This window comes from Nostoc sp., from assembly GCF_036917535.1.
Taxonomy (GTDB): Bacteria; Cyanobacteriota; Cyanobacteriia; order Cyanobacteriales; family Nostocaceae; genus Nostoc.
Map to the genome: position 1 here is coordinate 1 of NZ_JBALDA010000071.1, position 57,671 is coordinate 57,671.

Genomic DNA, 57,671 nt, shown 5'->3' on the forward strand with positions numbered 1-57,671 from the left:
ACGAGTTATTAATAACCTCCAAAAAAAGGCTCTAGCTTTAGGTTTTGAGCTTGTTCCTCAGCCCGAAGTAAATACGGTTTCTTAGGAGAGGGATATAGCCGTAGCCACATAGGTTAGGACAATGTTGATTGCTAAAAGCCTTGATTTCACGCTTGTTTATACTCAGCACGGGCTAAACGCCCCGCTGACGCTAACAGCACTTTGCTATATATCGAAATATGCGCCTAACATACCCTACAATAATTTTATTTTTACTTTATAAATGACCTTTTAGGAGAAAGCTTAATTGCTGGATTTTTATGATGTGGCTTTCTGCTTACGGCTAACTACCTTGCCTATTCCTAGCACAGCACTAACCACCAATACAGCTAGATCCATTCTAGGTTCAGGAACAACAGTGCTGTCTTCAGTGAAAGCCAAAAAGCCAGCCCCATTCAACCCACCTCTACCGGCAGAGACAAAGGTGTCAATAAAAGCTCCTGTCTTGCCGTCGTAACGCAATACATTGTTACTATTTAAACCACTAACGTAGAGGTTGCCGTCACTACCAAAGATTGGCTTTACAGGGCCGTTAAGTCCGCCACTGCCAGATGAGACAAAAGTGTCGATAAAAGCTCCTGTCTTACCGTTATAGCGCAAGATATTATTAGCCCGAAAGTTAGCAATATAGAGATTACCGTCTGGTCCAAAGCTCAAGCCACTAGGTTCCGATCCTTTTTCCTCTGTAGCAAAAGTATCGATAAAAGCTCCTGTTTGCCCGTTGTACCTTAAAACACTATCAGTCAGACTACTACCGACGTAAAGGTTCCCATCTGAACCAAAGCTCAAACCAAAAGGTGCACTGAGTCCACCGCTACCTGAAGGGACGAAGGCATTGATAAATGCTCCTGTTTGCCCATTGTAGCGTAGAACACTATTACTAGTGCGACTGTTAATACTGGTAACATAGAGGTTACTGTCAGGTCCAAAAACCAAGTCTTCAGGTGAATCTAGTCCGCCACTGTTTGAAGGAACGAAGCTACTAATGAAATTCCCTGTTTTTCCGTCGTAACGTTTGATGCTACCGCTCAAAATACTACTAACATAGAGATTTTTATCGGGCCCAATAGTTAAACCAGTTGTTCCCTGTAGTCCGCCACTACCTGAAGGAACAAAGTCATCAATGAATTCTCCCGTTTTTTCGTCGTAGCGCAGAATGGAGTTATTATTAAAACTCCCTACTAAAAGTGCTGCATCAGCTCTTGGCGCTATCCACCCTAGTAATGCAAAGCTTATTAGTGGGAGGCTGATATAACAAAAGTTGAAAAATCTCATAATTTTATTAGCTCCTACAACCATAATTACTTAGTACAGTTAATCATAAATTTGTAGCCTCTGGTTTATCCTGCTTCCCCTGTCAGCCTCAACAGATAAATTTCCTTAATCCAAGCGTATTGGTATTTACTGTGGTAACGATACAAACTTGTGGATTACAGAAAACCACTGTTGCTAAAAAATATCTGCTAATCTATCACCGAACTTATAGCGAAAGAAAGATTTTGAGACTAAGTATCTCTGTAATCATGAAATGCGGACAAGTGTTAACCTGCTGAATAACTGATATGCCGCAATATTTCGGAAAACTACCCACTACTAATCAACCTTGGACAACCATCGGCAATGTAAAAGCTGTAACCTGGGACAATAATATTATTAATTTTGACTGTGGGGACTCACGTTTTACCATCAGCGTACTTGCTCCCAATTTAATCCGCGTGCGTTTGGCACTGACTGGGGAATTTGTGCCCCGCCGCTCTTGGGCAGTGACGCTGGATGATGCAGAATGGACGACAACACCTTTTACAGTCCGGGAAACTGAAGCAACGATAGAAATTGAAACAGCACAGATTCGTGTGTGCGTCCAGCGAGAAAAGTGTCGCATCGCCTGTTTCGACAAAGCTAATCGTCCTTTTGCCCAAGATGCAGATATGGGAATGGGTTGGCGGATGGGTGCAGTTGCAGGGTGGAAACAAATTGCAGCCGATGAACATTTCTATGGTTTTGGTGAACGCACAGGCTTTCTGGATAAACTCAGCGAAGTAAAAACCAACTGGACAAAGGATGCTTTAGATTATGATGCCCTGACTGATGAAATGTACCAGGCAATTCCATTTTTTATGGCTTTGCGCCCAGAGGTAAGCTATGGTATCTTTTTCAACACCACTTTTTGGAGTCAGTTCGATATTGGTGCTGAACAACCAGGTATTTGGAAGATGGAAACTCGTGGCGGTGAATTGGATTATTACATTATTTACGGTCCCGAACCTGCCCAAATCCTTGACACATACACTCAGCTAACTGGAAGAATGCCATTACCGCCGAAATGGGCGCTAGGTTATCATCAATGTCGTTGGAGTTACGAATCAGAAACCGTTGTGCGGGAACTAGCAAAGGAATTTCGCCAGCGTCGTATTCCCTGTGATGTTATCCACTTGGATATTGACTATATGCGGGGTTATCGAGTATTTACCTGGAGTCCCCAGCGTTTCCCCAATGCGGCAAAACTCATCAGTGATTTAGCACAGGATGGTTTCAAAACAGTCACAATCATTGACCCTGGTGTAAAGTATGAACCAGAAGGGAATTATGATGTTTTTGACCAAGGATTAGAAAACGACTATTTTGTACGTAAAGCCGATGGTACATTGTTCCACGGCTACGTTTGGCCTGAGAAAGCTGTTTTTCCTGATTTTTTACGTCCTGATGTGAGTAACTGGTGGGCTGATTTACACAAAAGCCTAACTGATATTGGTGTGGCAGGAATTTGGAATGATATGAATGAACCTGCCATAAACAATCGCCCTTTCGGCGATGAAGGTGAAAAGATTTGGTTTCCGCTAGATGCACCGCAGGGAGGACAAGGGGGACAAGGTGAGACCAGCCCCCGTCTTGGCGGTCTCCGTCACGATAGCGCAGCGTTAGCGAGTCTTCGAGCGTCTGGGGGACTGGCGAACCCGAAGGGGGACAAGGGGGATATCCCTGCATCTTCTTCAACTCATATAGAAGTACATAATTTGTATGGGTTGATGATGGCTAAAGCTTGTTATGAAGGATTACGACGGCATCGAGGTTCAGAACGATCTTTTGTGTTGACGCGATCGGGTTATGCTGGTGTGCAACGCTGGTCTTCTGTGTGGATGGGAGATAACCAATCGTTGTGGGAGCATTTAGAAATGTCTCTGCCGATGCTTTGTAACATGGGACTTTCGGGCGTGGGGTTTGTGGGTTGTGATATTGGCGGGTTTGCTGGTAACGCCACCGCTGAATTATTCGCTCGGTGGATGCAAGTAGGAATGCTTTACCCATTGATGCGCGGTCACTCGGCGATGTCTACTGCTCGTCATGAACCTTGGGTATTTGGCGATCGCGTTGAAAATATCTGTCGAGAATATATTAATCTACGTTATCAACTTCTTCCCTACATTTATAGTCTTTTCTGGCAAGCGGCAACAACGGGCGCACCGATTTTAAGACCATTATTGTACCATTTCCCCAACGATCCGAAAACCTATAGCCTCTACGATCAAGTATTGCTAGGTGCGTCGCTGATGGCTGCACCAATTTACCGCCCTGGAGTTGAGCATCGAGCTGTCTACTTACCCGTCGGCACTTGGTATGATTGGTGGAGTGGTGAGCGTTATGAAGGCCCGATTCACATTCTTGCTCATGCACCATTAGAAACAATGCCACTGTATGTTCGTAGCGGTGCGATCGTCCCTATGCAACCTGTCAGCCAATACGTCGATCAAGCCCCACTCGACGAGATCCGATTACGGATTTGGCCTGGTAACAACGAATATCAGTTATTTGAAGATGATGGACAGACAAACGAGTATCAAGACAAAATTTTTTCCCTGACAAACATCAGCGTATTCACTGAATCTAATCAAACAGTAGTAGAAATTGGAGCAAGAGTTGGCGAATGGACACCTCCACTCCGTCAAGTGATTGTAGAACTAGTTAGTATTGGAGAACAACGTTTCCAAGACGATGGCAAGCCTCGTACTCTGCAATTTTGAAATACTCGCAAAGGTGGTTTTTTGAACCACCATTATTTCCTATTTTAATTTGTGCAAGAAAAAAATATGCATAAGGGTAGATGAAAAATAAGTCAAGGCGTAAAATATAATACAAAGGATATAAATGGTTAAATCGTAAGAAATACGTAAGTTTACTACGCTAGATAGATGCGGTTAGAAAACACTCAATGTTAAATATTAACCGCTTGCGGCTGCAAGATAGATTTAAAGTCTCTACAAAATATATTTGTGGCAAGAGTCGCAAGTGCGATCGCTATTTTTGTTGGCAGCTTGGTATTAGTTGGCTGGTGTTTTGGTATTGAAGTTTTTAAGCATGGCTTCCTTGGTAGTCCTGCCATGAAAGTCAACACAGCGCTTTGTTTTGTGTTGTGTGGTGTTTCACTTTGGCTATTTTTAGCAGAGCAGGGGAGCAGGGGAGCAGGGGAAAACAATTCAAAATTCAAAATTCAAGTTGCGCTGTCAGCGCACCAAGGGTGCGACTCAAAATTATTTACCCATTTCCCCACTCTTCTTATCTCTCAGGTCTGTGCAATAGCTGTCACCACAATTGCAGCACTCACTCTTTGTCAATATCTGTTCGGTTGGAATCTCGGCATTGATGAGCTGGTTTTCCGTGATTTGCGAACTAGTATAGCGACATTGCATCCGGGGCGAATGGGGGTGAACACAGCATTGAACTTTATACTGGTCAGTGTCGCTTTACAGATTCTGATTCATCCAAAAACCCACCGCAGTTATTGGTATGCCCAAATTATCGCTCTGATTGCTACTTTAATTTCCTTTCAAGCGCTGATGGGTCATGCCTACAAAGTGAAAGTTCTCTACAGACTTGCCCCTCATACAACATCAATGGCGTTACACACAACGGTGTTGTTCCTCTTGCTAAGTATGGGTATTCTGTGGGTGCGGGCAGAACAGGGATTAATGAGGGTAGTTACAAGTGATAGTTACGGCGGCTTACTTGCACGTCGTTTACTAGTTGCTGCGATCGCAGTACCTTTTATACTGGGATGGGTAATTGTCGAAGGTCAACGGGCAGGACAATACGATCTGGCATTTGCAGTATCGGTGTTTGCGATCGTTGTGATTGTAATTTTTACTATTTTGATTTGGCAAAGTGCCAGGGTTATTGAACGCCTCAACGATCAACGCGACCTTGCCCAAGAAGCACTGAGAACCTACGAAGCTAAACTGGGAAGCTTTGTAGATTCTAACGTCATCGGGATTATGTTTGGCGATGTGTATGGCGGTATCCAGCAGGCAAACGACGAATTATTGAGGATGATTGGTTACACACAGGAGGATTTGTTAGCTGGTAAATTAAGTTGGAGCAATATCACACCACCAGAGTATCTATACTTGGATGAGCGAGGTGTTGCCGAAGCAAAGGGAAACACCAACGCTACTTGTACGCCCTACGAGAAAGAATATATTCACAAGGATGGTAGGCGCATCCCGGTTTTAGTTGGTTACGTGTTGCTAGGAGAAAACCGCGAAGAGTCAGTAGCGTTTATCCTCGATTTGAGCGAACGCAAACAAGCAGAAGCAGAACAACAAAAATTAGCATTGCTGGTAGAAAATAGCTCTGATTTTATCAGCATTGCCACCCTTGAGGGTCAATTACTCTACATAAATGATGCAGGTCAAAAGTTGGTAGGGTTTGCCAACCTGAATGAAGTAAGGCAAAAAGTAGTATTAGATTACTTCATGCCCAAAGACAAAGCCTATTTCCAAAAATATATATTGCCGACTGTGCTATCAGAAGGGCGCTGGCAGGGAGAATTCTGCTTCCAGCATCTCCAAACAGGTCAACCGATACCAGTTGATTACAACGTCTTCACTGTTACAGATGATAAAACAGGTCAGCCAATTGCCTTAGCAACTGTGACTCGTGACATCAGCGAGCAAAAGCAGACCCAGGAACAAATCTTACAGCTAAACAGGGATCTACAGCGCCGCATTACTGAATTACAAACTTTGTTGGAAGTAATTCCCATTGGAATTGGCATTGCCGAAGATCCAGAATGCCAAAATATTAAGGTCAACCCTTCTTTTGGCAAGCAGTTGGGAATATCCTCAGATGCAAATGCCTCCCTCAGTGCTGACTTGGACGAAAGACCAACAAACTTTAAAATTTACCGCGAGGGAAGGGAACTGTCAACAGAAGAACTTCCAATGCAGTACTCTGCTGCTTATGGTGTCGAAGTTCTGGATTGTGAACTTGATGTCGTCCATGACAATGGCAAAATCATCAACTTGTTGGAGTACGTTGCACCTCTGTTTGACGAAGAGGGTAAAACTAGAGGAAGCGTTGGTGCATTTTTAGATATTACGGAGCGCAAACAGGCAGAAGAAGTACTCCTAAATCAGCAAAAATGGCTAGAGAATGTGTTAAATCTGATGCCAAGACCGTTGCTATTTATCGAACCAGGAACGGGGCGGGTAACTTTTGCCAATCGCTCTGCTAACGAATTAGCTGGGGGCGAATTTCCCAAAGGTGTACCCGCCGAAGATTATCACACAGTTTACTACTATACAGATGCCGCTGGCGATCGCATCCCCAATGAACTGATGCCAGGAGTGCGGGTTGCTCGTGGCGAACGCCTGAATGGATTGGAGGTGGACTGGCACACTCCCGCTGGCGTGCGCTCTCTACTAGTATTTGCTGATACCTTGCCAGCAATGCACGGTCATCCGGCTACCTGTATACTGGTGTTCCAAGAAATCAGCAACCTCAAACGGGTAGAAAAAGCACTCTCGTTAGGTTACAAAAGACTAAACCTACTATTTGACACAGCCAACGATTTATTATCGAGTCAGCAACCAGTAGTACTAATCGATAGCGTCTACCAAAAACTAAGAGAGCAAATTGGTTTAGATATTTACTTTAACTATTTGGTTGAGGATAACTCTCAGGTAATGCGGCTAGAGTCTTACAGTGGCATTTCCCCAGAACTAGCAAACCAAATCGAGTTTTTAGGATTTGGTAAAGCGGTTTGTGGGACTGTAGCCCAAGAGCGTTGTGCTATTGCTCTAGAGAATGTGCAGCAATCAATTGACCCGAAAACAGAATTGATTCGTTCTTTTGGAATTAGAGCTTATTATGCATACCCATTGCTCGCCCAAGGACGGTTGTTGGGTACTCTTTCTTTTGGCAGCCGCACTCTGTTGAGCTTCACCGACAATCAAAAAGGAATGATGCAAGCAGTATGCGACCAAATAGCGATCGCAATAGAACGGGCTAGTTTAATTGCTTCTTTGCAACAACAAACTGAGCAGTTGCAAGAAGCTAACCGGATGAAGGATGAGTTTCTAGGGATATTGTCCCACGAATTGCGATCGCCCCTCAATGCCATCCTTGGCTGGGCGCAATTACTGCAACGAAGCAAGCTCAGTGATACCCAAATGGCTAAAGCAACGGAGACAATTGAGCGCAACGCTAAAGCGCAAACCCAGTTAGTTGAAGACTTGCTGGATATATCACGAATGAATAGAGGTAAGTTACGCCTCGATGTTCGTACTTGTAATTTAGTTCCCATAATTGAGTCAGCCATCAAGACTGTTAGTTTAGCCGCCCAATCCAAGGAAATCGATTTGAGATTTTCCCTGATTCCCTCAAAAGAAACGCGAAATGCGCCACCGGGGATACTCCCCGTGGTCACTTTCGCGCCAAATTCAGATTGGGGATTAGGAGTTAATCACGAAAATCTCGAATTTTCAGCAGCACAATCTCAAACCAATCAACATTTAGAAGACAGCAAGCTGAGTGAAAATTCTCAATATTTAGTTTCTGGAGATTTCGAGCGCTTGCAACAAATTATCTGGAATCTGGTATCCAATGCCATCAAATTTACACCCGTTGGAGGAAGGGTAGAGGTGCAATTGTCGGTAATTAATGGACAAGAAAAACAACAGACAACAGATAAATATGCTCAAGTTCAGGTGATTGATACAGGTATTGGGATCAGTCCTGATTTTCTTGCTTACGTCTTTGATCGCTTTCGTCAAGCTGATAGTTCTAATACTAGAATCTATGGTGGATTAGGATTAGGTTTAGCGATTGTCCGTCATTTAGTAGAATTACATGGCGGTACTGTCCGTGCAGATAGTCCAGGTAAAGAACAAGGAGCGACGTTTACTGTCAAACTACCGCTTCTCAAGAGTGTCCACCTCCGTCCTTTTGCCCCTCTGCCCCCCTCTGTTCCTTTGCCTGTTTCCCTCCTTGGTGTGCGCGTGCTGGTTGTAGATGACCAAGCCGATACCTGTGAATTCATCACTACAATCCTAGAACAATGCCAAGCCGAAGTTAAAGCTGTAGCATCAGTTGCAGAAGCATTGCAATTAATTACACAGTGGAAACCAGATGCTTTAGTCAGTGATATCAGTATGCTCCAGGAAGATGGTTATTCTTTGATCCGTAAAGTGCGATCGCAACCACCAGAACTAGGGGGAAATATTCCAGCCGCAGCTTTGATAGCTGATACTAGGGCAGAGGATCGGATGCGAGCTATACAAGAGGGTTATCAACTGCATTTACCTAAACCTATTGAAGCAGCTGAGTTAGCTACAGTAGTGGCTAGGCTTGTTGGACGAACTTAAAAATAAAGCATTGGGGGATATGAATTAATTTCTGCCCAATGCCTCATTCGCTTTTTTCTAATATCAAAATTTATAAATAGCAGTCTGAAATCATTTATGAAAATATACAGCAGATTGCAAGTTAATGAAGTACAAAAATACCCCTCCCTAACCCTCCCCTTGGAAAGGGGAGGGAACTAAATTGGGAATTTCCCCCCTTTACAAGGGGAGATTAAGGGGGGTAAAGGATGTACTTCATTTAGATGCAAAATGCTATATCTTTCTTCTGTCACTCTCCGAAAACTTTTGCCATTTTTAAATTCTAGAGCTTTTGTATAGCAGGCGATTGCGCGATTATTTTCTAATAACAAATACAAGACCGATTTTTTTCTAATAGTATAGCTTGTATTGATTGCCTCATGGGGCTTTTAGCGATCGCCCTTCCGGAAAGTGACAGAAGAGGGATATATCAATCTGGTTCATATCATGTCCGTATAATTAGTTATGATTCCCACAGTCATTGCACCCCACCCCCAACCCCCTCCCCGCAAGCGGGGAGGGGAGACAAAGCGCAGCTTTGGCGGGGTGGGGTTCTTGGGGTTTAATAAGTAATCAAACGGACATGATACCAGTTAAAAATTACTCGTATAAATACTTGGTTTTTAAAGACGCAATTTATCGCGTCTCTACATCTGGGCTTTGGGCTGATCTGAACTGTATTGAATTATATATCTCTTTCTTACCTTTGCCTCCTTCTCTACAAGACGCTGCGCGTACCTCTACGGAGAAGCAAGCTACACATAGTGTCTCATAGAGAAGGAGTTTCGTTTCCTTTTCTATATTTTTCATGAATTAGATAGGACTGCTGTAATGTCAGAATAATTGAGTTATGATTCCTATAGTAATTAGCTACTTACTTACTATGTGCTTTGATTGAAGTAGCTCTTATACTCAGCGAGACTCAGGAGGTTGTTGCAGCCGTAATAGGGTATTGTAAACCTGCCTTTTTAAGATAGTATTATTTTGTAGTTCTATAGTAATTTTGTTGAACTGTTCAAATTTCAAACCATTATCTTCGACAATTTTTTGAGCGTGGTTACAGTAGTTCACTGCAATATCTTGAGCCTTCCTTGGAAGACCATTTATGCTATTAGAATCGTTGCAGACAATATTGGGAATTTCTCCATTGCCAATAAGTTTTTTAATTTCTTCAAAGGCATTTTGACGGGCTGGCTCCATTGCTAGCACAGCTTGAGCGTAACTGTCGATTTCAGTATTGTTAACTATTGGTGGTGGAGTTTGAGCGTCAGCTTTGGAACTCAATGAAAAAGCGTTGGAAATCACACTTACACTAGCGATCGCGCCGAAAAATAATGATCGCGAAAGGGTTCGCTTTCGGCTAGTTCGAGAAAATAAATCAGAAATTTTCTTCATATAGTGTGTGATACAGAACTAGATCAGGGATATTATAAGAACTTTGAATTATTTTCGGAGTTGGAAGTTCCAGGAACTGCTCAATACATCAAGCTTTTATATTTGATTGTCAATTTCCTCGGCATACTTGACAAAGTTCGATTACTTTAGTCTGGAGTGTTGACATTTCTGATGCTCCTTGCTTAAGGCTGACTTCTAATTCCAGCAGTAAGGGTAAGCAAGAGATTAACTGTTGCACAGAAAGCAGCTTGATTTCTTGCTGTAAAAAGTAAATCCGTTTGGGATTACCGATATCAGCGGCAATAGCGATCGCTTGTTGATTCCGTTCCCCACTTTCTATCATAATCTTTACCCACAGCCAGGTACGAAATTGTCCAATCAGTGTTGTAACTATCCGTAATTCTGGCTCGGAAGCATTGCTCAAATCTGCCAAGGTTGTCAAAGCTTTAGCTGTATCTCCTGTTCTGATTGCTGCTGCTAATTGTAAGCTATTTTGAGTAGTATTTCTTACTAACTTCGTAACAGTATCTATGTCTAGAGGCTTATTGCTATCTTGGGCATATAGCCGCAATTTCTCTAACTCATTAGAAAGTAGGCGTGTATCATTTCCTACAGATTCTGCTAAGAAATGGGAAGTGTTGGCAGTCAGTTTCACGCCCACTGTCTGGGCTGCTTGATTGACAGATTGCACCAGTAATTCTGTTTTCCAAGGTGGGATAAGGGGAAATTCTCGGAATTCGGTAGCAAACTGTTTTAACAATTTTGTGGATTTGAGGCGTTCATCTGGCTTATTGCGGCTGGTGAGCAATAAAAATGAGTTTTCGGGAATGACTCTTAGCGATCGCCCTAATTCTGCCAACACATTCTCTGGACAGTGCTGACACAGAGTAGTATTTATCAGCCATACCAAGCGCCCACCAGCGCCAAAAGTAGGCGTCATCACCTGATTTAACCCCTGGATAGCAGCATCAGCTCGATCTGGGGAGAATGCAGTGTAATTAAAACTTGTCCATTGGGGATCGAGGACGCGATCGCGCAAAAGAGCGATCGCTTTTTCCATCGCAAAATCATCTTCACCCCAGTAAACATAGATTGGCATAGATAAACCTTGTAGTAGATGGGCATTGGGCATTGAGAAGAGACGAGGTAGACAAGGAAGAGGGGGACAAGGGAGAAACTTGTCCCCCTTGTCCCCTTGTCTCCTTTGCTCCCCACTCCGAAAAATTAAATACTTTTGAAATCATTCTGTTAATCAAGATAATTTTCCCTAAAATCTATCAAGTGAGAGCGTGAGGCTATGAAGATTGGACGACAACTATCAAACTTACTTAAATCGGTTAGCAAGACTGACGCTGCCTGAAGCCTACAGATCCCAAGCCCAGCGTATTCAGGAATCTTCTAAGTTTCAGCCACATTCTGGGTTGAGACAAGCAGCATCCTTTCCTGGCTATACGCTAACTACCCCGCCGGCAGAAGAAGAATCACACAACTCTGCTTTCTATGCCAAATTACAGACTTATCAACAGGAACTTTTGCAGTTGCCTGTAAACCGTAATTTGATTGTACCTGTACCTCCCGCTAGCTTCCATCTAACTTTAGCGGATTTAATTTGGGACAATGCTTACCTTGATGCCTACGAAAAAAATCCTAAATTTGACGAGGAGTTACACTCTTGTTTAGCTGAAATATTTCAAAAATATCAACAATTGATGACAAACAGGAGTCATCCAATTAAATGGCAAATGTTAGGACTAATACTGATGCCAAGAGCTGTAGCCATTTGTTTAGTCCCCCAAGATGAACGCTGTTACGAGGAAATTATTCAATTTCGCCGAATAATTTATCAAAATCCCAAGTTAATTGCCTTGGGTATTGAGCAGCATTATCACTTCACAGCCCATGTTACATTAGCCTATTTTGGGGAGGTTACATCTGACCTAGACCGCATAAGCTTCAGCACTATGCTTTCTCAATTGAATGAACAATGGCTGTTAAATTTGCCAGAATTTTTGATTGATCGTGTTGAATTGCGAAAGTTTGACAACATGACACGTTATTATCGTGAACCAGACTGGCCGATTTTAGATTTTTAAGTAATTAGTTAGTAGTTAGTAGTCAATAGTTTCCACTCACTGACTACTGACTACTCATTATTAATTAGCTTAAAATTTCCGTTGTTGATAACCGAGGTAAATTGCTTCTAAAAATACATCAGGCGTAACAGCTTCTGGCAATTTTTCTAAATGAATAATAGCTTTAACTTGCTCGGCTAGCTTGAGAGATAGTGATGCTCTTGCCTTTAACGACATTGCACTACGTCGCTGTAAATACTCGCGAATCACAGCAAAATCATCTGGCATCAATTGCGAAAAATCAGCAATTTCGATTAAGTGTTCATGAAGTCCTTTTGCCTGTTCTGAAATTGTCAATCTTGCAGATGCAGTGGGTGCTTGGACTTGAATGACAATTGTGCCAGCAGCCAAATCACCTAAGCGCTTTTCACGGCTACCCAACATAATTAAAAAAGCACCAATAAACAAAGTTTCATCAAAGGGTCGCAGTAAAGCACGTAGCGTTGCTTGTTGTAACCCGATCAGTCTACCATCATCTCGAACTACGCGAATTTTAGCAAATCGTTTACCAGGAGTTTCCCCAAACCATAAGGTTTCAAAAAATACAAAATAGCCGATGTAAATTGCAAAGGCGATAATGAAGAAAATTGCTAACAACCAAATGTCTAAACTTGGTAATTTTGTAAAAAAATATTCAACAAAATTTAATAGCTGTGTCGAGAAGACACTCCAAGTAAGGACAAACAGAAGCAAAGTTACACCCAACACTGTATAGTCAATCAGGAGTGCCAAAGCTCGATTACCGATTCCCGCTAGAGTGAATTCCAACTCTACACTTTCTGGAGTTTGGAATGTGATGCGATTAAAAAAGCGCATATTTTAAATAATTCAAAATTAATAGAGTTGGATTAAGGTGTTGGGTTAACGAAAATCTTGCGAGGGAGGTTCTCGTAATTGCAAACCTAGACCTTCACGCCGACTACGCAAGTCCAAGTATAAAACAGCTTTTAGTGCTTGCCAGAATGGCATGACTAAAACTCCACCGATCAAACTTCCAATCAGAGAAATAAGATAGACAATCAAGTAGATAGCAGTACCAGGCTCAAGCCTGATTAAAAATAAGCGAGGTATATAGTTTAATACAAATACCAACGGCATTGTAACGATAAAACCAACTAAAACAATGCCTTGAATGCGAAATACTGAGGCTTTAGTTAACTCCCAACTTCTGGCAACACTTTCGCCACCATTGATATTTTCCTCAACTGCTAAGGGGACTTCAGCTACTATCCAACGGGAGTAGAACCAGGTTAGTCCTAACAGCACAAGAACTCCCGTTACAATTAATCCCATAATGGTGGCTCCTAATATCCCTCCTAATACTCCTCCGATCAATCCACCTACCATAGTGCCCACGATCGCTAATCCAAGATAAATTAAAAGTATTGATATACCTACTTGGAAAGCAACTCTTAAAAATGACCAAAGACGTGGCTCAATATGGCTTCTGGCAGTTTGAACACCTTCAGGCTGGTAAATTAATTCTCCAAAAGCCAAGCGTGAAATGAGTCCAGAGATGGCTGCATATTTTGCCCAACCATACACAGGAACTAGAATCCACAAGTGCGCGATCGCAGCCAGATTAAGATAAGTCTTCAAATGAGAACGATACAACTTTACCGCAGCACTGACAACGTTACCAATACTCAGTGGTTGTATCTGGCCAGAAGATCCAAAGTTTTCAGACATAATGCTAAATTTGCCTTGAAATTACGGAGATGAATTTGAGGCTATCTTAAGCTAAGTTAAACTCAGTGTTCACAAAATTCATGAATATTCAACGTTGGATTGCGCGACGAGAACCAAATTGGCAGCGTTTAGATACCTTATTAAGGCAGATAGAAAAAAAAGGGTTAAAGTCCCTACGAGCAGCAGAAATTAGAGAGTTAGCAAGTTTATATCGTTCCGTAGCGGCAGATTTGGCACGTGCCCGCACTCAGCAAATCGGCAATACCTCGATCCAAAGTTTACAATCTTTAACAACTCGTGCTTATACGCAGATTTACCAAGGTTCGCGGCGACAAGAATGGCAGGCAATCCTAGAATTTTATCGTTGGGGATTACCATCAGTAGTCCAGAAAGCATTTGTATACATTGCTGTGGCAACGGCACTGTTTTTATTAGGCGCACTAGTGGCTTGGTGGTATTCCTGGCAAAACCCCAGCTTTATGCCTTTGATTGTACCTGAAAGCTTGATTACCAAGGTGCGAGATGAGCATAAATTATGGATGGGTTCAATTGTCGGTGTTGAACCTCTGGCATCTAGCGGGATCGCAATCAATAATTTGTCGGTGTCTTTTGGGGCTGTCGCTGGTGGTATAACTGCTGGAGCATACACAGCCTATTTAATGATATTTAATGGTTTATTAATTGGTGCTGTTGGTACTTTAGTTGCCCAAAATAATCTGGCTTATCCTTTTTGGGCCTTTGTGTTTCCGCATGGTTCTTTGGAATTACCAGCAATCTTTTTTGCTGGGGGGGCGGGATTCTTATTAGCAAGAGCAATTTTATTTCCTGGTAAATATCGCCGTGGGGATGCACTGAAATTCTATGGTTATCAAGCAGTGCAGCTAGTATTTGGGATTGTACCAATGTTGATTATTGCTGGTGCGATCGAAGGCTTTTTTTCACCTAATCCCAGCGTACCTGAGCCGATTAAATATCTTGCAGGAATAGGATTATTTATACTTTTAGTAATGTATTGTAGTCGCAAACCAACATGAAACAATTTAAATAGCCTCTAATTGGCAAATTTAAAAAATATTTGAAAATAAGGTAAATACTAACTACATAAAAAACTCATTTACCTTTTGAGGAAATTGAGTCTATTTTGCCAGTACTAAAATTATGCCAGAGGTTACAGTTGATAGTAGGTGATATTTTGGGATGGTTAAAGGGAATTCTGTAATAAATATTATTTTTTCTATTTAATTAATAATTACTAGATTGCATTATTTACTACATTTTAATTATTTAAATTATACTGAAAACTTTTAATAGTATATTTTGACTAACTAATTTAATCAATCAAAATTTATAAAAAAGTTTAAAATTTAAGATTTAAACATATCTTAATGTCTTGCTTATCAATTGTTAAATCAACTTTAACCATAAAAAATGTAGCTTATTTAAGACTGGAATAACAGCAGTAAAATATTCCTTAAATCAGAGGTAATATGATTTTTTCGACCGCCATATTGAATCGTGTCATTGCTACTTCAATGATGACAACTTCTGTTGCACTTAGTCCATTTTTTGGTGCGATCGCACAAGCTGAAACTCTCAATGGTGCAGGAGCAACTTTCCCGGCTCCGCTTTACGAACGCTATGCTCGTGAAGTAAAGAAGAAATATCCAGATTTGAAAATTAACTACCAAGCAATTGGTAGTGGTGGCGGTATTCGTCAAGTGATCGCCGGAACTGTTGACTTTGGTGGTAGTGATGCTGCAATGAAAGATGATGAAATCGCTAAAGTCAAGAATGGTGCAATCTTAGTACCTACAGCAGGCGGTGCTGTTTCTGTTGTTTATAATCTTCCAGGCGTTAACGATCTCAAATTATCCCGCGCTACATTACCAGCAATTTATTCAGGTCAAATTACCAAATGGAATGACGCAAAAATTAAAGCTGATAATCCAGGTGCTAATCTACCAAATCAAACAATTAAATTTGCTGTTCGTGCCGATGGTAGCGGTACAACTTTCATTTTTACAAATCACTTGAGTGCTATCAGCGGTTATTTTAAAGGCAGAGTTGGAACTAACACTGCTCCAAAATGGAATCTGCCAAATGTCCTCAAAGGCAAAGGAAATCCAGGTGTAGCTGCTATAGTAGCTCGGACTCCTGGTTCTATAGGTTATGTAGAATATAGCTACGCTGTCAAAAACAATCTGAAATCAGCATTAGTACAAAATAAGAACGGAGAATTTGTTGCTCCTTCTTTAGAATCTGCAAATGCAGCTTTATCAACCGTCACTTTCCCAGACAACTACCGCGTTTTTGTAGGAGATCCAGGACAAGGTTATCCCATTGTCGGTCTTACTTGGATGATGGTTTACAAACAGTATGCTAATGCTGCTAAAGCTAATGCAATTAAGAAATGGATTAATTGGGTATTAAAAGACGGTCAACAGTATAACGATGACCTTAACTACACTAAAATTCCATCTGATGTAGCAAATCGAGTGCTTCAGACAGTGAATAGCTCTGTCAAGCCTTAATTTACAATTTTTAAGACTTACGCACAAGAGATTCCTTTATCCCCTTAAAAAGGGAAGAATGCTTTGAATATATCCCCCTTTTAAAAGGTTTAGGGGGATTATTTTACTATTTTCCTCCCTAATAAACTGAGTTAATAACTCGCTCTACTAGTAAGAAAAAACTATTTTATTGATTTGTAATGGCAAATTTATCAGATGATTCAAATCTAGGCGATGAAAATTTCAATCTAACTACTACCAGCGGCACAAATTTCTGGTTTGACCAAGGTTTTACACGGCTAGTATACTTTTTTGCTGTGATTACCGTTGCAGTACTATTGTTAATGAGTTGGGTAATTTTACACGAAGCTCTACCAGCCATTAAGCAGTTTGGAATGGGGTTTTTGTGGGGACAAGATTGGGATACAGGTAATCAGATTTTTGGTGCATTACCCTATATTTATGGAACTTTGGTAAGTAGTGCGATCGCTATTTTATTTGCTGTCCCAGTAGGAATAGCGGTAGCTTTAGTCACGAGTGAAAATTTTTTACCTATATCACTGCGAACCATCCTAGCATTTGTTGTTGAATTAATTGCCGCAATTCCCAGTGTAATTATTGGTTTATGGGCGATTTTTATCTTTATTCCAGTTCTAGAACCTTTACAAAAGTGGTTAGCCAGCACTTTTAAATGGATACCACTATTTAATACAGAAGATCCTTCTGGGACTAATATGTTGACTGCTGGAGTTATTCTCGCCATCATGATTTTGCCCACAATGGCAGCAATTAGTCGTGATGTCTTAATGGCTATCCCTAAAGAATTACGTAGTGCATCTATGGCTTTAGGTGGAACCCGTTGGGAAACAATTTTTCGAGTCTTGCTACCATCTGGCTTTTCTGGAATAGTGAGTGCAGCAATGCTTGCTTTAGGACGTGCTTTGGGTGAAACAATGGCTGTAACTATGGTAATTGGTAACTCTGCTCAAATCAGCATTTCTTTACTTGATCCAGGTTATACAATTCCCTCTGTATTAGCTAATGAATTTGCCGAAGCTGAACCAGGTTTGCACATAGGAGCTTTAAGCTATTTGGCATTAATTTTATTTGGACTGACTCTAATTGTAAATATTGGCGCTGTCATTTTAGTGAAGTGGGTTGGTAGAAAAAATAAATAACACTCTTTTACATTGAAATTACTATAAAGACTTAGTATAAGAAGACATTTATCAATCAAAAAATTTCAAAATTATGAGTGGTTACATCCAATCAGAAACAGATGAATCTTTGGCGGCAGAATTATGCAATCCTCTGCCAACAGAAAGAGTAGTATTTACCTATGCAATGAATGCGATCGCCTTTGGTCTTACAGGTCTAGTACTCATTCCTTTATTATCAATTTTGTGGGAAATTTTCATCCGGGGAATCTCTGGACTCAAATCAGAAATGTTTGTCAAAGCAGTTATTGAAAATGGCTTTGGCAATGCCATCTTGGGAACCATAATCATGGTGGTAATTGGTGCTATTTTAAGCATTCCCACAGGGGTCATGACTGGAATTTTCTTAGCAGAATTTAGTCAAACTAATCCAGTTGCTAGTATTGTTCGTTTTGTCACTAATATTCTTACAGGCGTGCCTTCAATCATTGTAGGCGTGTTTGCTTATGGTGTGATAGTTTTGATAACTAAAGGATTTAGTGCGATCGCAGGTGGTTTTGCTTTATCCGTGATTATGCTACCTGTAATTATACTGACAACAGAAGAATCTTTAAAACTGATCCCCACATCTCAACGTCTCGCCTCTGCTGCTTTAGGTGGAACTCGCTTCCAAACGACTTTTCGCATTGTTGTGACTACTGCAATCCCTGGAATTACTACAGGCATTTTGTTAGCTGTAGCTCGTGCTGCTGGTGAAACAGCACCCTTAATTTTTACTGCTTTATTTAGTCTAGACTGGTCAGAAGGATTGTTAAGTCCAACAGCTTCTTTACCAGTATTGATTTTTAACCTCTACAACGACCCCGACCCACAAAAAAGCCAATTAGTATGGACTACTTCTATAGTTTTACTCGGTTTAATTTTATGTGTCAGTATTCTCTGTCGCTTAGTTATTAGACAGAGAAGAATTAAGTAAAAATAAATTTTTGTTTTATTTCGTACCTTGGGAAAGCATGAGTAACCTAATTCCAGCTATCAAAGTTAAAAACATCAGTTTTTACTATGGGACAATAAAAGCTATTGAAAAGGTATCAATAAATATTTATCAGAACCAAGTAACTGCAATTATTGGCCCTAGTGGTTGTGGTAAATCTACCTTCATTAAAATCTTAAATCGCATTAGCGAATTAGAAGGGCCTGTAAAAGTTGAAGGAGATGTAGAATTTTTTGGTCAGAATATTTATGCTCCTCGTGTCAACATCAATCGGTTACGCCGCCAAATTGGTATGGTGTTCCAAAAACCAAATCCTTTTGGGATCAGCATTTACGAAAATGTTGCCTACGGGATGAGAATAGCAGGCAGATATTCAAAATTAGAATTAGATGAAATTGTCGAATCTGCACTTCACAGCGCTGCTCTTTGGGATGAAGTCAAAGATAAGCTCGATAAATCAGCTTTAGGGCTTTCTGGTGGTCAGCAACAAAGATTATGTATTGCCCGTGCTTTAGCAGTCAAACCAAAAGTTCTGCTGATGGATGAGCCTTGCTCGGCTCTTGACCCCATCGCTACCATGAAAGTTGAGGAACTACTCCACAGTTTACAGTCTGAGTTGACAATTGCGATCGTTACCCATAATATGCAGCAAGCCGCTCGTGTTTCTGATTTTACGGCTTTCTTTAGCACCGATGAAAGTCGGATTGGTCAAATGGTTGAATTTGGCGCTACAGAGCAAATCTTTAACAACCCATTAGACCCCCGCACCCGCGACTACATTTCCGGGCGTTTCGGTTAAGATACTTTCAAGCGTGAATTACTGATTTTCGTCGATCTAGCTTGTACTATAAGATACTTATAAAATGTAGCTTACAAAAGTTATTATTAGTAATTTATCATTATAAAAAACTAACTCCTCACTATCTACATTGTTCATTTTATCGGCACGCTGGTAACAAAATAATCAATTTTTAATCACTATAACCCTTGATTTGTAACGCTTTTTAGGGAATGAAACAGCCCTGTTTTATAAGGGGGGATTAAGGGGGGTAATAATTCGATTAAAATCACAACATACCACTTTTCAAACAACCTCTTAGTCAAGGTGCATAAAATGAATATAAAAAGCTACAAAAAATACATTTTGAAACACAGTCTTGATACAAATATCTAGTAACAGTTTATTTGCTATATGGTTACTGTATAGCTACGTAATTTCCATGAATATATCCTTTTGGGAGTAACATAGTGAAACAGTATTGCTGATTTGTACTGTTTTAGTTTGTCAAGTTTTGTTTCAGACGTTTTGGGAATATGAGTAAACTAATTCCAGCCATCAGAGTCAAAAACTTCAGCTTCTATTACGAAACTAAAAAGATAGTTGAAGGCGTGTCAATGGATATTTATCAAAACCAAGTCACGGCAATTATTGGTTCTAGTGGTTGTGGGAAGTCTACTTTTCTTAAATCGTTAAATCGCATGAGTGAATTAGAAGCAGAAGTAAGGGTTGAAGGAAGAGTAGAATTTTTTGGGCAAAGTATTTATGAGCGTCGTGTCAACATCAATCGCTTACGTCGCCAAGTGAGTATGGTTTTTCCCAAACCAAATCTTTTTCCCATGAGCGTTTATGATAATGTTGCTTATGGGGTGAAGTTAGTTGGATGGCATCCGAAAGTAGAATTAGATGGAATTGTTGAATCTGCCATCAAAGCTGCCGAACTTTGGGATGAAGTGAAAAATAAGCTGCACAAATCTGCTTTAGAGCTTTCTGGTGGTCAACAGCAAAGATTATGTATTGCGCGTGCTTTAGCGGTTAAGCCGAATGTTCTTTTGATGGATGAGCCTTGTTCAGGTCTCGATCCTATGGGTAGTATGAAAATCGAGAATTTGATCCATAACTTGCGTTCTGAGTTGACAATTGTGATTGTTACTCACAATATGCAGCAAGTTACTCGCCTATCTGATTTTACCGCTTTCTTTTATCGTAATGAAAATCGTATTACTCAAATGGTTGAATTTGGTACTACAAATAAAATCTTTACTAACCCTATGGATTCTCGCACGCGCGACTATGTTTTTGCTCGTGTCTGTTGAAGTGTTTCTTAAATTCTCGCTATTCAGAGGGTTACTACACGGTGCAAGCGGAAGTGAAGGGTTAAGTTGAATTTTCGCTTGCTTTAAGTTTTTCTGCTGTTGGGCAATGCGATCTGATATTGACAGTATTTTTTATACTATATATTTAAAGACAAGTATTTGCTTTAGACCACCTGAATTATAAAATGAAATGTCCCCGGTGCCAATCTACTTCATATCGTAAAAATGGTCGTCGGAATGACAAGCAGAATTACCTCTGCAAAAGTTGTGGTAAACAATTCCTTGAGCCTGTATTCTCTCATTCCTTAAAAACTGACTTGCTTTTTAACAGCAACGGACATACTAAAGTATCTACGGCTGAAACGACGGAATTTTCTTTAGTAAAAAATCTGCTAGAAGAAAAAATCACAGAGAAAAGTCTTGGCTTTTTTAGTTTGACATTAGCTGAACAACTGCTGCAAACGATATTATCGCCTGGTTGGTTAGAATCTGCTGCTTTTAGCCAATTTATCGAAAAAATCCAACAAAAAACTGAAATACAACATAGATTAGAAACAGGAATATCACTTCTACTTTTGGATGCAGAAAACTTAAAACTAGATATTAATTCAGAATTATTTTTAGCTAGTGTCTGCAAGTATCCTCTCCAATTTAAAATTGCATTTGCTAACTGGAAAAATCCAAGTGTTGGAAAGCAAGACATTGAATTATATAACCGTGGCTATCAACTTGTCCATGTGCCAGACGGTAAGGATAGTGCTGATGCAAAAATGATCGCTTTCGGTGCTTGTGTTTTACGCTATTATCCAACAGTTAAAGAAATATTAGTCTGTTCTAGCGATGGAATTTTAATTCACCTTTGCAATGAACTCCAAAACCAAGGATTAATTGTCTATTGGGTACGTAGACAAGGGCAAACTTTGCATATAGAAAATCGGAATATTGGCAAATTAACTCATTATTCTTTAGCAATGGCAACAGAAGTTCCGTCTTTGGAAAAAGTGGTTGAGCAAATTCAAGATTTAATTAAAAATGAACAAGATTCAATCAATACTCAATTACACAGGTTAACAACTATTGCAAGTTTATTTCAAGAAAGATCCAATATCAATAATAAATCTAATCTTAAGATACCAGAAATTGAGGAAATTATCCCGATTATAGATAATTTATCTGTACAATCTATTCAAGAAGAAGATTCTGCGGAAATCTCTAATGAAAAAACATTAGATAAATTATTATTAAAAATTATTCAAGATATACAAACAAAGTCTCCCCAAACTAAATTATCTGTGTCCAAACTAGGTTCAGAGTTACGTAAAATAACCGGAGAATCTCCTAATTCAATTATTAAAAAATTAAAGTTAGGTTCCAATTTTACCAAATATTTAGAATCATCTCCCACATTTACATTAAAAATGAATGGCAAAGAATATGAGGTGATGCCGCTACTCTCCGAATAGATGCTTTCTGATGTTTACGTACAACCTAAGCCTGTAATTCTGTATTATGTAAAAAGATGTAAAGAAATGTAAATAATACGATGCAGGATAAAGTTGTTGTTATTGTCGGTGCCACTGGTGGGATTGGTTCAGCTTTAACACAAAAACTTGCGCCTACCAAAGTCCGGTTGGTACTGGCTGCAAGAGATACGGTGCGTTTAACGACACTGGCTGCTGATTTACCAGGACAAGTTTTGACTGTTACCACCGATATTACTGACCCCCAACAGGTAGATACTTTGATAGAAAAGACCATTGCTGAGTTTGGTCAAATTGATATTTTAGTGAATGCCGCTGGTGCTGGTATACTCAAGCCCTACAACAGCCTAGAACCCGCTGATTTAGACAAGATGTTAGATGTCAACTTAAAAGGTAGCTTTTACACCACTCAAGCGGCTGCTGAAGAGATGCAAAAGCGCAAGTCTGGTCACATCTGTAATGTAGTAGGAATTCTGGGCAAGCATTCGATGGGGATGGCAGCAGCTTATTCTGCTTCTAAGTTTGGTGTTGTCGGTTTTAGCAAGTGCATAGCAGAGGAACTCAAACGTTTTGGTATCAAGTTCACGCTATTCTACTTTGGTGGGGTAGATTCTCCTTTTTGGGATAATGTCAACCTAAAAGTAGACCGGAAAAAAATGCTTAGTCCTGAAACTGCTGCCAATGCAATTTTCTTTGCCCTTTCTGCCGAACCGCAAGCTGTGCCAATGGAAATTAACATTCAACCTGATAGTCATTTATTCTTTTAGAGTGGGAGTACGCTTACATAATTCTTGCTTAGGAAAGAAGTGAAAATCTAGCAAAAAAGGCAAAGTTTACAGATATATAAACTGTTATGCTTGATTTTCAATATCTATGAAAATTGATCACGTTCATTTCTATGTAGAAGACGCCAAAGTGTGGCGGGATTGGTTTGTACACCATCTTGGTTTTCAAGCAGTAACCGATCGCATCAGTTCATTTCACACTTGTACAGAAGTGGTGAAAAGTGGTGATGTCTGCTTTTTTCTGTCTTCACCACTGTTGCCTACAAGTCCAGTAATTGAATTTCTGCGTCAATATCCACCTGGTGTGGCAGATGTCGCTTTTGCTGTCGAAGATGTCGAAGGCGCGATCGCCCTAGCTCAAAAACACGGTGCTACAATCCTACAACCCATCCAGGAACGCCAAGAGGGTACGAAATTCATCAAATGTGGCAAAATTGCCGCCTGGGGTGGACTGACTCATACATTGATAGAAAGGTCATTAGTCATTTGTCCGTCGTCATTTGTAACTAACACAAATGACAAAGAACAAATGATAAATGACAACACTTTCACCGCCATAGATCACGTAGTGCTAAACGTGGCGGTTGGTGAATTGGATCGTGCTGTGGCTTGGTACGAAAAAATTCTAGATTTTCAACCCCAGCAGGCATTTAAAATTAAAACCAATCGCTCTGCTTTACATAGCCAGGTGATGGTTTCGCGCAATGGTAGCGTTCAATTGCCAATTAATGAGCCGGCTACCAGCAATTCTCAAATTCAGGAATTTCTAGATGTCAATCGGGGGCCAGGAATTCAACATATTGCCTTGCGGACGACTAATCTTGTGAGTGCGATCGCTAAATTTCGTGCCAGTGGTTTATCCTTACTCTCGGTTCCCCAAACCTATTACTCGCAGCTAAAACAGCGACCAGGACTTACACTATCACCCTTAGAATTAGAAGCGATCGCTCAACAAGAAATTCTGGTAGACTGGCAAGAATATACTCCCGTAGGGACAAAACAAACTGCGCCCCTACTACTGCAAATTTTCACTCACCCCATTTTTGAACAGCCGACATTTTTCTTTGAATTTATTGAACGCCGTTTCCAAGCTCAAGGTTTTGGCGAAGGTAACTTTCGCGCCTTATTTGAAGCTATTGAAAGCGAACAAATCAAACGCGGTACTTTGCAATGATGCCTGAGTACAAAATATTAATTAAAATTCAGCCAGACTCCAAAGAAGTTGATTTTATAGACAAGCAACTTCAGCAATTCAATATAGGCAAGATTGGAGATTACCAATATACGCCACTGTTTCTATTGCTGCGTGATTCAAAAGAAAATGTAGTGGGCGGCTTGGAAGGTTTTATCGGCTTGGGATGGCTTCATATCGGTACTCTCTGGATTGCACAAGAGTTAAGAGGTGATGGATATGGAAAAACGCTACTTTTGGCAGCAGAGCAAGAAGCTGCTAATCATGGCTGCTTAAACATATATGTTTTTACTTACAGCTTCCAAGCTCCGGAATTTTATCAGCGTTTGGGATATGAAGTTTTTGGAGAGTTAGGGGATTTTCCTCCAGGTCATCGTCGATACTTTCTTAAAAAGAATTTACAAAAAACCCTTAGCTAAACTTGATAGTCTCCAAAAATAGCCATACATCTGAGATAATTTTAATAAAAATTAACATTTTCCGCCGATGCTAAGACTGATTACTGACTTCGACGGCCCAATTATTGATGTTTCCGAACGGTACTACCACGTTTATCAATTCTGCTTAGATAAAACCCGTCGCCCCAATCAAGTAGTGCAAGAACTTCCGAAAGCAGAATTTTGGCAGTTCAAGCGATTGCGTGTTCCTGAAAAACAAATCGCCTTAAATTCCGGGTTAGACGAAGCCCAAGCCCAAGAATTCGCCCAGTTGCGGCGGCAAACTGTGCATACAGAACCTTACTTTCACTATGACACTCTTGCGCCTGGTGCTGTGGATGCACTGTTAAAAATTCAACAAGCTGGAATTGATTTGGCAGTGATGACGATGCGCCGATTTCGGGAACTAGATTATGCCTTCCAAAAACACGATTTAGGGAGATTTTTTCCAGAAAATCGTTGTTTTTGCTTGACTAACGACTATGTTAAAACTCGCGATATTGAAGATAAGCCCTTGTTGATGGCTAGGGCATTAAAAGAACTGCCCCCGTCTGCTGATACCTGGATGGTGGGTGATACGGAAGCCGATATTACCGCAGCTAAAAATTATGGGATTAAAGTGATGGCTGTGGAATCTGGAATTCGCGATCGCACCCAATTAGAACTTTACCACCCCGACTTAATCGTTAAGGATTTCAGCGCTGCTGTAGATTTAGTCCTAGAACCTAAACGCCTTGTCTAGAAAGACTCTGTAGGCTGCAATAGCTTGAATCATATAATCAGTTATGATTTCCAGCACAGTCATAATAATTCATAATTACTCATAGCCTTCAATCCCTTCTCCCAATTTTGGGAGGAAGAGGAGCCAATTTTAAAGTCCTTCTTCCAAGTCTGGGAGAAGGATTTAGGGTGAAAGCTCATTGATTCATGCAAAAAATCTAATGATTATATTTTTATTGTCTTTTAATATACTGCCATATATAGTAAGGGCACACAGACATGCACCCTTACCGCGTGTTACATGCAAATAAACAACACACATCAATCACGTTTTCTTTTTAGAAGCTTCCTTACGTGTATAAATTTACCGTAGAAAACTACTAACTAACCACAACAATATAAACGTCACTACAGTAGAGAACTGATTCGTTTCCAGACTGATAAATGATATTTGTGGTAAGAGCCAGCTAGCAACTAGTCCCCCAACGATTAGGCCAATTATTAAACTGACCAGGGTGAACAAAACTGCTCGGCCAAATTTGCCTTCCTTGCGATTAAGAAAGTAAATACTAGTGCCTACGCCAACCACCAATGCTAACTGCAAAACCTGATCGCCTCCCTCTGGATAGAACAGGCTAATAGAACTCAAACCGAGAAACCAAGCTCCTGGTAAGAGTATATCCGCAGGCGTTGGCTGATCCAGCATCCGTTGCAGCCATGCGGGTGACTGCTCGCGAGGGGTTGGACTTTCTTTTGGAGGCGATTGCACTCGCAACTCTGGAAACCGTATCCGCTCAGGGACTTTGATTTTACCTTCCTGGCGCATCCGTAAGCGATCCATTAAAATCGCATCGTAAGCCGCCTCAATCACTTCTAAATGCTTGGCATCGCCATTATGTTGCTCGAATAGGCGATTACGAGCATCCTGAATTTCATCGAAGCTAGCCTCTTCTGATACCCCAAGTTTTTCGTAGGGATTTTGATCGCTCATGGGAGTTTGTTACTTCAGCCTCAGTCAGCGGCAGTCTTTTATCGAATAAAAAACAGCTTTAGGTTTTATTTTGATCGAAACTAAAGTCTCGACCTATTTATATGCTCTACCAGGATAGTAGCACGGGTTAGTTTGATCGACTTTGTAATTTCAACTATAGTCAACTTTAACATATCGCTATAACTCCGTGTATACCCTCATGTCGTTGTCTAATTCTGGCTTTAATCTAGAATTTGAATGGAGAGTACCTAAAATTCATGGTTTTTATGAAAAAATCAACTTTACTGTTTCAAATTTGGCAACTTACTGTACCTTAAAAGAATTTTTTTTAATTATACTGAATAATCGCTTGTGGTATATATCCACATATCGATTTAAAATTGAAACGTTTTAAGTTACCACCTAACTGGGATCAAGAAGGTCTCTTGCTATCAAGAACGGTTGCAGTTAAAGTCAAAGCGCTTATATACTGTTGGCTAACAGAAGTTTCGCCTTCTCATGCCCACAATCCTGATTAGAGTATTTATTTTTTTTGAACGATCAGGATTCTTATACCGTAGCCATGTAGATCCTTAGTTAGTCCAAAGTGGCAACTGCGTTTTTACGCAACTCTCTTGTTAATCTTACGAATTTTTGTGCAAAGTAATGGTCATGGCTCCTGCCAAGATTCTTGTTGTTGACGACGACCCTGCGGTTCGGAATTTAATCCAACGCTTTTTGATTAAGCAGAACTATCAGGTGGAGGCTGCCGAAGATGGAAAGACAGCCTTAAATCTATTTGAGCAATTTAACCCTGATTTGGTGATTCTAGATGTGAATTTACCAGATGTCACAGGGTTTAACCTCTGCCAAGAGATGCAAAGTCGTAATGGTGTTTTTGTTTTGATGTTGACTAGCCGTGCTGACGAAGCTGACAAAATTCGCGGTTTTGCTAAAGGTGCTGACGACTATCTCACCAAGCCTTTTGGGCTAGGAGAGCTAGAAGTTAGAGTCGGAGCTATTTTGAGGCGTCAGCGAGTGATAACTACGGCCGAGCAGAAACGCTTGGTATTTGAAAAACTTATGATCGATCCAGTGCGACGGGAGGTAGCACTTAATAACCAACCAGTACCATTAACGGCTCTGGAATTTGACTTGTTGCATTTTTTAGCTAGTCATCCAGGCCGAGTTTGGCGGCGGGCAGAACTAATCCAAGAGGTGTGGGATTATGAATATGTCGGCGACCAGCGGGTTGTAGATGTTCATATCGGCCAAATTCGCAAGAAGATTGAAATTGATGCTAGTCAGCCAGCATTAATTCAAACTGTACGTGGCGTAGGCTATAAGTTTGAATCTGCTGCTCACCCTCAGCAGTTGGAAAGCAAGTCCTGAGTTTATAGTCTAGAGTTTTTTAACTCTTGACTTTTAACTCTTGGGGTAGTGGTTAGTGAATGTTCTTAGCTTTAGTAACAGACAAATTTAGACAATCAAAATAGGTAGATGTTCCTCAAATATAGACCAAACAGCTATTTGAGATATTTATCTATCTATTTAAGATACTGGACAGCAGAGAGTCCACTGGAAAATATTTCTTTGTATGTGACCGTTTCAGTAGATATAACGGTGCTTAGATTGGAGTTTGTAGGGCACATAGCTGTGCATTAGCGTCAACTTCAGCTAAAGTCCCCTTAAAAGCCCGTTTCTAGCCTCTGTCTGGAAATGCTGCTCATTGGGCTGGTGCTGTAAGTCAGGGAAGCGACAGTCCCAAAATAGGCATTCCCAGTCGGAGACTGAGAACAAAGGTGAATTCTGCCCTATTACCAACTAGTTTTGGCAATAAGAGAAACTATTATAACTTTTTCATGGATCGGAATCTACCGATCTTTTTTATTGTAATATTGCCGATCGCTATTATCTGAAAATGCCGTTAATGGAGCACGGTATACCGTGCCCCATTAATCGGGGAATAACGCCCTTCATACCAGTACCTATGGGGTGTCTAGTAAATTAGCTGTTGCTGGTGAGTCGGTACAGGGCATTTCTACTGTGGAGTGGTGAAACAAAGTTTCCAGATAAACTCGCGCAGCACGGCGATCGCTATCTCCATTTTGGAGTAAAAACAATGATAGCGCCGCCGTCAATACTCTGTTTTCATCCCAATCGGGATGGGTTTCTAAGTAGTTTTTTAAGGATTCGTGGAGTGTTTCAGGAATTTCTGTAAAGATGCTAACCGTTGCTTTCATGAGATTTTCCTCCTATGAGGATAATCAAGAGGGACAAGTTGCTTGCAGTAAAGCGGTTTAGGGCTTCACAGGCTCTTTCGCTATCCCGACAAACTGCACTTACATCTGGTAGTAATATATTTTACATTTTTGATGTCAACAGTTGAACGGATTACAAAAGCAAGCCGCATCATTGTGCGCTAAGAGGGGGTGGGTTTGTCAATGCTGCGAAATGTTAAAAACGATTGTATAAAAAATAAATGCGAACGAAAGAATGAGACTTTAAATCTATTTTTTGTTACTTTACTTCATAAAAACTCAGTCCTTAAACTTATTTGCCACTTGTAATCAACAATCCCCAGCAAGACAGCAAGAAGCCTATTAGCTCGTATAGCACCTGTGGAAAACTGCTAAAATGCCTGTGGAAACCCTGTGGAATGAGTGAGGAAAATAGTTACCAATGATAAGAATTACAAAAATGTCATCAGATTATGACATTTAAGCTGATGAAATTAGCTTCTCAATCTCAGTTATCATCGTGGTTGCCCTCGATACATCCCCAGGTATGGATTTTCGCAACTGGTAGATTTCTCTCGGAAGTTGGTACCGGCTTTACCCTGTTTTACGCCCCCATCTTTTTTGTCAATGAAGTTGGTTTATCTGCAACCAGTGTCGGGGTAGCCTTGGGTAGCGCATCGATTTCTGGCATTGTAGGGCGGATTGTAGGTGGTTCTTTGGCTGATTCTATGGAATGGGGACGCCGCCGTACTTTGCTGCTAGCGATGGCGATTTTAGCCATTGGTTCTCTAGTTTTAGCTGCAACCAGTAATTTTACTATTTTGGTAATTGGAAGCTTGATTAACGGTTTAGGAATAGGTTTCTATTGGCCAGCGGCTGAAGCTGTGGTTGCTGACGCCAGCCAGATTGACAATCGCCGCGAAACTTTTGCGATCGCCCGACTAGCTGATAATCTTGGGTTAGCGATCGGAATTGTGCTAGCAGGGTTTTTGATCGCAATAATTGAGAGTTATCGATGGCTATTTGTCATTGATGCCATCTCTTTTATGCTATTTTTTGGGGTTGTCTATGTGGGAATTAGTGAAACTGAACAACAGCAGATAGGAGAATCTGAAAAGATAGAACTTTTTGCTTCTTGGATAGCAGTATTAAAAGATAGGCGTTTCCTGGTCTACATAGCAGTTAATATATTCTTCACAATCTATATTTCTCAAATCCACAGCACCCTGCCGCTTTACTTCAAAAACTTTGTTATAAAAAGTACTACCGAAGGATTTGCTCAAACTACAATTAGCGTTCTATTTGCTTGGCATCTGGTGTTTGCCATCATCTGTCAGTTGCCTGTCACCAGCATCTTAAAACGCTGTTCTTACACACTTGCACTTACTGTTTCTGCGATTTTCTGGGCAATTGGTTTTGGACTGATTTGGGTAAGTGGCACAGTTTCATCTCATCATCTGCTTTGGGTAACATTGGCATTGGCAGTCTTTGCTGTGGCAATTGTTTCCTATACCCCATCTGCTGCCTCTTTAGTGACTGAGTTAGCTCCAGAAAATCAACGCGGCGTTTATTTTTCCATCAACGCTTTGTGCTGGGCTGTTGGCTCCTTTATTGGTCATCCTTTGGGTGGATGGGCATTAGATCAACCACAAATTATTACTAATACTTACTGGCTAGGCTTCATCTTCAGTGTAGCGATCGCTGTGGCAATTTTACAGTACCTGAATCGAATTTTGGCTGATTAACCACCAAAATGGTATTATGCTCATGTTTAGCAATTTTTTAGGGAGTTAAATCACAGTGGTACGTTGATACAACAAACAGGCAAATCATTATAAGTCGCTGCAATCGGGCTAAAAGTCCGATAATTTTTGATTTTTTATTTGTTGTGATTGCGTCAGAATTTACTGTGAATATTCCTTCCTTGTATCTCGAAAAAATTCGTGCTGTCTATCCTAATATCTCTATTGAGCATCTTGACTTTAATCAAGATGGAATGGTTAACGATATAGTAATTGTTAATCATGAGCTTGTATGTCGCTTTGCCAAAGATGACTGGGGAAAACAGGTACTTTCCCATGAAGCTAAGGTGTTAGAAGTGGTGCAAAATTATGTTGAACTGCAAGTTCCGCACTTTGAACACCTAGAAGAAGGCTTTGCTAGCTATAGATTTATTAAAGGTGAACCGCTATCTCGTAACACCTTGCTAAAGCAGAGTGATGTATCACAAGTGCATATCATCTCCCAACTAGCCAGATTTCATCAACAATTGCACAGCATTCCAAATGAAGTTTTAGTTAATGCTAGGGTGTCTTCTTCTGGTGCAGAACGTTCCCGTGAAGATTGGCTACAGTTGTATGAGCAAGTTCAGCAAACTCTCTTTCCTCACCTGTGGCGTCATCAGCAAACTTGGATACACGAACTTTTTGCGCCCGTAATTACAGGTGAACTTGACCTCAGCTACAGACCCGTACTGATCGACGGCGATAAGCCAGTGTATCACATTTTGTTTGACCCGATCTCAGAGAGCATCAGTGGTCTTATTGATTTTGGCACGGCTGGTTTGGGAGATGCAGCTTGTGATATTGCAGTGCAACTTGGTAATTACGGAGAAAGCATTGTGCGGCGTATGGAAAGCGACTATCCTATGTTAACGGATGTCATCGACCGGGCGCGTTTCTGGGTGGGAACACTTGAACTTCAGTGGGCTTTGGCTGGAGTAAAGTTTAACCATATCTCATTGTCGTTGGCACATATTGGTTTAGCCAGAGAGGTTCAACCTTTAGGTACAGGCTTAAGTTAACCTGTCATAGCCAATAACAAAGGGGACGCTTGTTTTAAGTCTGGTAACTGGCAAAGCTGGTGAATCAAGTGTTTTTATTGCCGACGTTCTTGCAGCTTGCGATATACAGATTTTAAATCAACTTGATGGTGAGCTAAGGCAACCAAAGTATGATACAGCAAATCAGCCACTTCACCTGCGATCGCCTCTTCTTGATCATCCTTAAAAGCCATTACCACCTCAGCGGTTTCCTCACCGATCTTTTTCAAAATTTTGTTATCGCCACCTGCAAATAGTTTACAAGTATAAGAACTTTCAGTAGGATTATCGCGGCGATCGCATATTATTTGAAACAATTGTGACAATGTATCCCCTGGTGGTGCAGCAATTTTTCCTTCTATTTGGTGAAAACAGCTACGTTCTCCAGTATGGCAAGCAACATCTCCTAATTGTTCTACTCCGATAAGCAGTGCATCACTATCACAGTCATAACGAATACTTCGCACTTTTTGGATATGCCCAGAAGTCGCCCCCTTGTGCCACAACTCTTGCCGGGAACGACTCCAAAACCAAGTTTCTTCAGTTTCTAAAGTCTTTTGTAACGACTCCTGATTCATCCACGCCATCATCAGGACAGTACCATCTAGATAGTCTTGGACAATTGCAGGCACCAGACCCCGTTCATCGTAGCAAATTTTCTCAATCGGGATAGTGTAATGCAGCGATCGCGAATCGTTAGAAGACATACTAGCTAGTTTGCTCTCATGAGAATAATTTATGGATTCACGATACCATTCAGAATAGGCTAGTTGGTATATTTTTTGGAATTAAATATCTAAAATCAAGTCTTCATTGAACTTGCATAACATATTGTTATTTTTTTGGTTCAGCTAATTTTATAGGATAGAAATTCTAAGCAGTGTTTGACCCTATCCTAAGATAGAGCGTTTTATTGCCCACTGTTAGGAGAGAACTTTGGTAAATACCACAATTAAAACAACAAAATCACAAGAAGTCTTCACCGCTGCTCAAAACCTCATGCCCGGAGGAGTCAGTTCTCCAGTTCGTGCCTTTAAATCTGTGGGCGGACAACCCATCGTTTTTGATCGTGTTAAAGGCGCGTATATTTGGGATATAGATGGCAATAAATACATAGACTATGTAGGCACTTGGGGCCCAGCTATTTGCGGTCATGCTCATCCAGAAGTAATTGCAGCGTTGCATGAAGCTTTAGAAAAAGGCACCAGTTTCGGCGCTCCCTCAGTTCTAGAAAATGTTTTGGCAGAAATGGTCATTGATGCCGTTCCTAGCATCGAAATGGTCAGATTTGTCAACTCTGGAACTGAAGCCTGTATGGGAGTTTTGCGGCTGATGCGGGCTTTCACCAACCGAGACAAAATCATTAAATTTGAAGGTTGCTACCACGGACACGCCGATACGTTTTTAGTAAAGGCGGGTTCTGGTGTTGCTACACTTGGCTTGCCAGACTCACCAGGAGTACCTAAAGCAGCAACTAGCACCACTCTAACTGCACCTTTCAATGACCTAGAAGCAGTCAAAGCTTTATTTGAAGAAAACCGTGACGAGATTGCTGGTGTCATTCTTGAGCCAGTCGTCGGCAATGCTGGATTTATTGCGCCTGACGCTGGCTTCCTAGAAGGATTACGGGAACTTACTCAGGAATATGGAGCCTTATTGGTATTTGATGAAGTGATGACAGGCTTCCGCATTGCTTACGGTGGCGCTCAAGAAAAATTTGGCGTCACTCCCGATTTAACAACCCTGGGTAAGGTGATTGGTGGTGGTTTGCCAGTAGGGGCTTATGGTGGCCGTCGAGATATTATGTCAATGGTTGCGCCCGCCGGCCCCGTATATCAAGCTGGGACTCTTTCGGGTAATCCTTTGGCAATGACTGCTGGTATTAAGACTTTAGAATTGCTGCAAAAGCCAGGTACTTACGAGTCTCTTGAGCAGATTACTAAAAAGCTTGCAGATGGTTTGCTGCAAATTGCCAAAGAAACTGGTCACGCAGCTTGCGGCGGTCAAATCAGCGCCATGTTCGGCTTATTCTTTACCTCTGGCCCAGTTCATAACTACGAAGATGCGAAAAAGTCTGATACAGCCAAATTCGGACGCTTCCATCGCGGGATGTTAGAGCGCGGTGTTTACTTAGCACCCTCTCAATTTGAAGCTGGGTTTACGTCTTTTGCTCATACTGAAGAAGACATTGAGCAAACTTTAGCAGTTGCACGGGACGTAATGTCGAGCCTGTAACCTGTTTGTTAAGGGATTTCCAAATAAAAAGTATCCTGTTACCTCTTGTGGGGTGAGCATCTTGCCCCACAGAATGGATGATTTATAAGAACTCCCTTTTTTAAGACAGAAATCAGCGTGCGGAATTTTCGGACTCACTCTAAAGCATTATTTGCAGAACTTTTAGCAGCTAATGGTGTTCAATCATTTTGCGCGGTTGGGGTTGGGGATCAAAGAAATTTTTTAACAAGTTTGCTTTCTACCGTCATTACTCAAGGAAAGTCATATCTTTGTCATAATTTTGCAATGGCTTCGTCAATAGGATATGCAATATTTAGCCTACATTAAGATTCATAGTTAATCAGGTAGGATTAATAAATTATGGGGAGTTAAGTCCTTTGCAACTAAGAAGTGGCAAGTTTTGTGGCTCTTGTCTTTATCTCCGTTACAAAACTGAATTACGAATTATTTTAATTACCTTTTACAGTTCTCAAAATTCCCTTCATCCCCTATAAATTAAAAAAATTAATGTGTAAGAAGGTTCTCACCTTCATGGTGAGGATTTTGCTTATAGATATTAGATTATCCATTGGGTAAGGTATTTTTTCAGAGTCAGGGTTGAAGCTAACTTTAAAAAATATACCAATCATAACTGTAGCTTGTATGGCAAGGCTTACAGAGTAGAAAGAGCTGCCATAATCATTGTGAAAAAAAGATGGTTTGACCTTGAAGGAGTTATGAAGTGGACGGCAAGAAGTCATTTTTTGGTCTGCAAAAAATATTAGTTACGTTGCTTATCTTGAGTGGCAGTATGAGTGCTAGCACGATGATGCTTATTAAGTCAAGTTCCTCTAATGCTCAAAGTACAGAGAATACAAGCAAAGTTGGAATTCAGCAGCAGATTGAAGAACTAAAAGCGACGATGCTTAGAAGTTGGCAGCAACAAGTACAAACAAAAGGTTTTTCATATACTTTGCCACAGCGTTTTCAAGGGGCAATAGTTGATGCGGCAAAACTTACTCCCGAACAGAAAGTAATTGCGCTCACCTTTGATGATGGGCCATGGCCTGAAAGTACCGCGCAAGTACTCGATATTCTCAAAAAAAATCAGATCAAAGGGACATTTTTTTTGATTGGGCAAAACGTGAAAAATTATCCAGGCTTAGTGAAGCGGGAGATTGCTGAGGGTCAGGTAATTGGTAATCACACTTGGCATCATTGGTATCAATTCTTAAATCCACAAGCAGCTGCCTATGAAATTGACCACACAGCAGACTTGATTTATCAACTGACAGGAATTAAAACAAATTTATTTCGACCACCAGGGGGAATCATGCACAATGGGGTGGCTAGTTACGCCAGAAATAGCAAGTATGCCATCATTCGCTGGTCATCTGACTCTGTAGACTACTCACGTCCTGCTGTACCAAAATTAATTAATAATGTGTTTAGGAAGGCCAAGCCAGGTGGAATTGTGCTGATGCATGATGGTGGTGGTAATCGTTCTAAAACTGTGCAAGCTTTACCAGAAATTATTGCCAACTTTCGGAAACAGGGCTATCGCTTTGTGACTATTCCTGAACTTTTAGAAATGCAAGATAAAGATCAAAAGCTGATTGCAAACAAAAAAACCGTCCAAAATTAATATCTGAACGGAATTTTAATGTATTAATACTTTATACAAATCTAGTTATGTTGCCAGTTGTGCTGATACCGTGCAACTACAAATCAGGAGGTAAAATCACCTGATCGATCGCGTGGATTACGCCGTTACTACCTGTAATATCTGCCTGCGTCACTTTAGCATCATTGACAGTTACACCGGTAGCAGGATCAACTTTAACGTTGATTGTACCACCTTCAAGACTTTTAACTTCACCAGACTTCAAATCAGTGGACAATAACTTACCAGTCACCACATGGTAACTTAAAATCTTGAGCAATACTTCTTTGTTATCTGGCTTTAACAATTCTTGCAAAGCATCTGGTGGCAACTTAGCAAAAGCTGCATCTGTGGGTGCAAAAAGAGTTAAGTTATCTTTGCCTTGCAAAGTTGCGGTCAATCCTGCTGCTTTCAATGCCTTGGTCAACGTGGTAAAAGAAGCGTTTGACTCTGCCAAGGCTAACAAATTTTTGCCTTGATTATCACTTGCCCCTGGTCCTGGTGGAGTTGTACTCGGTGTCTGAGTCGGTGGTGTGGTAGGTTGAGTTTGTGGGATAGGACGTGGGATGCGGGGTGTAGGTTTACTAGGGGATGTAGGTTCACTAGGAGGTGTAGGTTCACTAGGAGGTGTAGGTTCACTAGAGGGTGTAGGTTCACTAGAGGGTGTCACACTACCACCACCACGGTTATAGGGAGGCTCGTTGAAAATACTTGGTTTGGGATTTAGCGTTCCCCCACTATTCTGTGCTACCGATTTGCGTTTGGTATTGCCTTTTTCTATTGGAGAAACAGCCTCAGCAGTTGTGTATTGAATGTTTACTTGAAGGCGTTGACCTCGGTTATAGGGAGCTTCGTTGAAAATACTGGGGTTAGGATTTAGTACCTCTTTGGCATTAGATGGTAAAGTAATGAGGACGCTGAAACTAGTAAATCCCACTATGCCTGCCAACGTGGTCAGTAATTTGCTGTAATTCGTCTTCATAAATTTTGTTTTTCTTTTTGTCCACAGATTACATAAAGATTTATAACATTTTGCTATGCACAAAATCTAACTCAAGAGGGAAGTAAGATTTTTCTCTAAAAGAATTCGTGCTATTGAAGTAAAATGTTTAACCTTTACTCCCACTGATAAGTATGAAATATATCTACCATATATTTCATCTAAGTTGAACAAATTTTCTTTATTACACCAAAATGAGTTAAAAAGCCCCACTTGTATAACGTAAACTCTAGGTAAAGTGTGAAAATCTCACATCTACAAATTATGAGTTACAATGATCTTTCAAAGAAAGATTATATTTAAAAGCAAATTTAGATACAAACTTGTACGTAAATTAATAGTTGATTCATAAATCCTAAATTACATAGAAAAGATGGTTATAAGTAAGTTGACATTAATATTTCCATCTACTATATTTTTAAGAAATTTCAATGTATGATGTGTCGTGCAACGCACCGTCAACAATTTAAGGTGCATTAGCATAAGGCATAACCCACCCCACTTCAAATTTATATTTTTTCATACGTAGATTTACTTATCTCAGAATTAACCATTGATTATTCAGCAAAAGCACAGAATTAATTACCGAAATATTTTAACGTAGGCTAACGCTGATAAAAATTGAAGTAACTGTTGAAGACCTACAAATGATCGGTTAGCTCTATTTATATATATGCTGAATTAAATTACTTAGTTATTTAAGATTTTAATCAATTAGAAAACAATATTTTTTAAATCGACAATTTTGCCAAAAACTAGGCATCAGTCAAACTCTAATGTCAATTAAATAGACAGCTAATTAACTAGTACCAATAAAAATTACTTAAACTAAAGATACAATTGTAAAGTTAATAAGTTGACCAGTTACAAGAGATAGAACACATGCTGGAATTATACCAATGGGAACTCTCTCAATACTCAGAGAAAGTGCGCTTAATTCTAGATTTTAAAGGACTCGATTACCGCAAAATTGAGGTTACACCTGGGATTGGACAGGTAGAACTGTTCCGGCTGACCGGTCAAAAACAAGTGCCAGTATTAAAGGATCGTAATAAGTATATTGCAGATTCTACGGAAATAGCTAAGTATTTAGACTTAGAGTATCCCGATCGCCCCATAATACCGCAAGATCCTAAACAACGGGGTTTAACTTTATTAATAGAAGAATGGGCGGATGAGTCCATAGGCATCAAAGGTCGCAAAGCACTATTTGCTGCTATAAGTCAAGATCAAAATTTCCGTAAGTCTTTATTACCCACCTCAACACCAGATATATTTAAAAGTCTGGTTCAAGGAGTACCTAGTGACTTACTGACAGTGTTGGGTTTTGGCGTCGGTTACAGCCCAGATGTGATAAAGTCAGCGATCGCATCTTTAAAACAAGACTTGGAAGCCTTGACGTTATTATTGGCAGATAGTCCCTATTTAACAGGAGATGAGCCGACTTTAGCTGACTTAGCAGTGGCTGGCTTATCGATATTACTCAAGTTTCCTCCAGGGCCCTATCTGGATTTACCAGCTTCTATCAGAGGTAAAGGATTGCCAATCTTTGCCGAGAATATAGATTATGAACCATTCTTTACCTGGCGCGATCGCCTTTACGCCCAATTCCGTAAACCGTTAATTAGTACCACTCTACCAACGGGAAGTGCGCCAACCTCGATTCAAATTGATTAGATAATAGGGCATGGGAAATTGGGCATGGGGGAGCCACTGCGTTGGGGAGACAGCGCCGTGGGCGGGTTTCCCGACTTGAGGCGACTGTCGTCGGCAATGCCAGACTTGAAGCAAGTGGCGTCATAGGGGATGGAGAAGAAAAACAAATGACCAATGACCAATGACAAATAACAAATGACTAATCAGATGAATTCGGCACAGCCATTAGGTTCGGTCATTCAAGGTTCTCTAACTGAAGGTTTAGAAGTACGATTGCATCCTGACATTTCTGTGGAAGATATGCGGGTGGGTAAGTTTCTTGTTGTGCAAGGGATGCGATCGCGTTTTTTTTGTATGCTGACAGATGTAGCATTGGGAGCTGCTAATGCCCGAATTATTGCTAATCCCCCGAGTTGGGAAGACACTTTTTTACGAGATGTTTTAGCCGGCAGTGGTACTTATGGTACTATCAACCTCGCGCCGATGTTGATGTTCACTCCCGAAACTGAAGAATCTTTCTCTCCAACAAATGGTAAATCGGCAAATCCTTTCCTGCCATCGGTGACGGGTTTAGCTTCATTTATGCCACAAACCAGCACAACGATAGAATTGTTGCCGGTTAAAACTATTCCTAGTCACTTTAGTCAAGTTTACGAAGCAAGTGTTGACGATTTTCGCCGGGTATTTGGTTGGGAAGATGACCCTCAAAGGCGCAATTTTTCCATCGGCAAACCTTTGGATATGGATGTGCCCGTTTGTATCGATTTGAATCGCTTTGTGGAACGGAGTAATGGGGTCTTTGGGAAATCTGGTACTGGTAAATCTTTTCTAACCCGGCTACTTTTAGCTGGTGTTATCCGTAAAAATGCGGCAGTCAACTTGATTTTTGATATGCACTCTGAGTATGGCTGGGAAGCCGTTGCAGAAGGAAAGAACGTCAATACAGTTAAGGGATTAAAGCAACTTTTTCCTAGTAAAGTGGAAGTTTATACCCTCGACCCGGAATCAACAAAGCGTCGGGGTGTACGTGATGCTCAAGAACTTTATTTGAGTTACGAGCAAATAGAAGTTGAAGATATTAAGTTATGTAGCCGAGATTTAGGACTCTCTGACGCAGCCTTAGATAACGCCAATATTCTGTATAGCGAATTTGGCAAGTCTTGGATTGTCCAGTTGCTGAATATGACTAACGAAGAAATCGAGATGTTCTGCGAGGAGAAGCGAGGACACAAAGGCTCTATTATGGCATTACAGCGCAAACTCTTGCGGATGGATAGCTTGAAGTATATGCGAGCAGTTTGCCCACAGAATTACATTAGTAAAATTGTGCAATGCCTGGAATCTGGGAAGAATGTTGTGATAGAATTTGGTTCCCAGTCTAATATGCTCTCTTATATGTTGGTGACGAATATGATCACCCGACGTATTCACAAGCATTACGTCAAGAAAGCAGACAAATTTCTGCAAAGCAAAAATCCTAGCGATCGCCCAACGCCATTGATGATTACCATTGAAGAGGCGCACCGTTTCCTTGACCCCGCAGTAGTACAAAGTACTATCTTTGGGACTATAGCCCGCGAACTGCGGAAGTATTTTGTCACACTTTTGGTAGTCGATCAACGTCCATCAGGCATTGATAATGAAGTTATGTCGCAAATTGGGACTCGCATTACCGCTTTGCTGAATGATGAAAAAGACATTGAGGCGATTTTTACAGGTGTATCTGGTGGTGGCGGACTGCGATCGGTATTGGCAAAACTAGACTCGAAACAACAAGCTTTAATATTAGGTCACGCCGTTCCTATGCCCGTAGTAGTCCGTACCCGTCCTTATGACGCAACTTTTTATGCAGAAATTGGCGAGCCAGCCTGGGAAGAAAAACCTGACGCTGAAGTATTCGCCGCTGCGGAATTAGCCAAAGCTGACCTTGGATTTTAGATTGTCATTTGTCAGTTGTCCTACCTGCGGGAAGCCGCTAGCGCGTCTATGTACTTTGCAAATAACCAAAACAACTCTTAAAAAGGCTGCGTCAATGACTACGCTCAGTACAAATGACTAATTCGTGACCGAAGAACACTCATGATACAAGCCCCTCTCTTACAAAGTTCTGATCGGAGGAAACCTCCGCTCAGACTTTGCGCTAAATTTATTTATGGAGATTATTAATTTTGAATTTTGAATTCCCCGAAGGGGTTGACATCCCTCCATCATCACAGCAAATTAAGTTCGGTTATCCCGCTAGTTTTGGCAACAGAAGAGGGGTTTTTGGCGTCACTATAGATGTAGTCAGCAATTTCGAGGAACTTTAAAAAATTTTTATATAACGGCTGCTTTTAAATTATAATGATAGGTTTTATCTTAAGATAGTTTACTATTTGCCTGATTTATCGTATCATAAGTTAAGTAGAACTCATACCGACTTCGGTTTTGCTAATCGGTGTAGTAACTGTCCAAGAGAAAAATTCTCAAAAATAACCAGCGTGCTTATAAAAGATTGAAAATTTAAGGAAGGTAGGGGAACCTATCATTGGGGGCTTACCGTCTTAACAACGGCTGTATCAATTGATTAATTACTTTTGGTAGCTCCCAATATTTCGTGATAGATGTACTACTTTTCCCATTCATTTTAGTAATAAAACATACATTATCTTTACGAAGTAGAGGACATCGCACCAATGCCTACTGTCAACACCCAAACAGAAAACCTTAACACCAAATTCACGGCTGATATGGTGCGAACCTATCTGCGAGAAATTGGTCGCGTACCACTGCTAACCCGCGAACAAGAAATTGTCTTTGGGAAACAAGTGCAACAAATGATGACGCTCATCGACGCCAAGGAAGCTTTGGCCAAGAAGTTGCAACGCGAACCGGATATTTCAGAGTGGGCCGATCACGTTCAACAATCGGAAACCGATGTGCAACAAACAGTGGCGCAGGGTAAGCGAGCAAAACAAAAAATGATTGAAGCGAATTTGCGCTTGGTCGTCGCTATTGCCAAAAAATACCAAAAGCGAAATATGGAGTTTCTGGATTTAATCCAGGAAGGAACATTAGGATTAGAGCGGGGTGTAGAGAAATTTGACCCGACGAGGGGTTATAAGTTCTCGACTTACGCTTACTGGTGGATTCGCCAAGCAATTACTCGGGCGATCGCTCAACAAGGACGTACTATTCGCTTACCAATCCATATTACCGAGAAACTGAACAAAATCAAAAAAGTGCAGCGCGAGTTGGCTCAAACCTTGGGGCGGTCGCCGACTCCAGCCGAAATTGCCAAAGAACTGGAACTAGAACCGACTCAGATTCGTGAGTATCTGAATATGGCTCGTCAACCTGTGTCTTTGGATGTGCGAGTTGGCGAGAACCAGGATACTGAGTTGCAAGAAATGCTTGAAGATGATGGTCCATCACCAGAGTATTACACCAACCAGGAATTCTTACGCCAAGACTTGAACAACCTGCTAGCAGAATTAACCCCGCAACAGCGAGAAGTTGTAGGTTTACGCTTTGGTTTAGAAGATGGTAATGAAATGTCATTGGCAAAAGTGGGTGAGAGATTAAATCTCAGCCGCGAACGCGTCCGTCAGTTAGAGCATCAAGCTTTGGCTCATCTGCGTCGCCGTCGTGCCAATGTCAAAGAATACATTGCTAGCTAAAAATAGAGACGCGGAATTTCGCGTCTCTACACCACCTTGGTGATGCGCTTCCTGAATTCAGGGGGCGATTTTTTTATGCTGAAAACCAGAAAAATGTGTGCTTGCTTCCTCGTAGGCAAATTTTTTATCAGTTTAAAGGTCAAAAGGCTTTGAATTTGAAACCCCCATTCACTAGTAGGGAATGGGGGCTAGGGGGGTTAGGTTCTTGAGGCTCAGATGTGAGCAATTATACTTTTCAAACAACCTCTTAGGAGACTGGGTTAGAGAATGAGAGTGATCAAACTTTTTTCCACAATTGGAATGCTCCCCCGTAAGTGGATTTTTAACTTCCTTGGTTGTAGATACAAGAAGAGTGTAAATTCAGATAAATAAAGCTGAGGAGCGAGCTAAAATTACGTTGCTCTAAAGTCATCAAAGATTTATAACTGTAGAGTTATTTCCCAACTCCAACTATTAGTAGGACTAGACAAAGCTAAAATAATAGCTGGTTAACTCTAAACCAGTTTTATCTTGAACTACTGCTAACAAGTCATCATCATTCTGATATATGAGTGTATCAAGGTCACTAGTTCCCTCATAATTTGCAGTCCCAAGATAAAAAGAACTTGCACTTCCTTTCAGTTGGATATAGTCATTCGCAGGATTGTAGTCTTGTATCGTAGCGTAGCCACCTCCCTGATAATAGTTTCCATCATAGGATGTACCTAAAACAAACCTATCGTAGCCATCACCACCATTTAAGACATCATATTCATTACTGTTGTAGGCAGTTGAGCTAGAACCGTATAAAGTATCGCCATCATCTTCGCCATATAAGGTGTCACTACCAGAGCCTCCGTATAAGACGTCGCTACCAGTGTAACCATATAGGTAGTCATCGCCACTATTTCCATAGAGGTAATCGTCGTTAGTATTGCCATAGATGGTATCATTTCCTCCATAACCATAAGCATAATAGCTGTTTGAACCAGTGTAGTTTTGATAATCATTTCCACTTGTGCCGTAATAGTAATCAGCCATGTCTTTGCCCTCAGTAATTTGGTTACATTCTTGATCGCTCTGATCTTAGATAGATACTAAAAGACTAGTATCAGGTTTGTCGGTCGGAAAAGGTCGGGAAAAGGTCGGGTTCTTTTTCGTAGATTTACGTAAACTTTTGACAAAAAATTAAGCTTATAGTGTGAATATTGTAGTCAGCCTGTATTACTACTGAAAGAAATGACGGTTGAAGAAGCGATCGCAATAGTCGAGCGATTATTGGAACGAGGATGCTTAACGAGAGCGCAAGAGATTGTATTTCGCTACGCTTGGGAAGGGAAAACTTATCTAGAAATGGCGCGAGCAGTCACTTATGACCCAGGTCACATCAAAGACATTGGCTCAGAATTATGGCGATCGCTCTCTCAAGCTTTGGGCGAAAAAGTTACCAAAAATAACCTGCAAGGAGTGCTGAAGCGAACCGCACAGCGACAACAGAACATAAACACCTCCTCAACCTTAAACTTTCAACCCTTTACGAACTATACAAATTGGGGGGAAGCAATCGACGTTTCCCAGTTCTATGGACGTACTACAGAATTAGAAACCCTCAGCCAATGGATTGTGAGAGATCGCGCTCGTGTAGTCACACTATTAGGTATGGGTGGTATGGGCAAAACCGCGCTCTCTGTGAAGTTAGCAGAACAATTACAGGGAGAATTTGAATATGTGATTTGGCGATCGCTCCGACACGCACCTTTTTTTCACGACAAGGTGAAGGAGTACATCAAAATCTTTTCTGATCAACAAGTTACCATATTGCCTGCTTGCCCCTATGAGCAAATTACTTGTTTAATCGATTATCTCCGCAAATATCGATGCTTGCTGATTCTGGATAATTTCGACACATTATTGGAGCAAGGTAAAGGGACAGGCTGTTACCGTGAGGGCTATGAACCCTATGGCGAACTTCTGTGGCGATTAGGAGAAACTGGGCATCAAAGCTCTGTCCTGCTCACCAGCCGGGAAAAACCTCCTGAAGTCGCTGCCTTGGAAGGTGATGGTTTGCCAGTCCGTACCCTTGCTTTATCAGGATTAGAAGTCGCAGCCGGGCAAACAATTCTGAAACTTAAAGGGCTATCAGGCTCCGAGGACGAAACCCGCCAACTGGTTGAGTGTTACGGTGGTAATCCCCTAGCTTTGAAAATTGCCGCCACTTCTATTCGGGACTTACATGAAGGTAATATCGCCTGCTTCTTTGCCGAAGGCACAACTGTATTTCACGGCATTGGCAATCTTCTAGAACAACAATTCAAAAGACTCTCTACGTCTGAGCAGTTAGTGATGTACTGGCTGGCAATTAATCGGGGCAAGCTTTCCTCCACAGAATTGCAAACAGCTTTCACACCAATATTGCCTAAGCCTAAGTTAATCTCAGTCCTCGAATCTTTACGCTGGCGTAGCTTGATAGAAAGCAATACTGGAGGATTCACACAGCAACCTGTGGTGATGGAATATGTGACAAAGTGCTTGATTGAGCAAGTGTGCGAGGAAATCTTAACAGAATCACCGCAATATCTGTTGACTTATTCTTCTATGCAAGCTCAAGCAAAAGACTACATCCACAATAGTCAAATTCATCTGATTGTAAGACCTATCCTAAATCAACTACGAATAACCCTTGGCTCTACTGATCAGCTTGAGGATCAGCTTGAGGATAAACTTGGCAGACTAGTTAGAAACCTCCAAAATGAAAAACCCTATCCACAAAGGGATGAAGTTTTTAGGCATGGAGAATGGGATAAGGAGATAAGAGGGGGCGGGAACAAAGCGGACTCAAACTATGTTTGGGCAGTTGCGGTGAGTCCAGATTGTCAACAAACGTTGAGACCAGCCCGCACTTATGAAGTTATTAATTAGTGTAACAGGGTTGACTGAAGCAGAGGTAGTAATACCAATTCAAAATTCAAAATTCAAAATTTAAAATTAAGAAAGTCAGACAGGACAAAGGTATGTCCGTATGTATCTGTCGCATTCTTTTTTCAAATTGGTATAACTTTAAAAACTTTAGGAGCGCTAGAAGTGGATTGATGCATGTCCCTGTCCCCAATACCTAGTTCAATTAGTTTAAAAACGTTTTAAATCTTGTAAAACTGCGGTGGCTGATTGATAGCGATCGCTAAAATGATAGCAAACCATTTTATCTAAAACTGCCGCTAATTCTTCGCTTACTTGTACCGTTTGTCGCCACATCACATTCCCTGTTTCTGGATCTGGGTGAAATTCTTGCGGTAGTATCCCAGTTATGGCTTGAATAGCAATCATTCCTAAAGCATAAATGTCACTGCATAAGCGGGGATGACCGGCAAATTGTTCTGGAGGTGTATAACCCCGCGTCCCAATGGCTACTGTGGCTAATTCTGTTTGCTCACTACTCGACGGTTGCATCAATTTGACAGCACCAAAGTCAATCAATACCAGCCGATTATTTTGAACGCATCTAATAATATTAGCCGGTTTGAGATCGCGATGAATCACTCGATGTTGATGAATAAATTCTAGAACTTCTAAAACTTGTTTGAGCATTTCCATCACAAATGATTCGTTTTGCACATTTTGTACAGGTGGTAATTCTTCGCTTAGGGTATGTCCCTCAATATATTGTTGAATTAAATAAAATTCTTGGTTATCTTCAAAATAAGCAAGTAGTTCGGGAATCTGATGATGTTTACCCAAAGTTTCTAAAATTTCAGCTTCACTATGAAACAACCTGCGAGCCACTTGCAAAAATCGTGTATCTTGACGGGCTGGCATTAACTTTTTAACTACACAAGTAGGATTACCCGGTCGTTGAGTATCTTGTGCTAAATAAGTCCGACCAAATCCACCTGCACCAAGAGTTTGAGAAATTTTGTAGCGTCCACTCAAAAGCAAATCACCTGATTTTATTTCTGGTGAATCAATTGGGGGAAGAAAGTCAACAGAGGAATCGGGAAGTGCTGTTTTATCTTCTAAGAGTACATTTAATTGGGCGATCGCTTCTTGTTGTTTTTCAACTTGCAGAATAATCACCTGAGTTTGTCGTTGATTTTGGTAGCTAGTATAAGCAATCACACAGATACTACTAATTACTAAGGCAAGAGCAGAGGGAATTAATGGTATCCATCCGGCTTGCAAAAACAAAGCAATGCAGATTACTACTAAGCCAAGTAGAGCTGTTGCTTCCATCACTAGCAAAAGCAGCGGATTTTGCCACCGCCATGCTAAAATACTACCTAATAGCGACCAGCCCCACACCCAAATAAGTTCTGCCCAGTCGGGCCAATACCAAATCAAGGGTCGCCCATCCAACACTGTACTGATGAGTTGACTTGCTATCTGTGCATGAATAAACAGAGCAGGCATTCTGGCTGGCTGATCTGGTAAAGCGCTGTAGGGCGTATAAAAGCCACTTGGTGGGAGATTAGCTGCCGTAGTGCCAATAATTACCAAACGGTCTTTGAATAAATTGGAGTTGACTCGATCATTAAGAACATCTGTAAGGGTTACTTGGTCGGCGAGGCTGTTGGGATGACGGTAATTTAATAATATTTGATAGCCTTGTGCATCCAAATGTTGATAGCCACCAGAATTAGGTTGTAAACGCAAAAACAGGGTTTTACCTAACAGAAAATCTCCTTTTTTAGTAAAATCATATTCAATACCTTGTTTTTCCAGAAAATTAATTGCAATTAATGCACCAAATGCAAATGATGTTGTACATTTTTTATCTGTAGGGTTAGCAAATAACAAACTGCGGCGGAGAGTTTGATCGTTTTCATTGTCAGTAACTACATCGCTAAACCCAACATTATCTATAAGAGCATTCGGCGGCGGGGGAATTTCATTTCTACCCAAGCTGCTGAACAAACAGGTAGTGACAATGTTATCTTGATTTTGGAGATTAGCCGCCAAATTATTGTCTTCTGGTCGGAAAAGATATAAACCAACAATTCGCGGTTGATAAGACTCAATTTTCTTTAACAGCTGATTGATTGTCCGATCTGATAGAGGCCATTTCTCTCGTTTGAGATCCTCATCAGTTATTGTTACTAACAAAATCCGCCGATCGGGTGCTTCTGCGGGACGCGATCGCAACATTTGATCATAAACTCTTAACTCCCAAGGCTGTAACCATTTGAGTTCCCGAACTCCCCAGATAAAAGCAGTGACTCCTACACTGGTAACAAAAATAACTTGTAGCCAGCTTTTGCTCTTAGAAGTTTCACGGGAATCCTGAACTTTGACAAAAGGTACACGGAGTTTTTCTAATAGTCCACTAATCACGGCGTTGAGGCGGTAGCCTGAATTGGGTAGATGTTGCAGGCGCAGAAGTCAATTTTCGGAATCTAAGTTAAAAGCTAGTTAACCTAAGCTTTTATTAATGTAGCAATTTACTTGCTAGTTAGAGACTTTGACCAGAAAGAAAAAGGTACAGAGCAAGTAAATTTATTTATGGGGTTGGTAAATGTTTGACTTTTGAACGCCAGTTGCTTCAAGTCGGCAGAGCCACCCAACGCACTGGCTCCTTTTGACTTCCCCGTTCGCGCAGCGTCCCGTAGGGAAGGGGTTGACGTATTCCTACTTTGAAAGCAAGCTTACGCCTAGTGTCAACTATAGAATCAGACAAGTGCTAATCATCTGTTTGAGATGTTTGAACATCTTCAACAGGACTGGTAATTGGAAAAGAAATCGGATTAGTAGATGGAGTTAGTGAATCTAACTGGGGTTGTTCAAGCGATGCTTCTATACTTGAATCAGCTAAATAGGAGCCAACAATTTTATCATAGTTAGAAGCAACAGCTAAAAAAGCCCCACCCAAAATATAGATAGGTAATGGCAGATTAAATTCTTGCAACCAGTCAAACAGTTCCGCTAAGGCAAACAGCACCAAAAAGCAGGCAAGCCAAACCTTCATATTCTTATCCCCTGAATTGAAACAATTCTATTACTAGCTTAAATAGCTTGCATGATAGTTGATGTAATACATAATCACCAACTTACAAGAAAGCAGAGGGGCAAAGGAGAAAATGATTTTCAGTACAAGCCCTACCCCTCGTAGGTAATCTTTTTTCTCCCCTGCCTCTTCTTGATAACCTCTATAACCTTAGATGGGTGCAGTTAGAGCTATAGCATCTGCTATATTGCATTATAAAAATAAAAATATATTTAGATTGAGCTTATGCCAGCAATCGAACAGCCAAGTATTGACAATTGGTTCGTGAGACTCGACAGCGCCTTAAATTTACATAGGTGAAACTGGCAACGATATTAGGGGTTCCCCTCCACACTAGAAATCGATGGAAAAATAGACGGATACAACCTTCACTCCTGGCGATGAAACAAATTAAAGAACTATTACAGCAGACGGGAGAACCCGGTGAGTCGCTTTTAGCTAAATACTTTTAAAATGAGTGAGAACCTGAAAGCTCAAGAGGTTACTGATTTGCAGCAATATTTGAGCGAACAACAAGCTGCACTGCGCGATAGTGAAGCACGTTACCGTTCACTGGCAGAGGCCAGCGCATCCATTGTCTGGAGGGCAGCACCTTGGGGCAACGTTGTTAATGATATTCCAACTTGGCAGGCGTTCACAGGGCAAAATCCCGAACAATATAAAGGATGGGGTTGGGTTGAGGCACTACACCCAGAAGATCGTGCCTCGATAGCGGAAATTTGGAAACAGGCATTTCCTACACGCAGCGTTGCAGTTGCTGAGTATCGAGTTCTGCGGCATGACGGCGAATACCGTTATATGAATATACGCGGTGTGCCGATACTCGACGAAACAGGCGAAATCCGCGAATGGGTGGGAATGTGCGTCGATATTACCGAACGCAAGCAGGCTGAGGTCAGACTGCGCGAGAGTGAGGCGCGTTTTCGGTTGCTAGCTGAGAATTCAACTGACATTATTTCCCGCCATACAGTCGATGGAATTATTCTCTACGTTTCACCAGCTTGCTACACAGTGCTGGGATATCAACCAGAGGAACTAGTCGGTCATCCTAGCCATGAGTTAGTTCACCCTGACGATTTGGTAGAGATTGCGAGAAATTACCCAGTCAATGGCGATTTACCAGATATTTATACTATTACTCACCGTGCGCGTCACAAAGACGGACATTATATCTGGTTGGAAGCAACTATTCGAGCGATTCGCGATCGCCAAACTCAACAAATTTTAGAGATGCAAGCGTCTTCGCGAAATATTACTAAGCGCAAGCAGGTGGAGGAGGAACAGCGTTTTCTGGCTGAGGCTAGTGGGATTTTGGCTGCATCATTGGATTACGAGACAACCTTAGCAGGTTTAGCGCGTTTGGCTGTGCCGGAAATTGCTGATTGGTGCTTAGTTGATATCATTAGTGACAATCAATTACTCCGTCGGGTTGCAGCAGCCCATGCCAATCCAGAGAAACAAGAATTGGTAGAACAGTTACAAAATTATCCACCTGACTTGGCCCAAACAAAAGGTGTTGCTGAGGTAATAGAAACAGGCAAATCACAAATTACTCATTTTATTTCTGATCAACAGATCCAAGGGTTAACCCACAACGCCAGTCACTTGAAAATATTGCAAGAACTAAATCCAACATCTGGTATGAGTGTACCGCTGATCCTTCGGGGACGGGTGTTGGGAGTTATGACTTTGGTATCTTCCTCAGGTCGTCGCTACGATACCAAAAGCCTGATGTTAGCTGAAGAGTTGGCTGGTCGGGCGGCGATCGCAGTTGATAATGCCCGACTCTACAGAGAAGCACAGCAATCTCAACAGGCGGCTTTACGCGCAGTATCTCGCACTACCCGTCTGCAAACCATTACTGCTGCCCTTTCGGAATCTCTAACTCCGACACAAGTCGCTGAAGTAATTGTGGAACAAGGTATAGCAGCTTTGGGAGCTAGCTTTGTTTTTGTCGCACTACTGACTCAAAACGGCACTGAATTAGAAATTGTCCAAACTGTTGGCGATCAACAAGAAATAGTCGATTCATCGCGTCGATTCTCGATTAATGCACCCGCGCCACTGGCAGAAGCAGTAAGAACTAAGCAACCTATTTGGCAAGAGCCAACCGAAACAAGGGTGGCTCGTTACTCAAATCTGGTTCAGGAATACGCCCAGTACAACTATAGCGCTTGGATTTCGATTCCATTGATCATCGAGGGACGAGCTATCGGGGGAATGTCTCTAGCTTTTACCGAGATTCAGAAGTTTAATCAAGACGATCAAGCCTTTATGCTGGCACTAGCACAACAGTGCGCTCAAGCGATGGAACGTGCCCGCCTATACGAGGCAGAGCAAACCGCTCGGAAAGCAGCAGAAAACGCCAACCGGATAAAAGACGAGTTTCTGGCAGTACTTTCTCATGAATTGCGATCGCCACTCAACCCAATTTTAGGTTGGTCAAAGCTACTCCAAACCAAAAAACTTGATGAAAAGACAATTCCTCAAGCGCTGAAGACTATTGAGCGAAATGCTAAGTTACAGGCTCAACTGATTGAAGACTTACTGGATATCTCCCGGATTTTACAAGGTAAAATCAGCTTGAATATCTACCCAGTCGATCTGACATCTGTGATTTTGGCAGCAATGGAGACAGTGCGGCTATCGGCAGAAGCTAAGTCAATTGAGATGCACATCAGCCTGGAACCAAATTTGGGACAAGTTTTGGGAGACTCCAGCCGATTGCAGCAAATCGTTTGGAATCTGCTCTCAAATGCAGTTAAGTTTACACCAGAGGGCGGACGGATTGATATTCGACTATCATCATGTTTTAAGTCAAATTCCAACTCAGCAATCATTCAAGTCAGCGACACAGGGAAAGGCATCGACCCTAATTTTCTGCCTTACGTGTTTGAATATTTTCGCCAAGAGAACAGCAGCACCACTAGAAAATTTGGTGGATTGGGGTTAGGATTAGCGATCGTCCGTCACTTAGTCGAACTGCATGGCGGCACAGTCCAGGTAGAAAGTGAGGGCGAAGATCGGGGGGCAACTTTTACTGTCAGATTACCGTTAATCCAAAATCAATTAGAGATTAAACAAGACAGTAGCGACTCTGAGCCATCCTCAAATTTGAATGGTGTGAAAATTTTAGTAGTGGATGATGATACAGATACGCGAGAATTTATTGTCTTTTTACTAGAGCAATATGGGGCAAATGTGACAGCAGTAACATCAGCCAATGAAGCTCTAGTGACTTTAGCCCAATCCTTGCCAGATATAGTTTTAAGCGATATTGGGATGCCAGAAGTGGATGGATGTATGTTCATGCGACAGTTGAGAACACTGCCACCAGAGCAGGGAGGGCAAATTCGAGCGATCGCACTTACCGCCTATGCTGGAGAAATGAACGCTCAACAGGTGCTAAGAGCCGGATTTAACAAGCATATTGCCAAACCAGTAGAGCCAAGCGAGTTAATAGATGCGATCGCTAACTTAATCGCTGAATAAACCTGCCTCTACCTGTTCACTGTTACTTGATAAGTTGAGTGGAACATTTTAATTAAAACTAATTGTCACTTCCAAATCATATCTGTAAAAAACCTGAGTTCGGGTTAAGCCAGAAGCTAGAAAGCTTATTTTATAAGGATTGAACAAAACTCTAAGCGATCAAAGAAGCGATTAAAGTTGAATCATTTTGTCAATAAGGTTCACAAATGAGACTAATCTCAACAACATGCCTTATAGAGAATAGATTCAAACAAAGCTTCAGACCGAATAACGATAAGTCAAGGCTTTTGAGGATTTCTTATCCCGAACTCAGGTTAAAAGGATTCGCGATCGCTTGTTTCTTCCTCGGTTTTTACTTAACCAGACAATAGGCTTAACAAGTTAGTTGAGCAACTTGTTAAGCCCCTTGTTGAAGTTAGGCAAACTTCCGCTACAGTGTAATAGCTAGCCAAGTTAATAACTGAATAAACCTGCCTCTACCTGTTTACCGTTTAAAACTGTACGGCGTTGTGGTTGAAATGGCTTGATCATGAGTTGTAATTTTCCTTGTAAGTTTTAGCTTTTACGTTGTCAGTCTTACTTTCTTTCAGCAAGTAAGATAATAGGAAGTTGCTATTTAAACCTCCTAAAACACCAATTTATGATGAAAATTTGAGATTATGTTAATTTAATAAATCTCCTTTTTCATTTAGAAAATTGGTATTCTAGTTTGTTTAAAAAAACAAACTTTATATCTGATTATTCTCTACTTTTCACTTATCAGTGTTGGTGGAGTAATAGCTGCATATTCTTGAGGTGTGAGCAATGCTTCTTGAACATCAATCTTTTCGGGTAATATTTTTTCGTTATAGAACAAATCAGCAACACTTTGTTGAGCTTGCATTAGTTCTGGAGTGATTCCTCTAAGTCGATAATTAGCACGGCTACAAATTACTTCCTGAATAGGTAAATCAATTTTGAGTACAGGTGCTATGAGTTTGGCTACTTCTTTACGATTTGCTTCTGCCCATTGACCATTTTTATCAATTTCTTCTAGGATGATCCGAACTAATTCGGGATTTTCTTTAGTAAACTCACGTGTTCCTATGTAATACCCGCCTGGAGTGCCAATATTTGTAGCATCTCGCAATACACGCGCACCGTGGAGTTTTTCTACCAAAGCTAAATGAGGATCGCCAGTTACCCAAACTGGAATAGTCCCCTGAATAAATGCACCACGTGCTTCAACATTGGGCATACTTAGAACTTTAATATCACTATATTTTAGATTCACCTCTTCTAAGGCTTTGATAATAAAATAGTGAGAAGCCGAACCTTTTTGAAAGACTACTTTTTGACCTTTAATTTGAGCTAAAGTTTTAATTGGAGAATTTTTAGGAACTACGACCGCACTACCTTTACCGGAATTAGGATCAAGTCTTCTCCCAGCCAAATAGATGATTTTTGCACCCGCAGCTTGGGCAAAGATCGGAGGCGTTTCTCCAACTGAACCAATATCAATTTTGCCCACATTCATCGCTTCCATAAGTTGTGGCCCTTGAGCAAATTGTGACCACTCTACTTTCAAGCCCAAAGGCTCTAAACGTTTTTCTAAAACTCCTGTGACTCTAACTAAATCACCAGAGCTTTGATACCCTATTCGCAGCACCTTTGTTTTAAAAGTTATAGTTTTAGCCCCTGCTGGTTCTGCTTTCGGCTCAGTTCCTGTATTTGTGTTAGATACAGTTGACGTACAACTGATTAAAGTAGTAGATAAAGCTAGAAAACCAGGTATTGTAAACAAGGCAAACTTACTGATAATTGTTGTCTTAGATTTCACAAAACTTTTAAACATTTTTGCACCTCAATTTTTGATGGAATACTGGTATAAAACCATCATTTAATAAATGAGAAGATCCAACTTATTAAAGTTAATTACAATGATTTACTTGTTAGATTTAATTGAATCAGGTGTGAATGCTGCATATTCTTTTGGAGTAAGTACTCCATCTTTGACATTAACTTTTTTTGGTAGAAGTCCTTGTGCATACCACAAATCAGCTATTTGTTGTTGTTTTTTAATAACTTCATCGGTGATTGGTAGCAAACCATATACTGCTTTACTATGAATTGTTTTAAGAGTAGGTACATCAATACCAACGTCACCAGTCTCAAGTTCTGCTAACTTATCAATATTTTTCTGCGACCAATCTTCAGCTTTGGTAAACTCATCTAGAAAAACTTTAAGAATATCAGGATGCTCTTTGGCAAATTTACGTGAGGTAGTATAAAAGCCACCAAGATCCTGAAGTCCTTGTCCATCTATTAATACACGACCAAGATTTTTTTGGATATTTCTTGTAATGTAAGGTTCCCAAACTACCCAAACATCAATTCCTCCTTGACTAAAAGCTACATTTGCATTTGGAGGTGGGAGATAAAGAGATTTTACATCACTTAATTTTAGTCCCTCTTTTTGTAATGCTTTAAGCAAGACATAGTGGGCGATAGAGGCTTTTTGATAGGAGATTTTTTTGCCTTTAAAGTCAGCAACACTTTTAATCGGAGAGTTTTTTGGTACTAAAAAAGAAACTGCTCTACCATTAAATCGAGTTGTTGCAATATACACAAGAGGTGTACCTGCGGCTTGAGCAAATATAGGTGGTGATTCAGCTGTAACTGCGATGTCAAGGGAACCAGCATTTAATGCTTCTAAAGCTTGCGGCCCAGCAGCAAACTCTAGCCACTTTACAGTAAAATTTTTTGCTGCTAAACTTTTTTCTAGAGTACCTTGCTTTCTCATCACTGCAAGAGAACCAAGCTTAGAAGAAACAACTCGTAGCTCTTGTTTTTGGGGAGTATTAGAAACTGTTTGACTTTGAGATTGTGTACTAATTGGGGATAGTTCTTTTTGAGTAGTTTTAGTTTCTTGGCTACAACCAACCATACCTATTGGTATGGTAAGAGTGTAAGCAGCCATTAATATAGATATATGTTTAGGCTCTATTTTATATTTGGCTTCTATAGGTTTAGTATTTAGGCTATACTCACATACCGTCTTAGTATTTTTAATTTTTGATTGCAGTAGCTGTTTATTGCTAAACAGATTTAGCCTTTGCAAAAATTCCAAAAGCATCATAATATTTATTTTTAGTTAAATTTAATAACTTTGTTTGTAGCGTTTTTAATGAGTGCTAACAACTATCAATTTCAGTCTAGAGTGTATCAAGTTTGGTCTGAAAATAAAGTATTCATTAACACTTGTTTTGAAATCAAAAATATTTTTTTACTATTTTTGATTTACAAGCATAGAGTACGATTTTCAGACAAGTTTTATTGGTCAATAGTCCAGAATAACTCTTGACTATTGACCAATAAAATGTATATTCAAACGCCTATTAGCTTAATCTTCTGAGCTATAAATTCTAAAAGGGACGACTACCTGCAAGGCTAACCCGTTTTAATACTCGTCGCTCATTCGGATTGAATGCTTGGCGGTAATGTAAGGTAGCTTGATTATCCCAGTAGACAATATCGCCTACAGACCATTTGTGTTGGTAGTAGAATTTGGGTTGATTTAGATGTTGCCTCAACTGTTCAATCAGTTTAGATCCTTCTTCTGGCTCTAACCCAACAATTTCCACTTCTGTAGCAGCATCTAAGTAAAGATGCTTTTTACCACTCTCTGGATGTGTCCTAACTAAAGGATGGGGAAAAACAGGACTGATTAAAGGAATATTCTTATCCAAACGGTACAAAGAGCGCGGTGCATTCCGATCTCGCAAAAATGGGTTGTAGGTAATTAATTGTAAATCTGCAATCCGTTCTTTGGTGGCTTCATCTAATGCCTCATAGGCTAAATTGGTGTTTAACCAATAAGTATCTCCACCTTGAGAAGGTATTTCTAAGGCATAAAGAAGCGAACCGCTAGATGGGATAGGAGTCCATTTGTGGTCAGAATGAAAAGTCAGTTCTCCAGTACCGGTATAGCCTCCATCGACGTTGGAAATCGGAATCACCACTGGGGTTTCTCCCGGTTTAGAAGCTAAGACTGGAGTTTCATCAGATGGTACAAACAGTGCGCCAAAGTATAGAGCGAAGTTCAAAAGCTGTTCATCAGAGAGCTTTTGGTCTTTGAAGATCAAGATGTGGCGATCGCGCAGAACTTGCTTAAGTTGTAATATAACTTCAGGTGCGATCGCTTGACTGGCATCAAAATCGGTAACTATAGCTCCTAAAGGTGCATCGATAGGACTAATTTTAACCTTTGTCAAAGTCGAGGTAGGCATAATACTCTCCTGTCCTTTAATTTTTTCTTCAGATAATTACTTATTTGCTAGAACATCAGAGGGAGTAATTTTGGCGTACTCTTCAGGCGTTAAAAAGCCATCTCTAACATTTACCTTTTTGGGGATAAGTCCGAGGCTGTACCACTTATCTGCAACTTCCTGTTGCTTGATAATAGTTTTCTCGGTAATTGGTACTAGCCCATAATCATATTTCTTATGCATTATTTCTAGAGTCGGCGGATCTAGCTGAGTTACAGGAGCAAGCAGTTGTGCTACTTCTTTGGGATGATCCTTAGTCCAGATTTCTTTCTTTTCTAGCTCCTCTAAAAACACTTTGATTACATCAGGATGAGCCTGATAAAATTGGCGCGAGGTTGAGTAAAAGTTGCCCGTATCCCTCAACTTCCCGCCATCTGCTAAAACACGAGCGATTTTATTTTGTACATTTCTAGTAGCAAATGGCTCCCAAATATACCAAGCATCCACTTTATTCTGACTGAATGCCGCATTTGCATCTGCCGGTGGTAAAAAAACTGATTGGACATCGCTCAGTTTCAACCCTGCATCTTCTAATGCTTTAACTAATAAATAGTGACCAATGGAAGCTTTCTGAAAAGCTACTTTTTTACCCTTCAAATCGCTAACAGTTTTAATCGGAGAGTTTACAGGAACTAAAAGTGAAATAGATTTACCACTAGGGTGTGTAGTAGCTAGATAAACAAGAGGCGCTCCTGCTGCTTGGGAAAATACAGGAGGCGATTCGGCTGTAGATGCGATATCCAGTCCATTTGCATTCACGGCTTCTAGCTGTTGTGGGCCAGCCGCAAACTCAGCCCACTGTACTTTAAAACCTAGAGGCTCTAATCGCTTTTCTAAGGAACCCTGTTTTTCTAAAACTGCTAAAGCGGTAAGTTGTTTTGAACGTACAATCCGCACTACTTTTTTCTCAGTTGACTTCTCTGTAGTATTAGATGAAACTACTGGCTCAGACGTAGTTGTTGACTGTTGAGCGTTATTTTTGGCTTCACCACAACTTGATAGGGTTGTCGATAGCATTAAGCAGTAGCCCAAAGCAAATAATAAAGAACGACGTGTTGTTTTCGGGCTTTTTCTGAATTCAAATTTTCCTTTTAAAGTTGGCATGGGTTGTTTTATTGATTTTCCTCTAGGTGGTTAAAACAGTGATGATTAATTGCAATGTCAAAAAACAAAAAATCTTTTTTATTAAGTTATTTATAAATTAAAATAAATATTTTTTAATTTGTAATTTTTAAACTTTATCTATGAAATTAAGAAAGAGAGTGGGTAAAACCCACCCTGAAACGACTCGAGGAACTGAGAATTTAATAGTTAGGAGGCAAAAATGTAGGAAGTGGAGTGAGAAAGACCCACTCCAATGTTGTGCTAGTGGAAAATTGAAATTTGTGAATGGAACTCTATTTTATTTGCGTGCAATTTTGCTAGTGCTTCCAAGCGACTCGGATTGTAGCTTTGAGTTCTTCTGTAAAATGCCCAGACGGCTCAACTGCTAGTAGCGCTTCTTTGAGATCCTTTTCAAATGCTGGGGCGTTATCACCATAGAAAATTTTCAGAGAGAAAGCTGTAGTGTATAAGTAGCCAAGATAGCTATCGACAGTCCAAGATTTTTCAAATAGCACTTCATAGGTTTCTTGACGAGCAAAAGCCGAATTGCCAATTACGACTTCATGGGGAGGATCGACTGGCTTACGAATGCCTTGTCCTCGTAAGCCAGTTCGGCGTTCTTCACCTAACCATTTTTTCACTACTCCAACAGCAGCTTGTTTCCAAGGTAAATTGCTTTCCCAAGGATTATCACCAGTTTGAAGCAGTGTTAATCCACCATCATCAGTAAGCAATTCATAAAGCCTCTCAAGTACTAATTCACGTTCCATCCAGTGGAAGGCTCTACCGATAGTGGCTAACTTAAATGTCCCTAAACTAGAGTCGATGAATTCTGCTCCTTGTTCTAACCAAGTAATATTATTTGCTCCAACTGCTGCTGCTTGCCGTTTAGCTTCTGCAATCATGTCGGGCTCGGGATCGATCGCCACAACTTCCTCAAATTTGGTTCGTAGACCAATTGAAATTAATCCTGGGCCAGTACCTAAATCAAGGAGTCGTCCTTGACCATTGAGATGAAATATTTCGGCTAGTTTGTCGAATACAATCGGTGGGTATTTGGTTCTATATTGAGCGTAGCCCTCTGCGGCTCCCTCAAATAAACTTGGGTCGTAGGTAGGAAGTGTTTTTAGTTGAGTCATATCAATTTTGGATTTTAGATTGGTAAGTAGAGACGCGATGAATCGCGTCTTTGAGGATAAAGGTGGAGAGAGAAATAACCAATGACCTAAGAATATTGAGTGATAACGGGTAGCTGCTCGTTAAGTACCCAATCACCGATCGCTCGCAAT

42 protein-coding genes and 1 pseudogene (1 of these 43 running past the window's edge) are annotated in these 57,671 nt (G+C 40.8%); 25 read left to right on the top strand and 18 right to left on the bottom strand.

Annotation, left to right across the window (positions count from 1 at the left end; genetic code table 11):
* Positions 1-297 precede the first annotated feature (297 nt).
* Positions 298-1,314, bottom strand: a complete 1,017-nt coding sequence (locus V7K56_RS22965; protein WP_334913908.1) for a Vgb family protein — start codon at positions 1,312-1,314, stop codon at positions 298-300.
* Positions 1,315-1,601: 287 nt separating this feature from the next.
* On the opposite strand from V7K56_RS22965, the gene V7K56_RS22970 reads away from it, so the two are divergent.
* Positions 1,602-4,058 (top strand): glycoside hydrolase family 31 protein, encoded by a 2,457-nt coding sequence (locus V7K56_RS22970; RefSeq protein ID WP_334913909.1) that lies wholly within the window; start codon positions 1,602-1,604, stop codon positions 4,056-4,058.
* 249 nt (positions 4,059-4,307) lie between these two features.
* Complete coding sequence (locus tag V7K56_RS22975) at positions 4,308-8,678, top strand: PAS domain S-box protein (RefSeq protein WP_334913911.1); 4,371 nt, start codon at positions 4,308-4,310, stop codon at positions 8,676-8,678.
* A 930-nt stretch (positions 8,679-9,608) separates the two neighbouring features.
* On the opposite strand, the gene V7K56_RS22980 is transcribed toward V7K56_RS22975, so the two are convergent.
* Entirely contained in the window at positions 9,609-10,091 is a 483-nt protein-coding gene (locus tag V7K56_RS22980) for a DUF4168 domain-containing protein (RefSeq protein ID WP_334913913.1), read from the bottom strand.
* Between the two features lie 109 nt (positions 10,092-10,200).
* Positions 10,201-11,190 carry a DNA polymerase III subunit delta gene (gene holA / locus V7K56_RS22985; RefSeq protein ID WP_334913915.1) on the bottom strand — a complete coding sequence of 330 codons (990 nt, stop codon included), beginning with the start codon at positions 11,188-11,190 and terminating at the stop codon, positions 10,201-10,203.
* 205 nt (positions 11,191-11,395) lie between these two features.
* Here holA and V7K56_RS22990 point away from each other — a divergent pair, with 205 nt between their 5' ends.
* Positions 11,396-12,184 (top strand): DUF1868 domain-containing protein, encoded by a 789-nt coding sequence (locus V7K56_RS22990; protein ID WP_334913917.1) that lies wholly within the window; start codon positions 11,396-11,398, stop codon positions 12,182-12,184.
* A 69-nt stretch (positions 12,185-12,253) separates the two neighbouring features.
* Here V7K56_RS22990 and V7K56_RS22995 read toward each other — a convergent pair whose 3' ends face one another.
* Together V7K56_RS22995 and V7K56_RS23000 are read right to left on the bottom strand one after the other, a co-directional pair.
* On the bottom strand, positions 12,254-13,039 hold the full coding sequence (locus V7K56_RS22995) for an RDD family protein (RefSeq protein WP_334913919.1): 786 nt from the start codon (positions 13,037-13,039) through the stop codon (positions 12,254-12,256).
* 45 nt (positions 13,040-13,084) lie between these two features.
* Positions 13,085-13,912 carry a hypothetical protein gene (locus V7K56_RS23000; RefSeq protein WP_334913921.1) on the bottom strand — a complete coding sequence of 276 codons (828 nt, stop codon included), beginning with the start codon at positions 13,910-13,912 and terminating at the stop codon, positions 13,085-13,087.
* An 80-nt stretch (positions 13,913-13,992) separates the two neighbouring features.
* Between V7K56_RS23000 and V7K56_RS23005 the strand changes: the two genes are divergently transcribed.
* From V7K56_RS23005 to V7K56_RS23060, 11 genes are all read left to right on the top strand, one after another.
* Positions 13,993-14,946, top strand: a complete 954-nt coding sequence (locus V7K56_RS23005) for a stage II sporulation protein M (RefSeq protein ID WP_334913923.1) — start codon at positions 13,993-13,995, stop codon at positions 14,944-14,946.
* A 453-nt stretch (positions 14,947-15,399) separates the two neighbouring features.
* Positions 15,400-16,443: a phosphate ABC transporter substrate-binding protein PstS gene (gene pstS, locus V7K56_RS23010; protein ID WP_334913925.1), complete on the top strand. Its 1,044-nt coding sequence runs from the start codon at positions 15,400-15,402 to the stop codon at positions 16,441-16,443.
* A gap of 179 nt (positions 16,444-16,622) precedes the next feature.
* Entirely contained in the window at positions 16,623-17,600 is a 978-nt protein-coding gene (gene pstC, locus V7K56_RS23015; protein ID WP_334913927.1) for a phosphate ABC transporter permease subunit PstC, read from the top strand.
* A 73-nt stretch (positions 17,601-17,673) separates the two neighbouring features.
* A complete protein-coding gene (gene pstA / locus V7K56_RS23020; RefSeq protein ID WP_334913929.1) occupies positions 17,674-18,555 on the top strand; it encodes a phosphate ABC transporter permease PstA in 882 nt (293 codons plus the stop codon).
* 37 nt (positions 18,556-18,592) lie between these two features.
* Positions 18,593-19,372, top strand: a complete 780-nt coding sequence (pstB, locus tag V7K56_RS23025) for a phosphate ABC transporter ATP-binding protein PstB (RefSeq protein WP_334913931.1) — start codon at positions 18,593-18,595, stop codon at positions 19,370-19,372.
* A gap of 515 nt (positions 19,373-19,887) precedes the next feature.
* Entirely contained in the window at positions 19,888-20,667 is a 780-nt protein-coding gene (gene pstB / locus V7K56_RS23030) for a phosphate ABC transporter ATP-binding protein PstB (RefSeq protein WP_334913933.1), read from the top strand.
* A 185-nt stretch (positions 20,668-20,852) separates the two neighbouring features.
* Positions 20,853-22,130, top strand: coding sequence for an IS1/IS1595 family N-terminal zinc-binding domain-containing protein (locus tag V7K56_RS23040; protein ID WP_442940146.1), 1,278 nt, complete (start codon positions 20,853-20,855; stop codon positions 22,128-22,130).
* 80 nt (positions 22,131-22,210) lie between these two features.
* Positions 22,211-22,915, top strand: coding sequence for an SDR family oxidoreductase (locus tag V7K56_RS23045; protein ID WP_334913935.1), 705 nt, complete (start codon positions 22,211-22,213; stop codon positions 22,913-22,915).
* 106 nt (positions 22,916-23,021) lie between these two features.
* Positions 23,022-24,107, top strand: a complete 1,086-nt coding sequence (hppD, locus tag V7K56_RS23050) for a 4-hydroxyphenylpyruvate dioxygenase (RefSeq protein ID WP_334913937.1) — start codon at positions 23,022-23,024, stop codon at positions 24,105-24,107.
* Complete coding sequence (locus V7K56_RS23055; protein ID WP_334913939.1) at positions 24,104-24,544, top strand: GNAT family N-acetyltransferase; 441 nt, start codon at positions 24,104-24,106, stop codon at positions 24,542-24,544. Before hppD ends, V7K56_RS23055 begins: the two co-directional genes overlap by 4 nt.
* Positions 24,545-24,611: 67 nt before the next feature.
* Positions 24,612-25,304 carry an HAD family hydrolase gene (locus V7K56_RS23060; protein ID WP_334913941.1) on the top strand — a complete coding sequence of 231 codons (693 nt, stop codon included), beginning with the start codon at positions 24,612-24,614 and terminating at the stop codon, positions 25,302-25,304.
* A gap of 342 nt (positions 25,305-25,646) precedes the next feature.
* Here the strand turns inward: V7K56_RS23060 and V7K56_RS23065 are convergent, their stop codons facing one another.
* Positions 25,647-26,273 (bottom strand): CPP1-like family protein, encoded by a 627-nt coding sequence (locus V7K56_RS23065; RefSeq protein WP_292780627.1) that lies wholly within the window; start codon positions 26,271-26,273, stop codon positions 25,647-25,649.
* Between the two features lie 651 nt (positions 26,274-26,924).
* Between V7K56_RS23065 and V7K56_RS23070 the strand changes: the two genes are divergently transcribed.
* The gene (locus V7K56_RS23070; protein ID WP_334913944.1) at positions 26,925-27,644 is read left to right on the top strand and encodes a response regulator transcription factor; all 720 of its coding nucleotides are present in this window, start codon (positions 26,925-26,927) and stop codon (positions 27,642-27,644) included.
* A gap of 659 nt (positions 27,645-28,303) precedes the next feature.
* Here the strand turns inward: V7K56_RS23070 and V7K56_RS23075 are convergent.
* Positions 28,304-28,495 (bottom strand): annotated as a pseudogene (locus V7K56_RS23075) (DUF2811 domain-containing protein); the annotation flags it as partial.
* A gap of 470 nt (positions 28,496-28,965) precedes the next feature.
* Between V7K56_RS23075 and V7K56_RS23080 the strand changes: the two are divergent.
* Both V7K56_RS23080 and V7K56_RS23085 read left to right on the top strand, forming a co-directional pair.
* A complete protein-coding gene (locus V7K56_RS23080) occupies positions 28,966-30,237 on the top strand; it encodes an MFS transporter (RefSeq protein WP_334913946.1) in 1,272 nt (423 codons plus the stop codon).
* Between the two features lie 164 nt (positions 30,238-30,401).
* Positions 30,402-31,295, top strand: coding sequence for a phosphotransferase (locus V7K56_RS23085; protein ID WP_334913948.1), 894 nt, complete (start codon positions 30,402-30,404; stop codon positions 31,293-31,295).
* A 74-nt stretch (positions 31,296-31,369) separates the two neighbouring features.
* On the opposite strand, the gene hisIE is transcribed toward V7K56_RS23085, so the two are convergent.
* Complete coding sequence (hisIE, locus tag V7K56_RS23090) at positions 31,370-32,020, bottom strand: bifunctional phosphoribosyl-AMP cyclohydrolase/phosphoribosyl-ATP diphosphatase HisIE (protein ID WP_334913950.1); 651 nt, start codon at positions 32,018-32,020, stop codon at positions 31,370-31,372.
* Between the two features lie 229 nt (positions 32,021-32,249).
* Between hisIE and hemL the strand changes: the two genes are divergently transcribed.
* The gene (hemL, locus tag V7K56_RS23095) at positions 32,250-33,548 is read left to right on the top strand and encodes a glutamate-1-semialdehyde 2,1-aminomutase (RefSeq protein WP_334913952.1); all 1,299 of its coding nucleotides are present in this window, start codon (positions 32,250-32,252) and stop codon (positions 33,546-33,548) included.
* A 721-nt stretch (positions 33,549-34,269) separates the two neighbouring features.
* Positions 34,270-35,172: a polysaccharide deacetylase family protein gene (locus V7K56_RS23100; protein ID WP_334913954.1), complete on the top strand. Its 903-nt coding sequence runs from the start codon at positions 34,270-34,272 to the stop codon at positions 35,170-35,172.
* A gap of 76 nt (positions 35,173-35,248) precedes the next feature.
* Here the strand turns inward: V7K56_RS23100 and V7K56_RS23105 are convergent, their stop codons facing one another.
* Positions 35,249-36,172 carry a fasciclin domain-containing protein gene (locus tag V7K56_RS23105; RefSeq protein WP_334913956.1) on the bottom strand — a complete coding sequence of 308 codons (924 nt, stop codon included), beginning with the start codon at positions 36,170-36,172 and terminating at the stop codon, positions 35,249-35,251.
* 900 nt (positions 36,173-37,072) lie between these two features.
* On the opposite strand from V7K56_RS23105, the gene V7K56_RS23110 reads away from it, so the two are divergent.
* From V7K56_RS23110 to V7K56_RS23125, 4 genes are all read left to right on the top strand, one after another.
* Positions 37,073-37,867: a glutathione S-transferase gene (locus V7K56_RS23110; RefSeq protein ID WP_334913958.1), complete on the top strand. Its 795-nt coding sequence runs from the start codon at positions 37,073-37,075 to the stop codon at positions 37,865-37,867.
* 41 nt (positions 37,868-37,908) lie between these two features.
* Positions 37,909-38,031 carry a hypothetical protein gene (locus V7K56_RS23115; RefSeq protein ID WP_334913960.1) on the top strand — a complete coding sequence of 41 codons (123 nt, stop codon included), beginning with the start codon at positions 37,909-37,911 and terminating at the stop codon, positions 38,029-38,031.
* A gap of 22 nt (positions 38,032-38,053) precedes the next feature.
* Positions 38,054-39,784, top strand: a complete 1,731-nt coding sequence (locus V7K56_RS23120) for an ATP-binding protein (RefSeq protein ID WP_334914013.1) — start codon at positions 38,054-38,056, stop codon at positions 39,782-39,784.
* A 737-nt stretch (positions 39,785-40,521) separates the two neighbouring features.
* The gene (locus V7K56_RS23125; RefSeq protein ID WP_334913962.1) at positions 40,522-41,505 is read left to right on the top strand and encodes an RNA polymerase sigma factor, RpoD/SigA family; all 984 of its coding nucleotides are present in this window, start codon (positions 40,522-40,524) and stop codon (positions 41,503-41,505) included.
* Between the two features lie 462 nt (positions 41,506-41,967).
* On the opposite strand, the gene V7K56_RS23130 is transcribed toward V7K56_RS23125, so the two are convergent.
* Positions 41,968-42,525, bottom strand: a complete 558-nt coding sequence (locus tag V7K56_RS23130; protein WP_334913964.1) for a calcium-binding protein — start codon at positions 42,523-42,525, stop codon at positions 41,968-41,970.
* A 198-nt stretch (positions 42,526-42,723) separates the two neighbouring features.
* Between V7K56_RS23130 and V7K56_RS23135 the strand changes: the two genes are divergently transcribed.
* A complete protein-coding gene (locus V7K56_RS23135; RefSeq protein WP_334913966.1) occupies positions 42,724-44,403 on the top strand; it encodes an NB-ARC domain-containing protein in 1,680 nt (559 codons plus the stop codon).
* A gap of 207 nt (positions 44,404-44,610) precedes the next feature.
* Here V7K56_RS23135 and V7K56_RS23140 read toward each other — a convergent pair whose 3' ends face one another.
* Both V7K56_RS23140 and V7K56_RS23145 read right to left on the bottom strand, forming a co-directional pair.
* Positions 44,611-46,809, bottom strand: coding sequence for a CHASE2 domain-containing protein (locus tag V7K56_RS23140; RefSeq protein WP_334913968.1), 2,199 nt, complete (start codon positions 46,807-46,809; stop codon positions 44,611-44,613).
* 346 nt (positions 46,810-47,155) lie between these two features.
* Positions 47,156-47,440 carry a hypothetical protein gene (locus V7K56_RS23145; protein ID WP_334913970.1) on the bottom strand — a complete coding sequence of 95 codons (285 nt, stop codon included), beginning with the start codon at positions 47,438-47,440 and terminating at the stop codon, positions 47,156-47,158.
* A gap of 492 nt (positions 47,441-47,932) precedes the next feature.
* Here V7K56_RS23145 and V7K56_RS23150 point away from each other — a divergent pair, with 492 nt between their 5' ends.
* On the top strand, positions 47,933-50,971 hold the full coding sequence (locus tag V7K56_RS23150) for a hybrid sensor histidine kinase/response regulator (protein WP_334913972.1): 3,039 nt from the start codon (positions 47,933-47,935) through the stop codon (positions 50,969-50,971).
* A 745-nt stretch (positions 50,972-51,716) separates the two neighbouring features.
* Here V7K56_RS23150 and V7K56_RS23155 read toward each other — a convergent pair.
* The 6 genes from V7K56_RS23155 to V7K56_RS23180 all read right to left on the bottom strand — a co-directional run.
* Entirely contained in the window at positions 51,717-52,805 is a 1,089-nt protein-coding gene (locus tag V7K56_RS23155) for a sulfonate ABC transporter substrate-binding protein (protein ID WP_334913975.1), read from the bottom strand.
* Positions 52,806-52,895: 90 nt separating this feature from the next.
* The gene (locus V7K56_RS23160; protein ID WP_334913977.1) at positions 52,896-54,089 is read right to left on the bottom strand and encodes an aliphatic sulfonate ABC transporter substrate-binding protein; all 1,194 of its coding nucleotides are present in this window, start codon (positions 54,087-54,089) and stop codon (positions 52,896-52,898) included.
* A 286-nt stretch (positions 54,090-54,375) separates the two neighbouring features.
* The gene (locus V7K56_RS23165; protein WP_334913979.1) at positions 54,376-55,239 is read right to left on the bottom strand and encodes a TauD/TfdA dioxygenase family protein; all 864 of its coding nucleotides are present in this window, start codon (positions 55,237-55,239) and stop codon (positions 54,376-54,378) included.
* A gap of 36 nt (positions 55,240-55,275) precedes the next feature.
* Positions 55,276-56,382: an aliphatic sulfonate ABC transporter substrate-binding protein gene (locus V7K56_RS23170; RefSeq protein ID WP_334913981.1), complete on the bottom strand. Its 1,107-nt coding sequence runs from the start codon at positions 56,380-56,382 to the stop codon at positions 55,276-55,278.
* A 317-nt stretch (positions 56,383-56,699) separates the two neighbouring features.
* Positions 56,700-57,521: a class I SAM-dependent methyltransferase gene (locus tag V7K56_RS23175; RefSeq protein WP_334913983.1), complete on the bottom strand. Its 822-nt coding sequence runs from the start codon at positions 57,519-57,521 to the stop codon at positions 56,700-56,702.
* Positions 57,522-57,607: 86 nt separating this feature from the next.
* Positions 57,608-57,671, bottom strand: partial view of an acyl-CoA dehydrogenase family protein gene (locus V7K56_RS23180; protein WP_334913985.1) — the 3' portion only. Its footprint extends 1,157 nt past the window's final position; only the last 64 of its 1,221 coding nucleotides appear in the window; its start codon lies beyond the right edge, outside the window; the stop codon is at positions 57,608-57,610.

Coding starts and splice junctions, on each gene's coding strand:
- V7K56_RS23080 (WP_334913946.1), top strand. CDS start 28,966: ATGACATTTAAGCTGATGAAATTAGCTTCTCAATCTCAGTTATCATCG.
- V7K56_RS23105 (WP_334913956.1), bottom strand. CDS start 36,172: ATGAAGACGAATTACAGCAAATTACTGACCACGTTGGCAGGCATAGTG.
- V7K56_RS23170 (WP_334913981.1), bottom strand. CDS start 56,382: ATGCCAACTTTAAAAGGAAAATTTGAATTCAGAAAAAGCCCGAAAACA.
- V7K56_RS23155 (WP_334913975.1), bottom strand. CDS start 52,805: ATGTTTAAAAGTTTTGTGAAATCTAAGACAACAATTATCAGTAAGTTT.
- pstA (WP_334913929.1), top strand. CDS start 17,674: ATGAGTGGTTACATCCAATCAGAAACAGATGAATCTTTGGCGGCAGAA.
- V7K56_RS22995 (WP_334913919.1), bottom strand. CDS start 13,039: ATGCGCTTTTTTAATCGCATCACATTCCAAACTCCAGAAAGTGTAGAG.
- V7K56_RS23000 (WP_334913921.1), bottom strand. CDS start 13,912: ATGTCTGAAAACTTTGGATCTTCTGGCCAGATACAACCACTGAGTATT.
- V7K56_RS23040 (WP_442940146.1), top strand. CDS start 20,853: ATGAAATGTCCCCGGTGCCAATCTACTTCATATCGTAAAAATGGTCGT.
- V7K56_RS22970 (WP_334913909.1), top strand. CDS start 1,602: ATGCCGCAATATTTCGGAAAACTACCCACTACTAATCAACCTTGGACA.
- V7K56_RS23130 (WP_334913964.1), bottom strand. CDS start 42,525: ATGGCTGATTACTATTACGGCACAAGTGGAAATGATTATCAAAACTAC.
- V7K56_RS22980 (WP_334913913.1), bottom strand. CDS start 10,091: ATGAAGAAAATTTCTGATTTATTTTCTCGAACTAGCCGAAAGCGAACC.
- V7K56_RS23175 (WP_334913983.1), bottom strand. CDS start 57,521: ATGACTCAACTAAAAACACTTCCTACCTACGACCCAAGTTTATTTGAG.
- pstB (WP_334913931.1), top strand. CDS start 18,593: ATGAGTAACCTAATTCCAGCTATCAAAGTTAAAAACATCAGTTTTTAC.
- hisIE (WP_334913950.1), bottom strand. CDS start 32,020: ATGTCTTCTAACGATTCGCGATCGCTGCATTACACTATCCCGATTGAG.
- V7K56_RS23160 (WP_334913977.1), bottom strand. CDS start 54,089: ATGATGCTTTTGGAATTTTTGCAAAGGCTAAATCTGTTTAGCAATAAA.
- V7K56_RS23150 (WP_334913972.1), top strand. CDS start 47,933: ATGAGTGAGAACCTGAAAGCTCAAGAGGTTACTGATTTGCAGCAATAT.
- V7K56_RS23045 (WP_334913935.1), top strand. CDS start 22,211: ATGCAGGATAAAGTTGTTGTTATTGTCGGTGCCACTGGTGGGATTGGT.
- V7K56_RS23165 (WP_334913979.1), bottom strand. CDS start 55,239: ATGCCTACCTCGACTTTGACAAAGGTTAAAATTAGTCCTATCGATGCA.
- V7K56_RS23135 (WP_334913966.1), top strand. CDS start 42,724: ATGACGGTTGAAGAAGCGATCGCAATAGTCGAGCGATTATTGGAACGA.
- V7K56_RS23145 (WP_334913970.1), bottom strand. CDS start 47,440: ATGAAGGTTTGGCTTGCCTGCTTTTTGGTGCTGTTTGCCTTAGCGGAA.
- V7K56_RS23110 (WP_334913958.1), top strand. CDS start 37,073: ATGCTGGAATTATACCAATGGGAACTCTCTCAATACTCAGAGAAAGTG.
- hppD (WP_334913937.1), top strand. CDS start 23,022: ATGAAAATTGATCACGTTCATTTCTATGTAGAAGACGCCAAAGTGTGG.
- pstC (WP_334913927.1), top strand. CDS start 16,623: ATGGCAAATTTATCAGATGATTCAAATCTAGGCGATGAAAATTTCAAT.
- holA (WP_334913915.1), bottom strand. CDS start 11,190: ATGCCAATCTATGTTTACTGGGGTGAAGATGATTTTGCGATGGAAAAA.
- pstB (WP_334913933.1), top strand. CDS start 19,888: ATGAGTAAACTAATTCCAGCCATCAGAGTCAAAAACTTCAGCTTCTAT.
- V7K56_RS23120 (WP_334914013.1), top strand. CDS start 38,054: ATGAATTCGGCACAGCCATTAGGTTCGGTCATTCAAGGTTCTCTAACT.
- V7K56_RS23005 (WP_334913923.1), top strand. CDS start 13,993: ATGAATATTCAACGTTGGATTGCGCGACGAGAACCAAATTGGCAGCGT.
- V7K56_RS22965 (WP_334913908.1), bottom strand. CDS start 1,314: ATGAGATTTTTCAACTTTTGTTATATCAGCCTCCCACTAATAAGCTTT.
- V7K56_RS23060 (WP_334913941.1), top strand. CDS start 24,612: ATGCTAAGACTGATTACTGACTTCGACGGCCCAATTATTGATGTTTCC.
- V7K56_RS23065 (WP_292780627.1), bottom strand. CDS start 26,273: ATGAGCGATCAAAATCCCTACGAAAAACTTGGGGTATCAGAAGAGGCT.
- V7K56_RS23125 (WP_334913962.1), top strand. CDS start 40,522: ATGCCTACTGTCAACACCCAAACAGAAAACCTTAACACCAAATTCACG.
- V7K56_RS23055 (WP_334913939.1), top strand. CDS start 24,104: ATGATGCCTGAGTACAAAATATTAATTAAAATTCAGCCAGACTCCAAA.
- V7K56_RS23070 (WP_334913944.1), top strand. CDS start 26,925: ATGGCTCCTGCCAAGATTCTTGTTGTTGACGACGACCCTGCGGTTCGG.
- pstS (WP_334913925.1), top strand. CDS start 15,400: ATGATTTTTTCGACCGCCATATTGAATCGTGTCATTGCTACTTCAATG.